This window comes from Paenibacillus sabuli, from assembly GCF_014705605.1.
Taxonomy (GTDB): Bacteria; Bacillota; Bacilli; order Paenibacillales; family Paenibacillaceae; genus Paenibacillus_D; species Paenibacillus_D sabuli.
The window spans coordinates 171,984-221,458 of sequence record NZ_JACXIZ010000014.1 but is presented as its reverse complement, the minus strand read 5'-3'; the positions used below and the strand labels follow the sequence as shown (position 1 = coordinate 221,458).

The window sequence follows — 49,475 nt, the reverse complement described above, 5'->3', positions numbered from 1 at the left end:
CAAGGGCCGGCTCAGCCGCCTGGCGGCGGCACAGCAGCCGCCAGCAGCCCGTCTCTGGCGCCGCGCGGAGCAGCGGCCGCGGCAGCGTCTCCAGGCGGCGCGGGCACGCCGGCGCAATCGCCGCCCACTATCGGCGCTGCACAGCAGTCGGCGCCGCAGCAGACGCCGGCGCCTGGGGCACCGGGGACGACCATAGGCGCTGCGGCGCCCGCTCCTGTGGGCTCGCCGCCGGCGCCTGCCGGCACTGGCAGCTCGCCTGCCCAGGACGGCGCAGCGGGCGGAGCGCGAAGCGGAGCCGCGGCCGCCCAGATCCACTCCGGCGCGACGTCGTCTGGCGGCGCAGCCCCGCCCGCCGAGGGGTGGACGCAGACGATTCTCAAGTGGCTCGGCGTCGACCACGAGCATCGGCTCGCCCGCTCCGCAGCCCCGCCGCCGCCCGGCGTCTCATCCGAGGAGCGTCCGGCGGCGGGCGCGTCTGCTGCTTCGCGGGCGACTGCGGAGACCGCGCGGTCCGCCAGCCGGGAGCAGCCGGAAGCGTCGGCTCCCCGGACGGCCCCTCACGCGGCACAGCCCGCGGAGCACGGGACGGCGGCCCCCGGGAGCGAGCGCGTGTCAGCGGCCTTGCGCCCGCACTCGGGGGCGGAGCCGCTCGAGCCCCATGCTCTGCAGCAGCAGACCAGAGGCGGCGGGGCCCACGAGACCCTCAAGAGCGTGCTGCTGGCGCTGGGCGGAGCGGAAGACGCGCCTCCCGCGCTTCGCGAGGCGGCGCAGCAGGCGGCGCAGCATACGACGGGCCAGCAGCTCCTGCTGACGCCGGAGCGCAGCGGGGTGCTGCTCTCGCACGTCACGATGTTCATCCCCTTCCAGGGAGGCGGCGGCGCGCAGACGGCGTCCGTCCACGTCCAGGCCAGACGCGACGGCAAGGGAAGCCTTGATCCTTCCAATTGCCGTCTGTTGTTCGATCTGCAGATGAAGCGGCTCGGCGATACGGTCGTCGATGTCCAGGTCACCAATCGCATCGTCGGCATTCATATCTGGAACGGGCAGGGCTATATCGGCGAACTGATCGAGTCGTCGCGCCCAGACATTGCCGAAGCGCTCGAGCGGGCCGGCTACCAGCTGCTGTCCTTGCGCGCCTCACGGCCGGCCGACAGATCGGAGGCGCCGAGCGTCGACGACAAGCTGCCCGGACGCGCAGACCAGCCGCCCGATCTGTCCGCCTACCATGCCAGGCTGCACAAAGGAGTGGATATCCGCATATGAACAAGCAGCAGCGGCCGAGCAAGGCCGTCGCGGTGCGCTACGACCCCGAGCAGGGCGGCGCGCCGGTCGTCGCGGCCAAGGGGAGGGGCTCGCTGGCGGAAGCAATCCTGGACAAGGCTGCGGAACACGGCATTCCGGTCCAGGAGGATCCCTCGCTGGTCGAGGTGCTCTCCAAGCTGGACATCGATCAGGAGATTCCGCCGGAGCTCTATACCTTGGTGGCGGAAATTCTAAGTTATGTGTATCGCGCCGATCAGTTGGCGGAGGAGTGGCAGGATGTCGATTAGCCGGGCGGAGGTCGGACGGCGCGGAGAGGCGGAGGCCGCCGCCTATCTGATTGCGCAGGGCTGGACGGTGCACGTCCGCAACTGGCGCTGCCCTGCCGGCGAGATCGACCTGATCGGCAGTCCGGCTCGCTCCGGTCTGCTCGTATTTGTAGAGGTCCGTTCCCGCCGAGCGGGCGGACGCTTCGGTACGGCGGCCGAATCGATCGACGGGCGCAAGCAGCAGCGCGTGCGCACGGCTGCGCAGTGGTACCTGAAGCGTCATGGCGGCGGCGAGGCCGGCGTGCGCTGCGATGTCATTACCGTTGCATTTGATCGGCAGCTGCGCGTGGCCGGGGTGTCGCATCTGGAGGGCGCATTCTAGCGGGCGCGGTCCGGTCCGGCGGCCGATGCGGCTGCGGTTGACAGCTTGCCGAGCATGCGTTAGGATAAAAAAAGCTTTGGAACCGTGAGGAAGCACCTTCGGCCAGTTCTGGTTGGAGGTGCTTATTTTTATGTATACAAGGTGGAGCAGCGCAAGCGTGGAAGGGGTGGACGGCCGCTTGATCGAGGTCGAGGTCGATATCGCTAGCGGTCTGCCGCAAGTCAGCATCGTCGGATTGCCGGATCCCGCCGTGCGGGAATCGGTCGATCGCGTGCGCGCGGCCATCCGCAATTGCGGCATGCAATTTCCGCTTGAGCGGATTACGGTGAATCTTGCGCCTGCGGATCTGCGCAAGCAAGGCACCGCCTTTGACTTGGCGATCGCGGCAGGCGTGCTGGGGGCGAGCGGGCAGCTCGGAGCGGCACTCCCGGAGAGGACGATGCTGATCGGGGAGCTGGCGCTCGACGGCAGCGTGCGGGCCGTCCCCGGCGTGCTGGCGATGGCGGAGCAGGCTCGCGATTGCGGCATGACGAATGTGGCGCTGCCTGCGGACAATCTGTCGGAGGCGTCCTTGATCGGCGGTCTGCGCCTGCTGGGCATCGGCCATCTGCGGCAGCTCATTGAAGCGGCCGCCGCCGCATGCAGCGAGCAGGCGGAGCGGCTATGGGTGTCGGCGGAGCAGGTGCAGCGGTCGGCAGGCGGCCCTGGCATGGCGGCGACCGGCCCAGAGGCGTATGATTACGGCGAGGTGCTTGGCCAGCACCATGCCAAGCGCGCGCTGCTGACCGCCGCCGCCGGCAGGCACAACATTGTGCTGAGCGGGCCGCCCGGTACCGGCAAGACGATGCTGATCCGCAGGCTGCCGGGCATCATGCCGCTGCTTGACGATGCGGAAGCGCTGGAGGTCACCAAAATCCACAGCATCGCCGGTAAGCTGGGCGCAGGGCCGGCCGCGCTGATTCGGAGCCGGCCCTTCCGCGACCCGCATCACACGATTTCTGCCGGCGGGCTGATCGGGGGCGGCACGCATCCGCGCCCGGGCGAAGCGACGCTTGCGCACCGCGGTATTTTGTTTTTGGACGAGCTGCCAGAGTTTTCGCGCGCGGCGCTGGAGGCGCTGCGTCAGCCGCTGGAGGATCGCAGCGTGACGATCGCGCGCACGCGGGCCGTACACCGTTTCCCCGCCCATTTCATGCTGGCGGCGACGATGAATCCTTGTCCATGCGGCTACTACGGCGATGAGAGCGGCGAGTGGGAAGCGCCGCGATGCAGCTGCAGCGCGCGCAAAATCGAAGCCTATCGCATGAAGATATCCGGTCCGCTGCTGGACCGCATCGATCTGCAGGTCGAGGTGCCGCGGCCGCCGTCCTTCGGCGAGGCCGCTGCCGGGATGGACACCGCATCGATGCTGGAGCGGGTAGCGCTCGCGCGCGAGCGCCAGACGGCCAGGAGCGAGCAGGCGGGCACGAGCTGGAACAGCGAGCTGAGCGGCCGCGCGCTGCGTGAGCACGCGCGGCTGAGCGGCGAAGCGCAGCTGCTCCTCCAGGAGGCCTATCGCTCGCTCGGTCTGAGCCTGCGCGCGCACGACCGGATTCTGAAGCTCGCCCGCACGGTAGCGGACCTGGACGATCGCGCCGAGATCGGGGCCGCGCACGTCGCCGAAGCGATTCAGTACCGCGCGTTCGACCGCGCGCCCGTGCAAGGATAAGCGCGCTGCGGGAAAGCGCGCGGGTCGAACGGCGAGTCGGGAACGTTCGCATTTTGAGATGAAAACGATAAACAAAAAATATAAATAATATCTTTCGCAAAAAGAGGAAACATTCAAGAAAAAGTGGTACAATAAATAAGGTTTGTGTACATATTGAGGATCCGACGCGGATAGGAGGCTTTCGTGAATGAATATTCATGAGTATCAAGGCAAGGAAGTCCTGAAGCAATACGGCGTTGTCGTACCGGAAGGGAAGGTGGCGTTTACGGTTGACGAAGCGGTCGAGGCCGCCGAGTCGCTCGGCACGCCGGTCGTCGTCGTCAAGGCCCAGATTCATGCAGGCGGCCGCGGCAAAGCAGGCGGCGTAAAAGTCGCCAAAGGTCTGGACGAAGTACGGACCTATGCAAGCGAAATTCTCGGCAAGGTGCTCGTCACCCACCAGACCGGTCCCGAAGGCAAGGAAGTCAAGCGTCTGCTTATCGAGCAGGGCTGCGATATCCAGAAGGAATATTATGTCGGCGTTGTGGTCGACCGCGGCACGGGCCGCGTCGTCATGATGGCGTCCGAGGAAGGCGGCACGGAGATCGAGGAGGTCGCCGAGCATTCGCCTGAGAAGATCTTCAAGGAGGCGATCGATCCGGCGGTCGGCCTGCAGCCGTTCCAGGCGCGCAAGCTGGCGTACGCGATTAACATTCCGGGCAAATTGGTGAACAAGGCCGTCAAGTTCATGATTGCTCTTTACACCGCATTTGTGGACAAGGACTGCTCGATTGCCGAGATCAATCCGCTCGTCGTAACCGGCGACGGCAACGTGATGGCGCTCGACGCCAAGCTGAACTTCGATTCGAACGCGTTGTACCGGCACAAGGACATCCTTGAGCTGCGCGACCTCGAAGAAGAGGATGCCAAGGAGATTGAAGCTTCCAAATTCGACCTGAGCTACATCGCGCTTGACGGGAACATCGGCTGCATGGTCAATGGAGCCGGACTGGCGATGGCGACGATGGATATTATCAAATACTACGGCGGCGACCCGGCCAACTTCCTTGACGTAGGGGGCGGTGCGACGACCGAAAAGGTAACCGAAGCGTTCAAGATCATCCTCTCCGATCCGAAGGTGAAGGGCATTTTCGTCAACATTTTCGGCGGCATTATGAAATGCGACGTCATCGCCAACGGCGTCGTGGAAGCGGCCAAGCAGGTCGGTCTCGACCGTCCGCTCGTCGTGCGTCTCGAAGGGACCAACGTCGAGCTGGGCAAAACGATTTTGAACGAGTCGGGCCTGAACATCGTGGCGGCCGATTCGATGGCGGACGGCGCCCAAAAAATCGTGGCGCTCGTGAAGTAAACCCACCTTTAAATTAACGAATTCATATAGAGGATGTGAGCCTTCGATGAGCATTTTGGTAGGAAAAGATACGAAAGTCATTACGCAAGGCATTACAGGGGCGACCGGCCTGTTCCACGCCAAGGGCGCGCTTGAATACGGCACGCAAATGGTAGGCGGCGTCACGCCGGGCAAGGGCGGAACCAACGTCGACATTACGCTGGACAGCGGAAAAGTCGTCTCCTTGCCGGTATTCAACACCGTGCTGGAAGCCAAGGAAGCGACGGGAGCTACAGCTACGGTCATCTACGTGCCGCCGGCATTTGCAGCCGATGCGATCATGGAAGCGGTCGACGCCGAATTCGAGCTCGCGATCTGCATTACCGAAGGCATCCCGGTCTTGGATATGGTCAAGGTCAAGCGCTATATGGAAGGCAGCAGCACGGTCCTGATCGGGCCGAACTGTCCCGGCGTTATTACGCCTGAGGCGTGCAAGATCGGCATCATGCCGGGCTATATTCACAAAAAAGGGCATGTCGGCGTCGTTTCGCGCAGCGGCACGCTCACCTACGAGGCCGTGCATCAGCTCTCCACGCGCGGCATCGGCCAATCGTCCGCAGTCGGCATCGGCGGCGACCCGGTCAAGGGCTCGGAGTTCATCGATATCCTGAATCTGTTCAATGAAGATCCGGATACGTATGCGGTCATCATGATCGGCGAGATCGGCGGCACGGCGGAGGAAGAAGCGGCCGAATGGATCAAGGCGAACATGAAGAAGCCGGTCGTCGGGTTCATCGGCGGCGCCACCGCCCCTCCCGGCAAACGGATGGGACATGCCGGCGCCATCATTTCCGGCGGAAAAGGCACCGCGGCGGAAAAAATCTCGACCCTGGAATCGTGCGGCATCAAAGTAGCCCCTACGCCTTCCGAAATGGGCTCCACGCTTGTCAGCGTGCTGGAAGAACAGGGTTTGCTCGAAAAGTGCATGACCAACTAAATCGCAAGTCGGCCGAGGGCCGCTAGAAGACAGGCAGTCTTCCTACTCCACGAGGAGAGGAAGACTGCCTTTTTTGGTACAGACGCCGAAAAAATGACCTGAATATTCATATAAATAATCACGGTCGCTTGCAATCTTCGTTCACCTCAAGCAAAATAGGGGAAGAATGCGTGCGGCCCGAAAGGGCGGATAAGGAATGAAGGAGCCGGTTGAATGGAGCGAGCGTCTTGTGCTGTTGGCGCTACACGAGGCGAAGGGGATCGGCTGGCGCAGCATTCGTAAAGCGCTGGCAAGCGGCAGCTTGGTGCAGTGCGTGCATTATGCCGAGGCGCAGTGGCGAGAGCTCGGACTCAGCGGGGCGCAGGCTGCGTCCGCCCGATCGGTGCTCATGCATGCCGAAGCCGCGGCGGCGTCGCTGGAACGGTATGCCCGCATGGGCGTGCGCGTCATTACCATGCTTGACGACGACTACCCGGAGCTGCTGCGCGAAACGCATGAGCCGCCCTGGGTGCTGTATGCCAAAGGACGAGTCGAGCTGCTGAAGACGCCGGCGCTCGCGCTGGTCGGCACCCGCACGCCCAGCGCTTACGGCAGGCAAGCGACGATTCGACTCGCCCGGGAGCTGGCCGCGCGCGGTCTGACGATTGTCAGCGGTCTCGCGAAGGGCATCGACCGCTGCGCTCATGAGGGGGCTCTGACCAACGGCGGCGCGACGATTGCCGTGCTGGGAACACCGATTGACATCGTCTATCCCGCAGAGCACCGCGCCTTGTTCGCATGCATTGCGCAGCAGGGGTTACTTGTGTCGGAGTATCCGATCGGCACGCGCTGTCACGCGGGGCTGTTTCCGCAGCGCAACCGCATCATTGCAGGCTTGTCCGTCGGGACTGCGGTCGTCGAGGCCGCCCAGCGCAGCGGCTCGCTCATTACCGTCGATCATGCGATTACGATGAATCGGGAGGTTTTTGCAGTGCCGGGCCCCGTCCAGTCGCGCTATAGCGAGGGAACGCACCAGCTGCTCAAAAACGGCGCCAAGCTATTGGCAGAGGCGGAGGATGTCATGGAGGAGTTCATTCATCGTCCGGACATCCTGGGCAGGCTGCAGCCGTCTAAGTCGGCGCCGCCCCCTCCCGAGACGAAGTTGACAGGCGATGAGGTGCGCTTGCTTCGGCTAGTGCGCGAAAAACCGGGCACGGCCGACGAATTGCATGAGCGTTCGGGCATGCCGTTTGGACTTTTACACGCAGTTCTGATAAATTTAACTATAAAACGCAGGATCGAACAACATCCGGGTTTTATATACAGGGCCTTCTGACAGGCAACTGAACGTGAGAGGAGGACGCGAAGTGGCAGATTCACTCGTAATTGTGGAATCACCGGCAAAAGCCAAGACGATTGGAAAATATTTGGGCAGCAAATATATCGTTAAAGCCTCTATGGGCCATATCCGCGACTTGCCAAAAAGCCAGATCGGCGTCGAGGTAGAGAACGGCTTTCATCCCAAATACATTACGATTCGCGGCAAGGGGAGTGTATTAAAGGAACTGAAGGACGCACGCAAAAAGGTGAAGCGCGTCTATCTGGCGGCTGACCCCGATCGCGAGGGCGAAGCGATCGCTTGGCATCTGGCGCATTACTTGGAGCTGGACGAGACGGAGGACTGTCGCGTCGTCTTTAACGAAATTACGAAGCAAGCGGTCAAGGACGCCTTCAAAACGCCGCGCAAGATCAACCAGGACCTGGTCAACGCCCAGCAGGCGAGGCGCATCCTGGATCGGCTGGTCGGTTACAAGATCAGTCCACTGCTATGGAAGAAAGTCAAAAAGGGGCTTTCGGCCGGACGCGTGCAGTCGGTGGCGGTGAAGCTGATCATTGACCGCGAAAACGAAATTGATGCGTTCGAGCCGGTGGAATACTGGTCCATTACCGTGCAATTGACGCACGGCAAGGCGGCCTTCGAGGCGAAATTTCATTCGATCCACGGTGAAAAAAAGGAGCTGGGCAGCGAGCAGGAGGTCAATGAAGTGCTCGCCGCGATCGGGGACGCCGAATTCAAGGTGTCGGACGTGCGGGAAAAGGAGCGCCAGCGTCATCCGGCGCCGCCGTTCATCACCAGCTCGTTGCAGCAGGAGGCGGCCCGCAAGCTCGGCTTCCGGGCTTCGAAGACGATGTCCGTCGCGCAGCAGCTGTATGAAGGCGTCGAGTTGGGCAAGGAGGGGACCGTCGGCCTCATCACCTACATGCGTACGGATTCGACCCGGGTATCGCCCGTTGCGCAGGAGGAAGCCAAAGCCTTTATCGTGGAGCAGTACGGGCCGGAGTACGCGCCGGAGCAGCCGCGCGTCTACACCAAAAAAAACGCCGGGGCTCAGGACGCGCACGAAGCGATTCGTCCCACCTCCTCGCTTCGTACGCCCGAAGAGATGAAGCCGTATGTGACGCGCGATCAGCTGCGCCTCTACAAGCTGGTGTGGGAACGGTTTATCGCCAGTCAGATGACCTCGGCCGTGTTGGATACGATGACGGTCGATTTGGCCGCCGGCGAGACAAAGTTTCGGGCTAACGGCTCGAAGCTGAAGTTTCCGGGCTTCATGAAGGTGTACGTCGAGGGCAATGACGACGGCACGACCGAAGAGGATAAGTTTTTGCCTCCGCTGACGGCCGGCGACGTCGCCAAACGTGGCGAGATTGAGCCCAAGCAGCATTTCACGCAGCCGCCGCCCCGTTATTCGGAGGCGAGGCTGGTGCGTACGCTGGAGGAGCTGGGGATCGGCCGTCCGAGCACGTACGCGCCTACCCTGGAAACGATTCAAAAGCGCGGGTATGTCGCGATTGAGGAAAAGAAATTTATGCCGACCGAGCTGGGCGAGCTGGTCATCGAATTAATGGAGGAGTTTTTCCCCGAAATTCTCGATGCCGAATTCACCGCCCACATGGAGGGAGATCTCGACCATGTGGAGGACGGTTCGGAGGACTGGGTCAAGGTGCTCTCCTCGTTCTATTCTTCCTTCGAAAAGCGGCTGGAGGTCGCAGAGGAGGAAATGAAGGAGGTCGAAATTCAAGACGAGGTCTCCGACGAGGTCTGCGAGAAATGCGGACGTCATCTCGTCTACAAAATGGGACGCTACGGCAAATTTCTCGCTTGCTCCGGTTTTCCCGAGTGCCGCAACACGAAGCCGATCGTCAAGGACGTCGGCGTCAAGTGCCCGACATGCAAGGAGGGCAACATTATCGAACGGCGCAGCAAAAAGGGACGAATCTTCTACGGCTGCGATCGCTATCCGGCTTGCGAATATGTGTCTTGGGATAAACCGGTGGCCCGTCCGTGTCCGTCCTGCGGTTCGGTCATGGTAGAAAAGCGCAAGCGCAGCGGCGGCAAAATTCAATGCACAAGCTGCGATCATAGCGAGGAGCTGCCCGAAGAACAGGAAGCGTAGGCGTGCCGGCCACCAGCGCGAGGCTGGAGGGCGCAAATGCGCTGGCGCTATAGAAAGGCGGAATTCATGTCGTGACGAAAAAAAACGTAATCGTCATCGGAGCGGGTCTGGCAGGCAGCGAGGCGGCCTGGCAGATCGCATCGCGTGGCGTTGGGGTGACGCTTTATGAGATGCGCCCGGCGACGCGGACGCCTGCCCACCATACGGACAAATTCGCCGAGCTGGTGTGCAGCAACAGTCTGCGGGCCAACGGGTTGACCAACGCCGTCGGCGTATTAAAGGAAGAGATGAGACAATTGGACTCCTTGATTATGACCAGCGCAGATCGTCACGCCGTCCCGGCGGGCGGCGCGCTCGCGGTCGATCGCGACGGATTCTCGGGGGCGGTTACCTCTGCGCTCCACGAGCACCCGCTGGTCGAAGTACGCACCGAGGAGATGCGCGAAATTCCGAACGACGCAATTGTCGTCATTGCTACCGGGCCGCTCACCTCTCCACAGCTCTCCGAGCAAATCAAAGCGCTGCTGGGCGAATCGTATTTTTACTTTTACGACGCGGCGGCTCCGATTGTCGAAAAGGAATCGATTGATATGGAGCGGGTGTTCCTGGCTTCCCGCTACGACAAAGGCGAAGCGGCGTATCTCAACTGTCCGATGGAGGTGGATGAGTTCGAAGCGTTCTACAATGCTTTGATCGAGGCCGAGGCAGCCGAGCTCAAAACGTTTGAAAAAGAGATTTACTTTGAGGGCTGCATGCCGATCGAGGTGATCGCTAAGCGCGGTCCGAAAACGTTGCTTTTCGGACCGATGAAGCCGGTCGGACTCGTCAACCCCCGCACCGGCAAGCTGCCGCATGCGGTCGTTCAGCTGCGGCAGGACAATGCGGCGGGCACGCTGTTCAACCTGGTTGGCTTTCAGACGCATCTGAAATGGGGCGAGCAACGGCGTGTGTTCTCGCTCATTCCGGGGCTGGAGCAGGCGGAATTTGTCCGCTACGGCGTCATGCACCGAAATACCTTCATCAATTCGCCGAAGCTGCTGCGTCCGACCTACCAGTTCAAGGGGCGCGATCATTTGCTGTTTGCCGGTCAGATGACCGGCGTCGAAGGCTACGTGGAATCCGCCGCCTCCGGACTGATTGCCGGCATCAACGCCGCGCGTCTGGCGCGTGAACAGGAGCCGCTGGTGCTGCCGCCGGAGACGACGCTTGGCAGCATGGCGGAGTATATCACGACGGCCGACTTCAAGCATTTTCAGCCGATGAACGCCAATTTCGGACTGTTCCCGCCGTTGGAGACGCGTATACGCAGCAAAAAAGATAAAAATGAAGCCATTGCCAAGCGGGCGCTGCAACAGCTGGACGCGTTCAAACGCGAGCACCTCGCGCACCTGCATGCATCGGGCTAACGCCAAGCGGAAGGGGCTTAACGATGGAAATGCAATTCCACGCAACGACGATCTGCGCCGTCCGTCACCAGGGAAAAGGGGCAATTGCCGGCGACGGTCAGGTGACTTTCGGCAATAGCATGGTCATGAAGCACCAGGCCAAAAAAGTGCGCCGCCTCTATCGCGGCCAAGTGGTGGCCGGCTTCGCAGGATCGGTCGCAGACGCGATCACCTTGTTCGAGAAGTTCGAGGGCAAGCTGGAGGAGCACCATGGCAATCTGCAGCGCGCGGCCGTGGAAATGGCCAAGGAGTGGCGCTCCGACCGTGTGTTGCGGAGATTGGAAGCGATGATGATCGTCATGGACGAGAGCGGGCTGCTGCTCATTTCCGGCAATGGGGAAATTATCGAGCCGGACGACGGCATATTGGCGATCGGCTCGGGCGGCAGCTTCGCCATGGCCGCCGCCCGCGCGCTCAAGCAGCACGCGCCCAACATGGAGGCGAAGGACATGGCTCGCGCTGCGCTGGAGATCGCCGCCGATATCTGCGTCTATACCAATCACAAAATTATCGTCGAAGAGCTGTAAGGCAAATTAGGCGCCGCCAGCGCCGTATTCGAAACGGAGGGAAGCCGGGTGGATCACAATGCGTTGACACCGCGTCAAATCGTCGCAGAATTGGACAAATACATTGTCGGACAAAAGCTGGCCAAACGCTCGGTCGCGATCGCGCTGCGCAACCGCTACCGCCGCAATCGCCTGGACGAGACGATTCGCGATGAGATCGTGCCGAAAAACATTCTGATGATCGGGCCGACCGGGGTGGGTAAAACCGAGATTGCACGCCGTCTGGCGAAGCTGGTAAGCGCGCCGTTCGTCAAGGTCGAGGCCACCAAATTCACCGAGGTCGGCTATGTCGGCCGCGATGTCGAATCGATGGTCCGCGATCTGGTCGAAACCGCGATCCGCATGGTAAAGGCCGAGAAAACGGAGGCCGTCAAGGACCGGGCGGAAAAGCTCGCCAACGATCGTCTGGTTGCGCTGCTCGCACCTTCCGCAAAGCGCTCTCGCCCGCAGCGCAATCCGCTTGAGATGATTTTTGGCAATCAGAATGCCGAGACGGAAGAGCAGCCGGAGACACCCGACCAATCCTTGACCGAGCGCAGGCGCACCATTCGACAGCAACTCGATGAGGGCAAGCTGGAGAACGAACAGGTCGAGGTCGAGGTTGAGGACAATGCCCCCAATATGCTGGATATGCTGGCCGGGCAGGGCGGAGAGGGCATGGGAATGAACATGCAGGAAATGTTCGGTCAGCTCATGCCCAAACGCTTTAAGAAACGCCGTCTGCCCGTGCGCGAGGCGCGCAAGGTGCTTACCCAGCAGGAAGCCAACAAGCTGATCGATATGGACGAGGTGATTCAGGAGTCCATCACCCGCGCCGAACAGTCGGGCATGATTTTCATAGACGAGATTGACAAAATCGCCAGCCCGTCGCGCGGCTCGGGTCCGGATGTGTCTCGGGAAGGGGTCCAACGCGACATTTTGCCGATCGTCGAGGGTTCGACGGTCATGACCAAATACGGACCGGTTAAAACGGATTACGTGCTGTTTTTGGCAGCCGGCGCATTTCATATTGCCAAGCCGGCCGATCTGATTCCCGAGCTCCAGGGACGTTTTCCGATTCGAGTAGAATTGACGAATTTAAATTTAGAAGATTTTGTGAATATTTTGACCGAGCCGAAAAATGCGCTTACGAAACAATATACAGCGTTGCTGCAAACCGAGGGAATCGCGATCTCGTTTTCGGACGAGGCGATTCGTGAAATTGCCTCCATTGCAGCGGATGTCAACCGCAACACGGAAAATATCGGCGCGCGACGCCTGCACACCATATTGGAAAAGCTGCTGGAGGACCTTTCCTTCGAGGCACCCGACCTTTCCTTGGAAGAGATGGTGATCACGCCCGAATACGTTCGGGACAAAGTTGGAGACATAGCGAAAAACCGCGATCTGAGTCAATACATTTTGTAGTTCGGCGGTCAAGCGTTTGGGAGGCTTTAGGCATGACGTTATTGGCAAAAACCAGAACGCTCAATCGCCTGCTGCAGCGTGCGGCAGGCAAGGCGTTGAATTTCAGGGAAATGGCCGAGGTGCTGTGCACGACGATTCAGGCCGATGTGTTTGTGGTAAGCCGCAGAGGCAAGATTTTGGGGTGCGCGGCCGTTAATGTATGGGAGCATGAACGCATGCGCGCGTCTTCAGGCAGCGAATTGCGTTTTTCGCCCGAGACGAACGCGCGCTTCTTGCAAATGCAGGAGAGCGTGACGAATGCGCCGCCCGATCCCGGTATTGCGGAGACGTTTGCGGATTTGGCTGGGCATGAGATTATGAGCCTCGTTCCCATTCAGGGCGGCGGCGACCGACTGGGAACCCTCGTCCTGACTCGCAGCAACGGTGCCTTCGACGATGACGATCTGATTTTGGCCGAATACGGCTCGACGATTGTCGGAATGGAAATTTTGCGCGAGCGGGCAGAGGAAATCGAAGTGGAGGCGCGCAGCCGCGCAGTAGTCTCGGTGGCGGTTAATTCGCTTTCCTTCAGCGAGCTTGAAGCGGTCGACCACATGTTCGAAGAGCTGGGCGGCAAGGAAGGGCTGCTTGTCGCTTCCAAGGTCGCGGATCGGGTCGGCATCACGCGGTCGGTCATCGTCAATGCATTGCGCAAATTGGAAAGCGCGGGCGTGATCGAAACGCGTTCGCTTGGCATGAAGGGGACCTATATAAAAGTGCTCAATGCGCAACTCATTCATGAATTAGCAAAAATAAAAATTTAAAAACAGGCCTCTAATCCCTTGAACGCCCTATCTTGGAGAAAAGATAGGGCTTTTTGCTTATTGTGGTGGAATTGAAAATTATGGAACATTAAGGTATCGGCACGGATCGACACAACTCCCTCATTTTTTTAATAATCTTTTGTCGAATGAAGCAGGAAAGAAGGGGGAGACGTTGAATTAGTAAAAAAGACCATTCTGTTGAGCCTCCTCGCTCTGACAGCATTTCTTACGAACGAAATGGGAAGGTCGACGTGCAGGATCAAGAAGGGTACAATCAGCTGAGCATTTTTTAATTTTTGCCCAAAGGAGGGATAGACTTGGAGATGTTGAGCGGGGCTTCGTTCGGCAGACTGGAACAAGCGATGAAGGCTGCAGAACTAAGACAACAGGTCATTGCGAACAATGTAGCTAACGCGGATACCCCGTATTTCAAGCGCTCAGACGTCGTTTTTGAGGATTTGCTCGAGGGGGTCATCGGAAGCAGTACAAGGACAAACCTCCCATTGAAAAAAACGAATCCCAGGCACATGGACATTCATGGCGAGCTTGCTGCTTTGGGCGCCGGACCGTCACCGCGAATCGTAACCGACGAGCATTCGGTCATGAACAATAACGTGAACAACGTGGATATCGATCGGGAAATGGCCCTGCTTGCGAAAAACCAGCTGCGCTACAACGTGATGGTGCAACAGGTCAATCACGACGTTAAAATGATGCGTACCGCCATTGACGGGAGAGGATAACGATGAAGCTAAGCAGCGGGTTTGACGCCAGCGCTTCGGCGCTTACAGCTCAAAGGATGCGGATGGATCTCATCTCATCAAATATTGCAAATGCGGAAACGACGAGGGGGAAATTAGTTAACGGTCAGTATGAGCCTTATACGCGCAAGTTGGCGGTGTTGGAGCCGCTTCAACCGAAATTTTCGGATATGCTCGAGCAGCAAATGTCCGGCTCGGGCAAGTCGCAAGCCGGCGGCGTGAAGGTCGGTCAGATTATGGAGGATCGGACTCCGCCAAAACTGGTTTACAACCCGACTCATCCCGATGCGGATGCAGAAGGCTACGTAAAAATGCCTAACGTCGATATTTTGAAGGAAATGGTCGATATGGTCGCAGCGACCCGTTCGTACGAGGCCAACGTCACGGCGTTGAATGCGACAAAATCCATGTTTGCCAAAGCGCTAGAGATCGGAAGGTAGTTTTTCATAGCTCGAAAGGAGTGAGAATATGGTAACTGGTGCAATTGGAGCGCCGCAACAAGTGCGCATGCAACCGGGGACTGCGGAAGTCAAGCAGACTCCGTCCGAGCTTACCGGGCAATTCGGCCAATATTTAAAGCAGGCGATCGACGGCGTACATAACCAGGAACAAGCGGTACATGAGGTCAACGACCGGTTTTTAATCGGACAAGCGGACGTTTCCGAAGTAATGATCACAGCCAATCAGGCGCACTTGACGCTGCAACTGGCCACCCAGGTCCGCAACAAAGTGATCGAATCCTACCAGGAAATCATGCGGATGCAGCTATAAAAGCAAGTTGGTCAAGCATAGCAATTGGGTGAGGTGACAGTGTGAAAGAGAAATTCGCCCAATATCGTGAGCGAGGGGCACAATATTGGAATCAGTTCGGAAAGACCCAGAAAATCGTTTTTATCGCAACCATCGGCATTTTGCTGTTGACTGCGATTTTACTGATTATGATCTTTTCCAGAACCGAGTACGAGCTTGCTTTTCAGGACTTGAATTCGGCAGATGCCTCCGCAATTATCGAACATTTGGAAGCCAGCGGCATCCCCTATAAGCTGGGGGGAGCGGGGACGACCATCTCCGTGCCGGCTGCAGACGCATCCCGCGTCAAGGTGGACGTCGGATCGCAAGGCTTGGTGCAGAATGGATCGATCGGGTTCGATGCATTCGGAGACAGTTCTTCAATGTTCGGCCGCACGGATAATGAATTCGATGTGATGTATCGGAATGCGCTAAACGGCGAAATTCAGGGCTTGCTTAACAGCATGCAAGGCGTGCAGCGATCCAATGTGATTGTCAACCTTCCCAAGGAGAGCGTATTTGTCAATATCAGCGAGGCCGAACGGGCATCCGCTTCGGTTGTCATTACGTTCAAGCCGGGCTTTCGCCCGACGCAAAGCGAAATCGACGGTTATTTCAACCTCGTCAAGACGTCCGTTCCGAATCTGGGCGTCGAAGACATTACCATGACCAGTCAGGAAGGCGATTTGTTCGCTTCTTCCGAAATTACGGGCAACAGTTCCGGCACGTCGCAAGGCGTCGAAGCGCAGTTCCAAATTCAACGCAAATACGAAAGCGAGATTCGTCGTAACATCCAGCAGTTTTTAGGCAGCTTTTACGGCTCGGAAAATGTGGTCATCAGCGTGGCAAGCAGTTTGAATTTTGACCAGAAAAGCACACAGGAAATGCTGGTGCAGCCACTGGCCGACAACAACAATAACGGCATCATCATCAGCGAATCCGAGACAAGCAGCATCAGCTCCGGCTCGCAAGGGCAGGTCGGAGGCGTCGCGGGCACAGGCGAAACGGACGTGCCGGGCTATCAGGCAACGGACGGCGCAACCTCGAGCAGCTCGGAGGAAACGTCGCGTACCCGAAATTACGAAGTGAGTCGAATCACAAACGAAATTGTTTCCGGACCTTTTGTCGTCAAAGATTTGTCGATCAGTGTCGGAATTCCGCTAACCGCGTCTGCGGCGGATGTCGGAACCGGGACCGAAGGGGGTTCCGGAAGCACAGAAGACCAGTTGACGGCTTGGCTGACCTCGCTCGTGCGCTCACAATTGGCGGATTCGGGACAGAATGTCAATGATGCGGAGCTCATGAAGCAAAAGGTGACGGTCATCGCCCAGCCGAGCGTTACTTCGCAGCCGAGCGTGTCGGTTGCAGGATTGTCGTGGCCGTGGGCAATCGGAATCGGCTTAGGCATATTGGCCCTGGGCGGGGGCGCGGCTTATGTCGTGATGCGCCGCCGCAAGCAAGCCAGACTCGAAGAAGAGACCGAGTTGCTGGAGACGCAAGCCAAGGTGGAGTACCCGACAATCGATCTGGACAATATGTCCAACGAGAACCAAGCACGCAAGCAATTGGAGCAGCTTGCCAAGAAAAAGCCCGAGGAATTTGTCAATTTGCTCCGGACTTGGCTAGTGGACGAATAGAGGTGGGTGTAGATGGCGAACACGATGCAAGGACTTTCAGGACGTCAAAAAGCGGCCATTTTGCTCATCACGCTGGGCCCGGAAGTGTCTGCGCAAATTTTCAAGCATTTGCGCGACGACGAAATCGAGCAGTTGACGCTTGAGATTGCAAATGTGCGCAAGGTCGAGAGTTCCGACAAGGAAACGATCTTAGGTGAATTTCATCAGATTTGCATGGCGCAGGAATACATCTCGCAAGGCGGCATTGTGTACGCCAAAACGATCCTGGAGAAGGCGCTGGGCGAACAGCGCGCCTTGAGTGTGATCAATCGCCTGACCGCTACTTTGCAGGTCAGACCGTTTGACTTCGCGCGCAAGGCCGATCCGAGCCAAATCTTGAATTTTATCCAAAACGAAAATTCACAAACGATCGCACTCGTGCTTTCTTACTTGCAATCCGAACAATCCGCAGCTATATTGTCGTCGCTGCCGCAGGACAAGCAGGCGGATGTGGCGCGGCGCATTGCCATTATGGACAGTACTTCGCCGGAGGTCATCTCACAGGTGGAGCGCATACTCGAGCAGAAGCTGTCTTCGACCGTTACACAAGATTACACCATCGCGGGCGGTATTGAATCAATCGTCCAAATTTTGAATGGTGTCGATCGCGGCACGGAGCGCACCATCCTCGATTCGCTGGAGATCCAGGACCCTGAACTGGCGGAAGAAATCAAAAAACGCATGTTCGTGTTCGAGGATATCGTCAATATCGACAATCGTTCGATTCAACGCATCATTCGCGATATCGACAACGCCGATCTGCAGCTGGCACTGAAGGTGGCAAGCGAAGAGGTGCGCGATGCCATCTTCCGGAACATGTCCAAACGGATGTCGGAGACGTTCAAGGAAGAGATGGAATACATGGGGCCGGTGCGGCTGCGTGATGTAGAAGAGGCACAGACGCGGATCGTCGCGACGATCCGCAGGCTGGAAGAGTCCGGCGAAGTAATCATCGCCCGCGGCGGAGGAGATGATATCATTGTCTAATCTGTTCAAGGCTACGCGCGTCATCTCCATGGAGGAGCTCAAAAAGCTGCAGTGGGATAATCGATACGCGGCATCCGCTGCAGAGACGGACGATGAGCCTGCCGAGGCGCAAGGGCCGGACGCCGAAACGCTCTCGATGCGCGATCGGATTCTCGGTGATGCCGAGTCCGTGGCGACCGAGCGGATCGAGCAGGCCGGCCGTCAGGCGGAGCAGCAGCTGGCCGAGGCGCGGGAACAGATCGAGCAATGGTGGGCCGACAAGCGAGCCCAAGACGAGGATATGGAAGCCACTGCCAAACACGAGGGCTATGAGCAAGGACGCGAGGAAGGAATTGCACAGGGAGAGGCCGAAAATGCAGCGAGCTGGGAAGCCTCCCTCACGGAATCGAGACAACTCCTGGAGCAAGCCCGCCGAACGCGCGAGCAGATCATTCAAGAGGCCGAGCCTTTTTTGCTCGAGCTGAGCTGCGCAATCGCCGCAAAAATCATCGGCCGCGAACTGGAGCAGGATACGTCCCTCGCTCTGGAGCTGATTCGAAAGTCGCTCGCGCGCAGACATGAGCAAGGCCTCATTACGGTGTGCGTCGCCCCTTCGCAGCTGGCGTTCGTACAAGCCGCGCGCGACGAATTGGCGGCCGTGGTCGATTCGCAGGCGCAGCTGCAGATCCTGCCCGACGCTGCTATTCAGGATCAGGGCTGTGTCATTCGGTCTGCATATGGCAGCATTGACGCGCGCATCGACACCCAGCTGGAAGAAATCAAGCGCGAGCTGATGCAGCTGGCGCTGCAGCAAGCGGAAGGAGGCGAGCCGGATGAGCCTACCACCGCTTGATATTCGCCGCTATACGGAGCACTTGCGCACGCTCGATCCGATCCGTGTCAACGGTAAGGTGACGCAGGTGATCGGCCTCACGGTGGAGTCGGAAGGACCGGATGCAAGTGTAGGCGATGTATGCGACATCTACCCGGCCAAATCGGCGAAGCCGCTCAAAGCGGAGGTAGTCGGATTCCGGGACAACAAAGTCATCCTGATGCCGCTTGGCAATCTGCAATCCATCGGACCGGGTTGCGACGTCGTCAGCACAGGCAAGCCGCTGACTGTGCAGGTGGGCTCGGAGCTGCTCGGCAAGGTATTGGACGGACTGGGTCAGCCGCTGGACGGCACCAGGCTGCCGGTGCGCATGCCGCATTATTCGACCACCAGCGCGCCCTCCAATCCGCTGCTGCGCCCGCGTGTCAAGTCGCCGCTGAGCATCGGCGTGCGGGCAATCGACGGCTTGCTCACGGTGGGACAAGGTCAGCGGGTCGGCATCTTCGCCGGCTCCGGCGTCGGCAAGAGCACGCTGCTCGGCATGATTGCGCGCAATACGTCGGCGGATGTCAATGTCATCGCATTAATCGGCGAACGCGGACGCGAAGTGCTGGAATTCATTGAAAAAGATCTCGGACCCGAAGGTCTGGCACGCTCGGTGGTAGTCGTGGCGACCTCCGATCAGCCGGCGCTGATTCGGATGAAGGGTGCGTTAATCGCTACTACGATCGCCGAATTTTTTCGTGATCGCGGGCTCAACGTCATGCTGATGATGGATTCGGTCACGCGCTATGCCACGGCGCTCCGCGAGGTCGGCCTGGCCATCGGCGAGCCGCCGGCGACACGGGGCTACACGCCGTCGGTGTTCGCCGAGCTCCCCAAGCTGCTTGAGCGCGCAGGGACGGGCCCCAGCGGGTCGATCACGGCCTTTTACACGGTGCTGGTCGACGGCGACGATATGAACGAGCCGATCGCCGACGCCGTAAGGGGCATCCTGGACGGACATATTGTACTCAGCCGGGGGCTTGCGTACAAGGGGCATTTTCCGGCCATCGACGTGCTCGCCTCGGTCAGCCGGGTCATGAAGGATATTGTGCCGGGCGACCAGCAAAAAGCGGCGGAAGAGCTGAAGCGACTGTTGGCGACTTATCGCGAATCCGAAGATCTCATCAATATCGGCGCCTATCAGAGCGGCTCCAACGTCGAGATCGACCAGGCCATCGCCGCTTACGGTTCGATTCGCGCCTATATGATGCAGCGCACGGACGAGAAGGTGAGTTACAGCGAAGCCAAGCAACGGCTGCTGATTGACTTTTATAGGAGTTGATGCAGAATATGGCGGCTTACCGGTACCCGTATCAAAAAATCGTCGATCTTAAAAAAAACGAAAAGACGCAGGCTGAATGGGGGCTGGCGGAAGCTAACGCACAGTTGAGCGAGGTCGACGGCGCGCTGCAGCAGCTGCGGCAGGAGCGGCTTCGCTGGTACGATACGCTCTCCCAAGCTGCGGGGCGCTCGGTGTCGCTCTCGGAGCTGCGGACTTATCAGCAGTACTTGGAGCATCTCGATCAATGCATCGCCCGCAAGCTGGAGGCCGTGCGCGAAGCGCAGGCGGCCGTGGCCAAGCGGCAAGATGCGCTTGCTCTGAAAGCGAAGGATGAGAAAGTATGGCAGAAGGCGCGCGAGCAATCGCTGCTGAAATTTACGCAATTTCGTCTGACACAAGAGCAAAACGAGCTCGATGAATTGGCCAGCGTGCGGCATGCGCGCTGAGTCCGGAGCGATAAGAATGACCCGCGCATGGAGGGGATACGCTTGAGCGAGTTGGAAGGAGAAAGAAGCTACAGCGGTCTGGAGCGCACGATGTTTTTCATCACGCCGATTTTGTTCACGCTGGTGCTGCTGGGCGCCCTGCTCCTGATCTTCAATACCGGCCTGAGAGAAAAGGTGCTCGATATCGGGAGCGGGATTCCTGTGATCGGCGGGCTGTTCCCCGCTCCGCCGGCGGAGGAGAACGAGGTCGACGACAATGCGCTGCGCTCGACCAATCTGACTGCAAAGATTGAAGAGCTGGAAGCCGCGCTTGCCGGCAAGGAATCGGAGCTCTCCGCCTTGCAGTCGACCGGACAAGAGCAGGAGCAGACCATTGCGGAGCTGCAGAGCGAGCTGGAGCAGCTCACCCTGACCTCGGAGGAGGCGCAATTGAGCGAGGACGAATACGAGGCGCATATCAAGAGCCTGGCCTCGATGTATACCCAGATTACGCCTAGCCGCGCGGCGCCGATCCTGGAGAGCATGGAGCTCGAGGAGATTGCTTTGCTATTCGGCGCGATGCGGCCGGAGGATCGCGTGCGAATCATGGAGCGCATGAATCCTGAAACGGCTGCCGCGGTCACGCTGAAAATGAAAGACATGACCCCGGTAGCCAATCAGCAGTTGGCCGCGCTTCAGGCGCGCATCGACAAATTGGAGGCCTCTCCCGCGCCTTCCTCGAGCGCGATGGACGAAACCGAGCTGAGTGCGACGTTCTCGAGCATGAATCCCGAGAGCGCCGGCAAGCTCCTGCTGGAGATGGCCAAGTTAAGTCAGGCCAAGGTGTTGCGTATTTTGAACGCCGTCAACAGCGGCGCGCGCTCGCAAATTTTGGCGGCGATGAGCGAGGCGGACGAAGCTTTGACGGCTCAGTTGGCATCGAAGTTGACGCCGGGCGCTTGATTGGCCGGCATGCGAAAGGAGGTGAAATGATGCAAATGAATCAGTTGATGAGCCTGATTTCGGGCAATACTTCTTCGACGCCGGTGCATGCAATGACGAGCGGCGGATCGGAATCCGGTCAAGCCTTTGCGCAAGTGCTGCAGCAGCTCGGCAAGCTGTCGTCCGGGGAGGCGCGGCCGCTATCCGAGCTGGCGCTCGCGGCGTCAGCTCGTCCGGGCATCCCTAGCGCGCTGCTGCAGGCGTTGGCCGGACACTCAGGCGCCGAACAATGGATGGAGCAGCTCGACAAATTGGAAGCTCTGCTGCAAAGCGAGGATGCAGGCGGCCCGGATCTCGCACCGCTCGATGAAGCCGAGCAGCAGGAGCTGCTGGTGATGGTGGATGAGATGATCCGCATGCTCGTACAGACGCAGACGCAAGCATCCGCGTCCTCGATGATGGAGGCAGACGGCACACCGGAGCTGGAACAGACGCTATCCAAGCTGGCCACGCTTCTGACCGAAGCCGCGCTGGCTGGAGCTGGATCGCCCGGCTTGCATGATCGGTCGGTCGCTGTCGGCGAGGATAGCATGACTTCGGCGGCTGCCGAGCCGCGTCAAGGGGCTACGCTCAAGCAAGAGCTGCTCCAGGCGGTCCAACAGCTGCGTGCCGAGCTGGTCCAAGGCCTGGAACCTGCGGCGGAGCAAAAATACGGACCGCTCCTAGAACGGCAGCTCGCAGCGTTGACGGCGCTCGTAAGCGGAAAGCGGGCCGATAGCGCCTTGCCGACCGGTCTTGCGGTCGACATGGAGTCGGAGCTGGATCTGAAGGGCGGGACGCTCCAAGTCGTGACGCGCTCTGCAAGCGGGGCGCAGGACCACCTGCTGAAGCTGAGCCATTCGTTGTTGTTCCGGCCAGAATGGACGGTGCAAGCCGTCGGAGAGCGAAAGACGCAGACCGGTGGCGAGGCACTGCCAGAGGACTCGGCTTTCCCGGCGCCTGCGGCAGCCGCCGCTGTGCTGCCGGATACCGGCAATAAGGCGCCGCAGACGTCTCGACTGGTCTTCAGTCAGCCGGTGCCTATCCAGCAGTTCGCCGAGACGATGACGGGAATGCTGATCAAGCAGTTTCGCACTTCCGGCGGTCAAGGCACGACGGAGGCGCGATTGACGCTTCACCCGGAGCAACTGGGCGAGGTGAACATCCGGATCACGCTCCACCACGGCCAATTGACCGCACAAATTATGGCGGACAACAGTATGGCCAAAGACATGCTGGAGAGCCAACTGTCCCAGTTGCGCTCAGCGTTGCAGCAGCAAGGATTGCAGGTCGATCGCCTGGAGGTGTCGCAGCCGCAGGCGCACGCGCAGAGCGAGCTTGGCGGCCGTCAGCCCGGGTCTCAGCGCGAGCAGCAGTCCGAGCACCGGCACAATGAATCCGCCTCGGGCGGCGAGAGCCGATTCGACAGCGAGCTGAATGAGATCAGCGAGCAGCTCGGCCTGGATGGCCTGGGCTACGGCCGGACTGTCAATGTGACGGCTTAGGCCGCTACCAACAAAACAGGACGGAGGTGATGCGGAAGTGGCAAGCACATCGATAGGCACAAACGCCGTATGGCCGAACTATCATTCGTCGAACGTCCTTAAAACGGCCGAGAAAACGAATAGCGATACGCTCGGCAAGGATGATTTTTTGAAAATTCTGGTTACACAGCTTCGTTATCAGGACCCGATGCAGCCGCTGCAGGACCGGGAGTTCATCGCTCAGATGGCCCAGTTCACGTCGGTGGAGCAGCTTATGAATATGGCCAGTGAAATGACGCTAATGCGCCAAAATCTCGGCACTGCCTCCAGCATGATCGGCAAAACGATTCAATGGATGGAGCTCAACGAGAGCACCGGGCAAACGGTGATGAAGAGCGGAGTCGTCGATTCGATTGTTGTCAGCGAAGGCGTGCAGTACGCCACAGTGGGCGAGACGGCCATCCCCGTAGAAGATATCATTTCCATTGCGGAAGCGGCTCCTGAAGGAGACGGCGACGAAGAAACGTCGCCGGTCGAAGAGCCTTCCGAAGATGACGGTGTGGACGACGGCGGTGCCGAGGATGACGACGGGGCGGTAGAAAATGGCTGATGCTATGCAGATCGGGCGATTGTATCACGGACCTTCGACGCCGATCGGTGCGCGCAAATCATCCGATTCGACACGGCAGGAGACGTCTTTTCGGGAGATGCTCAACGATCGTGTGCTTAAGTTTAGCCACCATGCCGAGGTGCGGATGCGGCAGCGCGGCATCGAATTACAGCCGGAGCAGCTAACGCGCATTGCCAGCGCAATTGACGAGGCGGAGGCCAAGGGCGCGAAGGATTCGCTCGTCATGTTCAGGGACGTGGCGATGATCGTCAATGTGCCGAGTCGTACCGTGGTTACTGCGCTGGAAGGCAAAGCCGCTCAGGGCAACGTGTTCACCCAGATTGACAGTGCAGTTATCGTAACCTGAACATACTGGCCGGACCGAACAGGAGGCTGGGACTGCGGACCGACTGAAGCAGTCCGACTATACCAACCAAAAGAAGGGTGAGGCGATCCATGATTAGATCCATGTACTCCGGTGTGTCCGGAATGAAAGGGTTTCAGACCAAACTCGACGTCATCGGAAATAACATTGCCAATGTGAACACCGTCGGCTTCAAGGCCGGGCGTGTCATGTTCAGCGACATCTTGAGCCAGACGGTCACAGGCGTCACGGCATCGGTCGACGGCGAGAGCGGCGGCATCAATGCCAAGCAGATCGGACTTGGCGTATCGGTGTCGGCGATCGATACGATTCATACGCCAGGCAGTGCAATGACGACGAATGTACCGACCGATATGCGGATCGACGGAGACGGCTTTTTTGCCGTAGCGCCGGGAGGAGACGTGGAGAATGTCTATTTGACGCGTGCCGGCAATTTCACGATGGACGGCAATCGTCAGCTGGTGACGGCGGAGGGATACTTCGTCCTTGATTCCGGCGGTGGAGTCATTCAGCTTGACGACACGGTGACGGCGTTCACGATTGCCAAAGACGGCACAATTATTGCGGTCAATGAGGACGGCACAAGCGAGGCGACCGATTTTCAGATCGGCGTAGTCAAAGTGACGAACCCTAGCGGCCTGGAGAAAATAGGCGGCAATATGTATCGCGTGACGCCGAATGCTCTTCCGGAAGGCGAGGAAATCGAATTTTTGGCGGCCAATGATCCGGAGCTGGGCACGGGCGCCATCATTTCCGGCCAGCTCGAAATGTCCAATGTCGACCTGACTTCCGAATTTACCGAAATGATCGTCGCGCAGCGCGGCTTCCAGGCCAATTCGCGCATCATCACGACATCCGACGAGGTGCTCCAGGAAGTTGTTAATTTGAAACGATAGAGCGACCGCAGGGGGCTGCTAGCCCCCTGACCGGCGGACTGGAGGAAGCCAAATGATTACGGTGACGCGTTTGAACGGAACGAAGGTGATGCTGAATGCCCTTTTGGTGGAGACCGTTGAAGAGGTTCCCGACACGCTGATCACGCTGACGACCGGGAAAAAATATTTGGCGTTGGAAAGCTCGGCCGAAATCGCCGAGCGCATCCAGTCGTATTTACGGACCATCGGCATTGTTTCGGCGGCGACGAGAACAGAGCAAACGGAGGGAACTTGATATGAAAAAAATGCTGCCGTGGATGATCACCATCTTGCTGGCTATTACGCTGATTGCGGTGGCGGCGGTCTATTTGTTTAACCAATTTTTTAATCCATCGCCCGGCAGCCAGACCGCAAGCACGGACAGCAGCATGGCGGCGAAGCCGCTGAGCGCCGACAAGCGCGTCGAGCTAACGGCCGAGCTCGCCGATATTCAAACGAACCTCGCGGATCCGAATACAATCATTGTGCTCGGGGTGGCGTTCCAAATGAATACGGCAAAGGCAAAGGAAGAATTCGACAAAATCAAAGAAATTCAAATTCGTCCAATCATCGTACGCACGCTCTCTGACCTGACGGAGGAGGAGCTGAAGGGCTCGGCCGGCAAGGACGCGTTGGCCGCGCAATTGATTAATTTGATCAACCCGGTCCTGCCGGAGGGCGGAAAAGTGACGAATGTTGCTTTTACGAATTATATCGTGACGCCGCTCTAGCCGGCAGCCGCGCATTTTCGGGGAACGAGAGGGGGGAGAAGGTTTGGTTGATGTATTGTCGCAAAACGAAATAGACGCGCTGCTCGCAGCGCTCTCCTCGGGCGAGATGGACGCGGAGGAGCTGAAAAAGGAAGAAACGCAGAAAAAAATCCGGGCATACGACTTTAAGCGCGCCGTCCGATTTTCCAAGGATCATATTCGCAGCTTAACGCGAATTCATGAAAATTTTGCGCGTTTCTTGACCACGTATTTTTCAGCCCAACTGCGTACCTTCGTGCAGATCAATGTCGTGCAGGTGGAGCAGCTTCCGTATGACGAGTTTATTCGGTCGATCCCCAAAATGACGATTTTAAATATTTTTGAGGCGGAGCCGCTGGAAGGGCGGATGGTGCTCGAGGTGCATCCGAACGTCGCGTACGCGATGCTTGATCGCATGCTGGGCGGTCAAGGCAACGCGCCGTCCAAAATCAATGCCCTGACGGAAATTGAAACGACGGTGATGGAGCGCATTTTTAGCCGGGCCTTCGATAGCCTGCAGGAAGCCTGGAAAACGGTGATTGACATCTCCCCGCGACTGGAAGGGATGGAAACGAACCCGCAATTTATGCAAATTGTGTCGCCGAATGAAACGATTGCGCTGATTTCGCTCAGCACTAAAATTGGCGAGACGACCGGTATGATTAACCTTTGCATCCCGCATGTTGTCATTGAACCGATCATGTCTCGCTTGTCGGTGCATCATTGGTTTGTTTCACAGAAAAAAACGCGCGCTCCGGAAGAAATTGAAATTTTGGAAAACCGGGTCAGCAAGGCGAAGCTGCCTTTGGTGGCGGAGCTCGGGACCTCCTCGCTCACCATACGGGAATTCCTCGGTCTGAACATAGGGGACGTCATCAGTCTGAACAAGCAGGTCGATCATGGGCTGAAGATTCGCGTCGGAGACCGGCTCAAGTTCATCGGAAGCCCTGGCTCTGTCAAGGACAGAATGGCCGTGCAAATCGACGAAATTGTCAGTGAAGGAGCGGAAGAAGATTATGACGAGTAAAGACTACCTGTCTCAGGAAGAGATTGACGCGTTGCTGCGCCAATCCGCAGGCGAGTCCGAAACGGCGCAGAATGGCGGCGGCAATAGCGGCGATTTCTCGCCCGAGGACTACGTGGACACCATGGAGAAAGACGCGCTTGGCGAAATCGGCAATATTACCTTTGGAAGCGCGGCTACGGCATTGTCGACCCTGCTCGGAAAAAAAGTAGATATAACGACTCCCGAAGTATCGGTCATCCACCGCGAAGAGCTCGAGCGCGAGTTTCCGAAGCCGCATGTTGCCGTTCATGTCAGCTACGTAGACGGCTTCCAGGGCATCAATTCGCTTGTCATTCGTACCCGGGATGCCCAGGTAATCGCCGATTTGATGCTAGGCGGGGAAGGGATGGTCGACGAAAATCAAGAGCTTAATGAGATTCATGTGAGCGCCGTTCAAGAAGCGATGAACCAGATGATGGGTTCTTCCGCCACCTCCATGTCTACAATTTTCAATCGGCTGGTCAACATCTCGCCCCCCGCCATCAATATTTTGGATGTGCATAACGGCGAGGGCGTCAATAGCTTGCCCCCGGTGGATGTATTCATCAAAATCGCGTTCAATTTAAAAATTGGCGATTTGATCGATTCCACAATTATGCAGCTGCTCCCGGTTTCCTTTGCCAAGGATATGGTCGCAACGTTGATGGGCGGCGTTGCCGAAGAGCCGCCGGCTCAAAGCGCCGCGCCTCCGGTGTCCGAAGCGCCTGCCGCCGCGGCTCCGCCAGCAGCGCCGCCAGCGCCGGAACCGGCCGCCGCGGCCTCGATGGGGCAGACGCCGATGGCCGAAGCGCGACCCGTCCAGGATGGTGAGGCGCAAGGGCCGAATACATACGGAGGAACACCTGGTCGCAACATTAACGTGCAACCCGTCCAATTCGCCAATTTTCAGGGCGCGCCTTACGTGCAAGCGGATGATACGAACTTGAATTTATTACTCGACATTCCGCTTAGAGTCACTGTAGAATTAGGGAGGACTCAGAAGCAGATCAAGGAAATACTTGAACTCTCCCAAGGCTCGATCATTGAACTCGACAAGCTGGCTGGCGAACCTGTTGACATTCTGGTCAACAATAAGCTGATTGCCAAGGGCGAGGTCGTCGTCATCGACGAGAACTTCGGTGTTCGCGTGACGGATATCGTCAGCCAATGGGATCGAATCCAAAAACTACAATAACATCCTGGGAGGAAAGAGAAAGATGGCAAACCGCATTCTGATTGTAGACGACGCAGCATTCATGAGGATGATGATTCGTGACATCCTAACAAAAAATGGGTACGAAGTCGTAGGTGAGGCGCAGGATGGCGCGCAGGCGGTAGAAAAATACAAGGATTTGAAACCCGATTTGATCACGATGGATATTACAATGCCTGAAATGGATGGCATCACGGCTCTGAAGGAAATCAAAAAAATGGACGGCAACGCCAAAGTCATCATGTGCTCCGCAATGGGACAACAGGCGATGGTCATCGACGCTATCCAAGCCGGCGCCAAAGATTTTATCGTTAAACCTTTTCAGGCCGACCGTGTTATTGAAGCGATCAAGAAAACACTTGGCTAAAGCCGCGTTGCGGAGCAGTTGTGCGGCAGGAGCCTTGCTCTTATCCGGCCTGGCGCTAGCCGGAGTCGCGCGTGCGAGCACGGGAGACGAGAGCGGCCTGGCCGGCAACTCCCAGACCCCTGCCGAGCTTATTCCGGATGATAATTTTATCGGCAGCGTCGTGTGGGTCATCGTGGCGCTGGCGATCGTCATCGTCCTGATCATCGCACTGATCAAATTTTTGGCCCAGCGCAGCCGTATGTTCGGGCTGAACCGATCGATACGCACACTCGGCGGTGTCGGCGTGGGGCCGAACAAATCGCTGCAAGCGGTCGAGATGGGAGGACGCATCTATATCGTCGGTGTCGGCGAAAATGTGACGCTCATTGATCAGATCCGCGACGAGCAAGAGGTGCAGGCGATGATTGCTGCCCTGGAGATCCAATCCGGGCGAAGCGGACCAGGTCTATTGGACAGGTTCAAAAGGCGCAAGACGGAAGACCCGGGAACCGAGCCGTGGCAGTCGTCCTCGACCTCGTTTGAATCGCTTCTTCAGGACAAGTTGGACCGGCAGGCGCGCAGCAAGCGCGAGATCGAAGCCGCGCTGCGAGAGTCAAAACAAACGGATGTGGACGAATGAACAAGAAATTTGCCTGGATGCTGATGCTGCTGGTCATGGCGCTGGGCATGCTCGCGCCGGAGATTACATACGCCGAACCGCTGCCGAACATCAACATTGAGATCGGCAACGGCGACGAGCAGGCCGGCAGTTCGGCGCTATCCTTGTTGCTGCTCATCACCGTGCTGAGCATCGCCCCGGCGATCCTGGTGCTGATGACCAGCTTTACGCGGATCGTCGTGGTGCTCGGCTTCGTACGCACGTCGCTGGGAACCAATCAGATGCCGCCTACGCAGGTGTTGGTCGGTCTGGCGCTGTTTTTATCGTTGTTCATCATGGCGCCTACGCTGTCCGCAGTCAACGATGCCGCGCTGCAGCCGTATCTTGACGGCGAATTGACGCAGACCGAGGCATTCGCCGAAGCCGCCGTGCCGATGAAGGAATTCATGATCGTGCATACGCGCGAAAAAGATTTGATGCTGTTCATGGAATATACCGGCGCCGAGCGACCGGAGAGTGTGCAGGATGTGCCGATCACGGTGCTGATCCCGGCCTACGTCATCAGCGAGCTAAAAACTGCGTTTCAGATGGGCTTTATGATTTTCATCCCGTTTTTGATCATTGACATGGTCGTGGCAAGCGTACTGATGGCGATGGGGATGATGATGCTGCCTCCGATCATGATTTCGCTGCCGTTCAAGGTGCTGCTGTTCGTGCTCGTAGACGGCTGGTATCTGGTCGTGAGATCGCTGCTGCTGAGCTTCAACCCTTAGCGATACGAAATTGGGAGGAGGACGGCGATGAGCTCGGATTTTATTATCGGACTTGCCGGACAAGCGGTGCTGACCACCCTCAAGGCGAGCGCGCCGATGCTGATCCTCGGTTTGCTTGTCGGTCTGATTGTAAGTATTTTGCAAGCGACCACCCAAATTCAAGAACAGACGCTGGCTTTTATACCAAAAATCGTCGCAGTTATGCTGGCTGTGCTCTTATTTGGGCCCTGGGTGCTCAATACGCTGGTCGATTTTACGTTCAATCTGCTCAACAACTTACATAATTACATCGGATAGGCTGTGAATCGATGGAATTATTTTTGCAAGCCGTTCCTATTTTTTTGCTGATATTTTGTCGAATTACATCCTTTTTCGTCGTAGCGCCGGTGTTTTCCACGCGCGGCGTGCCGACGATGTTCAAGATCGGGCTCGGTTTTTTTGTATCCTTGCTCGTCTACCTGGTATACGGCATTCATGAGACTGTCGTGCCGGACGTGCAGTATCCGCTTTTCATTATTCGCGAAATATTGGCCGGCCTGCTGCTCGGTTTCGTAGCCTACATGTTTTTCACCGTCGTGCAAACGGCGGGGTCATTCATCGATATGCAGATGGGCTTCGGCCTGGCCAACGTCATCGATCCGATGACCGGAACCACCTCGCCGCTGCTCGGTAATTTCAAGTTCATTATCGTCGTCCTGCTTTTTTTGACGATGAACGGCCATCACTTGCTGCTGCTTGGTATCATGCGCAGCTACGACTGGCTGCCACTGTCGAATACGTTGTTCGGCCGCATTTACGAAGGCAGCGTTACGGAATTTTTGGCGGTGACCTTCGGATATACCTTTATGCTGGCGCTTCAACTGGCCGCTCCGCTCGTGGTGGCGATGTTTTTGACGGATGTGGGACTCGGCTTTTTGGCCCGGGTAGCGCCCCAATACAATGTATTCGTCATTGGGATTCCGCTCAAAATTCTGGTTGGCTTCCTGCTGCTGATGCTGCTGATGCCGGGGTTCGCCGTGTTGATCGGCGAGTTGTTCGAGCGTATGTTCGGCGCCATGGACGATGTGCTGCGCTTGATGGCCCAGCCGTCCGCAGAGATGGGGGGAACGCCGTGAACAAGCATCGTTATTCGGTTGATCTGCAGATGTTCGCGCAGGAAAAAACCGAGAAAGCAACGCCCAAAAAGAAGCAGGAGTCGCGCAAAAAGGGCGAGGTTGCGAAAAGCATGGATGTGCCTGCGGCGGCCATATTGTTTTTTACGTTTTTGAGCTTTTTGCTGTTGGGCGGTTTTTACAAGACGCATTTGCTGAGCCTGTTCGGCAACGCTTTGGAGGACATGCTGACGATGCAGCTCAGCGCCGGCAATGTGCACCGCTTGTTCAGCGACATCGTTCTCCAGTGGTTATTGCTGATCGCGCCGTTTTTTCTGATTACCATTATTATCGGCATCGTCGGCAATTATGTGCAGATCGGCATGCTGTTTACCGGCGAGCCGCTCAAGATGAAGCTATCCAAACTGGACCCGATCAAGGGCGCCAAAAATATTTTTTCGACGCGGGCGCTGGTCGAATTCGCCAAAAGCATTCTGAAGCTGATCGTTGTCGGTCTCATTGTCGCATGGACGCTGTGGAACGAGCATGAACGCATTTTGGCGCTCTCCTCGCTCTCCATCGAGCAGATATTCAGCTTTGCCGCCTCGTTGACCTTGCGGCTCGGCCTGTTGATCGGCGGCTTGCTGATTGTGCTGTCGGTGCTGGATTATATCTATCAGAAGTACGAGTATGAAAAAAAGCTGCGCATGTCCAAGCAGGACATCAAGGATGAATTCAAAAAAACCGAGGGCAACCCGCTCATCAAGAGCCGCATTCGCGAGCGTCAGCGCAAAATGGCGCTGCAGCGGATGATGCAGGAGGTGCCCAAAGCGGATGTCATCATTACGAACCCGACTCACTTCGCCGTCGCGCTGCAGTATGACGGCACCAAAATGGAGGCTCCGGTCGTCCTGGCAAAGGGGATGGATTATATCGCGCTTCGCATCAAGGAGATTGCCAAGGAGCATGACATCGTGACGATGGAAAATAAGCCGCTGGCACGGGCGCTGTACGAACGCGCCGAAATCGGGGACGCGGTGCCGACCGATCTGTTCCAGGCCGTGGCCGAGGTGCTGGCGTACGTCTATAAATTAAAACGGCGTGTCAAATAAATTGGGACGAGGGGGGGAGAGCGCATGAAAATCAAGGATTTGGCGATATTGATCGGAATTATCGGCATCGTGCTCATGATGGTCATTCCGGTGCCGATTCCGCTGCTCGACGTGCTGTTGATCATCAACATATCCGCGGCCGTCATGATTTTGCTGATTGGGATGAACACGCAAAATGCGCTCGACTTCTCGATCTTTCCCGCCGTGCTGCTCATTACGACGCTCTTCCGATTGGCGCTTAACGTCTCCTCGACGCGCAATATTCTGTCCGAGGCCAGGGCAGGGCGGGTCATCGAGACCTTCGGACAATTTGTAGCCGGCGGGGAGATCGCAATCGGCTTTATCGTATTTTTGATCCTCGTTGTGGTGCAGTTCATCGTCATCACGAAGGGCTCCGAGCGGGTCGCCGAAGTAGCGGCGCGCTTTACACTCGATGCGATGCCGGGCAAGCAGATGAGCATCGACGCCGATCTCAACGCCGGACTGATCAATGAGCAGCAGGCCCGGGAGCGGCGGCAGACGATCGAACGCGAGGCCGATTTTTACGGCGCGATGGACGGCGCCAGCAAGTTCGTCAAAGGCGACGCAATCGCTTCGATCATCATCTTGTTCATCAACTTGATCGGCGGCTTCATCGTCGGGATGGCCGTGCATGGGATGCCGTTCAGCGATGCGCTAGGCACGTATTCGATCCTGACGATCGGCGATGGCCTCGTGAGCCAGATTCCGGCGTTGCTGATCTCCACGGCAGCCGGACTGATCGTAACCCGCGCCGCCTCCGAGGGCAACCTCGCGCATGATCTGAGCGGACAGGTGCTGCGCTACCCGAAGCTGTTGTATATCGTGGCCGGTACGGTGGCCATGCTCGGGCTTTTCACGCCGATCGGCCCGATGGCGACGTTGCCGATTGCGGCCATTCTGGCTTTCGCCGGATGGCGGCTGTCTGGGACGCAGGCACGGCTCATGCAGCAGGAAGAGCTGCTCGAGGAGGAGCAGCAGATCGAGGAGGTACGCAGCCCGGAGAGCGTGATCAGCCTGCTGCAGGTCGATCCGATCGAATTCGAATTCGGCTACGGGCTGATCCCGCTCGCAGATACGCAGCAGGGGGGGGATTTGCTGGATCGGGTCATCATGATCCGCAGACAATGCGCGCTAGAGCTCGGACTCGTCGTGCCGGTCATCCGGATTCGCGACAACATCCAGCTCAAGCCCAACGAGTACGTCATCAAAATCAAGGGCAACACTGTCGCCAGCGGCGATCTGCTGCTCAATCATTACCTGGCGATGAGCCCGGGCTTCGAGGACGATTCGATCGTCGGCATCGAGACGCAGGAGCCGGCCTTCGGCTTGCCCGCGCTCTGGATCGACGAGTCGATGAAGGAGAAGGCCGAGCTGTCCGGCTATACGGTGGTCGATCCGCCTTCGGTCGTCGCGACGCATCTGACCGAGGTCGTCAAAAAGCATGCCCACGAGCTGCTCGGCCGCCAGGAAACGAAGGCGCTCGTGGACAATCTCAAGGAAAGCTACCCGGCGCTCGTGGACGAACTGATCCCGTCTGTGCTCAGCATCGGCGACGTGCAAAAGGTGCTTGTCAAGCTGCTGAAGGAGAAAATCTCCATCCGCGATATGGTGACAATATTCGAAACCATGGCGGATCAAGGGCCTTATACCAAGGACCCGGACATCTTGACCGAATATGTGCGACAAGGCTTGTCCCGTCAAATTACGCATCAGTTCTCCGGGGGGAGCGAGCCGCTGCGGGTCATCACGGTGGGGCCTTCCATCGAGAAAAAAATTGCCGACGCGGTCCAGCAGTCCGATCAGGGCAGCTACCTGGCGCTCGACCCGGTTGCGACGCAGCAGATCTATCAGAAGCTGACCGAGCAAATTACGCGGCAGGTGCAATCCGGCCAACAGCCAATCGTGCTGGCATCGCCGACGATCCGCATGTACTTGCGCCAACTGGTCGAACGCACGATGCAGGATATCCCGGTACTCTCGTACAGCGAGCTGGAGCCTAGCGTGGAAGTGCAGAGCGTAGGAGTGGTGAATCTATGAAGGTCAAGCGTTATGTTGTCCAGGCAGTCCCGGATGCGCTCCCGCTCATTCGCAATGAGCTGGGTAAAAATGCGGTCATTCTGACTACAAAGGAGATCAGAGTCGGCGGCTTCCTCGGCATGTTCCGCAAGCGCAGGATGGAGGTGCTGGCCGCTTCGGAGGAAGAGGAGAGGCCGGTCAAGCCGAGGCCGCAGACGCTGAGCGTGGGCCGAGAGGCGGCTAAGCCAGCGGCACAGGAGCTGCTTCTCGCCCTGCAGGCCGATGCCGAGACCGGGCAGGCGCTGCCTCCGGTTGCCGCAGCCAAGGCGCAGCCTGCAGCGGGAACTCATCCCACTGCGCCGGATTCCGGCGCAGGTCAGCAAAAGCAGCTCATGGATGAAATACGCCAAATGAAACAAATGGTCGAAAAGCTCTCGCGCTTCCACAGCGAAGAATACGACGGCGCGGCGCTGCTGCTGCGCGAGCGTCTGGCGGCTCAGGAGCTCGAAGAGGAGTGGATCGTCAAGCTGCTGGAGGCCGTGACGCAAGACGAACGCTACGCTGCTGGCGGTAATGCGGCCGAGCTATGGGCGCTCGCAGCGAATCACTTGAGGGGGTGGTTGGCGCCATTATGCGGTGAGCCTAGCGCGCCGTCGGCTCGGGTCGTATATTTCGTCGGCCCGACCGGCGTCGGCAAGACGACAACCGTGGCCAAGCTGGCCGCAGAGCAGAAGCTGAAGCACCGTCGTAACGTCGGATTCATCACCTCCGACACGTATCGCATTGCTGCAGTCGATCAGTTGCGCACGTATGCGACGATCCTGGACGTCCCGCTGGAGGTGGTCTTCTCGCCGGCCGAGCTGTCCCGAGCGTTCAAGCAGCTTGAATCGTGCGAGATGATATTTATGGATACGGCCGGCCGCAATTTCCGCAACGAGCTTTACGTTTCCGAGGTGAACGCCCTGCTGCAAGCGAACGACGACAGCGAAACGTTTCTGGTGCTCAGCCTGACCGGAAGAACGCGGGACATGTCGGTCGTTGCGGATCACTTTGCCAAGTACGGCGTCGGCAAGGTCATCTTTACCAAGCGCGACGAGACCGATGCGGTCGGTGCGATCGCCAATATTATGCTGCGTCATCCGTATCAGACGGCGTACATCGGCTTTGGGCAAAATGTGCCGGACGACATCGAGGCGTTTGATCTCGAGCGCTACCTGAAGACGCTGCTGGGAGATCCGAGCGATGCTTGATCAAGCGCAGACGCTGCGCAAGCTGGTGGAACAAGAGCACGACGACACGCGACAGACGCGAATCGTCACGGTGACGAGCGGAAAGGGCGGGGTCGGGAAATCGAATTTCACCTTGAACTTCGCGCTTGCCCTGCGCCGCAACGGCCTGAAGACGCTCATCTTCGATGCGGATATCGGCATGGCCAACATTGATGTGCTGATGGGACGCTCGGCGGCCTACAGCGTCTATCATTTACTGAAGCGCGAAAAAACGGTCTGGGAAATCATTTCGGAGGGCCCGGAGGATGTTCACTTTATTGCAGGCGGCTCGGGTTTTCGCGATCTGCTCGATCTGCCCCAGACGGAGCTTGACTATTTCGAAGCCCAGATCGTCAAGCTGCAGGGGCACTACGATATCATCCTGTTCGATACGGGGGCCGGACTGTCGCGAGAAACTGTCAGCTTCATTGCGGCGGCCCAGGAGACGATTGTCGTCACGACGCCTGAGCCGACCTCCATTACCGATGCTTATGCTCTGATTAAAATGGTTGGCTCGATGCAGCAAGACGCTGCCTTCAAGCTGGTCGTCAACCGCACCACGGACGAGCGCGAGGGCAGACAGACTGCGGACCGCATTTCCTTGGTGGCCAGACAATTCCTGGAACTGGATATTCCGCTGCTCGGCACGATCCCCGACGATGCCAATGTAATGCGGGCGGTTAAGAAGCAATCGCCCTTTTCCATTGCCTTCCCGGCAAGCGGCGCTTCAAAGGCCGTGGCGGAGATCGCGCGAGGTTTTTTGAACAACGGTACAGCAAACGCACCGAACACCGGCGGTATTCGAGGGTTCATCCAGCGGATGCTCAAGCGGCGAGGCTAGCACGAGGCAGTAGAGGAGGAATATATCGTGGCACCTTATCGCGTCCTCGTGGTGGACGATTCCGCCTTTATGCGGAAAATTATTACGGATCTGATCGTTCGCAGCCCGAAGTTCAGCGTCGTCGCAACTGCCTCCACCGGAGCGGAGGCCATAGAGGCGCTGCTCAAATGGCGGCCGGATGTTATCACGATGGATCTGGAAATGCCCGAGCTCAACGGCCTGGAGGCGCTGAAGCGCATCATGCGCGTGAAACCGACACCGGTCATCATGCTGGCGGGAATCAGTGAAGACGGCACGAAGGAGACCATCAAAGCGCTTCAGCTTGGCGCATTTGATTTTATTCGCAAGCCGACCAGCGCAACGCATGTCGAAAAGCTCGGCCGGCTGCTGCACGAAAAGCTGCTGATCGCGGTCCAGACCAGTCATCGCCATCAAGCTTGGCGTATGGTGGACCCTACCATCTACCGGAGGCCGCTGCCGCTGCCCGAGCGCAAGCCGCTGCCGCCGCCAAAGGAAGCGCAGAAACCGCCTGCACCGCTGCCAGTAAAAAAAGAGCGGCAGCCTGCGAAGCCCCAGGCGGGCGCAGTGCCGCCGCGCAAGGAGAAGGCGCATACGGCAGCAGCGGAGGCGGGCCTGTCCGGCATATTCGAGGATATCGTAGCGGTGGGCACGTCCACCGGAGGTCCGCGGGCCCTGCATCAGCTTATCGCCTCGCTGCCGGCGCATTTTCCCGCACCGGTGCTGGTCGTTCAGCACATGCCCCCGAAATTCACGCGCTCGCTTGCGCAGCGCCTGGACAGCTTCAGCAAGCTGCGTGTGGTGGAAGCCTCGCAGGGTGAGCCGGTCTTGGCCGGCACGGTATACATCGCGCCGGGCGGCTACCATATGGCACTCGCGCAGGAGAGCAAGGGCTTTGCGATTCGTCTGACGGAGGATGCTCCGCGCGGGGGCCACCGGCCATCGGTGGATGTGCTCTTCGAATCACTGCTCCCGCATACGAGGCTCCGGCAGCATGCGGTCGTCATGACCGGGATGGGAAGCGACGGCTCGGCCGGGCTGCACGCGCTCACCAGGCGCGGGATCGCAACGGCGATCGCCGAAGCCGAACAGAGCTGCGTCGTCTACGGCATGCCGCGCGCGGCCGTCGAACGCGGCGGCGCGACCACGGTGCTGCCAGTGCATGAAATCGCCGCATATCTGGTGCGTGCGGTCCAGACCGGAAGAGAAGGTTGACAGGCGTCTATTTGACATAGGAGGTGTACGAGCATGGATATGAACGCGTATTTGTCAATGTTTATTGACGAATCCAACGACCATCTGCAAGCCCTCAACGAAAACCTGCTGAAGCTGGAGGGCAGTCCGAGTGATCTGGATATCGTACAGGTCATCTTCCGTTCGGCCCATACGCTGAAGGGAATGTCCGCGTCCATGGGCTTCGAGGATCTGGCTTCGCTCACGCACGAAATGGAGAATGTGCTCGATCTGGTCCGCAACGGCAAGCTTGCAATGGACAGCTTCATCTTCGACACCCTGTTCAAGGGACTCGATGCGCTCGAGACGATGGTGCAGGACGTGACGGCAGGCGGCAGCGGACAAGCGGACGTGTCCGCGATCGTGGCCGCTCTGAAGTCGATCGTAGCCGGCGAATACATAACGGAGGCCCCCGCCGCGGGGGCTTCGCAACAGCAAGCAGAAGGCGAAGCCGGCCTCAAGCTCGACGAATTCCAGACCTCGGTACTCAAGCAATCGATCAGCAGCGGTCATCATGTTTTTCATATTCAGGTCACCTTGCGCGAGGACTGCGTACTGAAGGCCGCCCGTGCCTATATGGTTTTCGATATATTGGAGCGAAACGGCGAGGTGGTCAAGTCGGACCCATCCGTTCAAGATCTCGAGCAGGCGGAATTCGACCAGAAATTCACGGTGTTCTATATCTCGCAGCTCGAGGCCGAGACGCTCAAAACCCATATCGAAGAGGTGTCGGAAATCGAGGGCGCGCAGGTCACGCTGCTGGACGAAGAATCGCTGGCCATGCTGTCGCGTCCCACTACCGTCGAGGCGGCCTCAGAGCCGAAAGCGGCGCAAGCGCAGCAAGCCGCCGCCGTGGAGGCGCCCGAGCGTCCGAGCGCGCCGGTCACAGCAGGAGGCGCCGCTGGCAATGTGACGCGGACGATCCGGGTCGATATCGAACGGCTCGACATGCTGATGAATCTGTTCAGCGAGATGCTGATCGACCGCGTGCGGCTCGAGCAGCTCGCCAGCGAGATCAAGCGCAACGATCTCACCGAGACGGTCGAGCATATGGCCAGAGTCAGCGCGGACCTGCAAAGCATCGTGCTCAAGCTGCGCATGGTGCCGGTGGAATCGGTATTCAATCGCTTCCCGAGAATGGTTCGCGACGTTGCCAAATCGCTCAATAAAAAAATCGATTTGATCATCAGCGGAGCCGACACCGAGCTGGACCGCACCGTCATCGATGAGATCGGCGATCCGCTCGTGCACCTGCTGCGCAACTCGGTCGACCACGGCATCGAATCGCTGGAGGGCAGGGCGGAGGCCGGCAAGCCGGAAACCGGAACGGTGCGTTTGCAAGCCTTCCACAGCGGCAATCACGTGTTCATCGAGATCGAGGACGACGGGCGCGGCATCGATCGCGACAAGGTGCTGGGCATCGCCATCCGCAACGGCGTCGTCGAGCAAAGCAAGGCGCAAACGCTGAGCGACGAAGAAGTCTATATGCTGCTCTTCGAGCCGGGTTTCAGCACTGCGGACAAGATTTCGGACATTTCCGGGCGCGGCGTCGGTCTGGACGTCGTCCGTTCCAAGATCATGTCGCTGGGCGGTCATGTCAGCGTTACCTCCGAGCTTGGGCGCGGCACCAAATTTTCAATTCAGCTGCCGCTCACACTTTCCATCATTTGGGCCATGCTGATCAAGCTCGGTTCGGAGAAGTATGCCATTCCGTTGACCTCCATCGTGGAGACGGCGATCGTCAAGCGCGAGCAGGTCAGGCATATTCACGGCAATCGCATGATTGAATTCCGCAACGCCATTATTCCGATCTTGTCGCTCAGCCGGATTCTCGAATCCCCGGATTTTGACGAGGAGAAGGAAGATGAGACCGAAATTGTCGTCATTCGCAAAGGCGACAAATGGGCGGCGATCATGGTGGACGAGTTTATCGGGCAGAGCGAGATCGTCCTGAAGCCGCTGGGTGATTATCTGAGCGGCACTCCGGCCATTTCCGGCGCCACGATACTGGGAGACGGCCAAGTAGCACTGATTATCGATCCGAACGCACTGATCAAATAAGGAGGGTTCAACGTGGGAGAAGAATTAAAGGTCATCGTTTTTGGGTTAGCCGATGAGGAATACGGCATTGAAGTCGACAAGGTCCAGACGATCGAGCGCATGATGCCGATTACGCGGGTCCCCAAAACGCCTTCTTTTATCAAAGGCGTCGTCAACCTGCGGGGCGTGGTCGTGCCGGTGCTCGATTTGCGCGGCCGTTTTAATTTGGAGTCCACCGAGACGACGGAAAATTCGCGGATCATCATCGTCGCCGTCAACGAGCTGGAGGTCGGCTTCATCGTCGACGCGGCCAACGATGTCATCGACATCGACACCGATTCGATTGACGCCCCGCCTGAAGTGGTCGGCGGCATCAAGGCCAAGTACCTGCGCGGCGTGGCCAAGCTTGGCAATAACCGGCTGCTCATTATGCTGAACCTGGCCGAGGTGCTGAACAAGGATGAAATCATCCAGCTCGAGCAGCTCGAGGCCTGACGGAAGATGCTGTTCAAGCGATCAGCCGCATTCAAGATGGATGTCCTCAAGGAAGTCGGCAATATCGGCGCGGGGAATGCGGCGACCGCGCTTGCCAAGCTGATTGACAAGCCGGTGGACATGCCGGTGCCGCAAGCGAGCCTGGTCGGCTTCGACGATATCGCCGATCGCGTAGGCGGGTCGGAGCAGGTCGTCGTGGCTGTGTTTTTGCGGGTAGAGGGCGATGTGCCGGGCAATTTATTCATCATTATCGACACCGATTCGGCCAACAAGCTGCTGCATCACTTGCTTGGCATTCGTGTCGTGCAAATCGGATTTTTTTCGGAGCTGGAGAGTTCCGCGCTAAGTGAGATCGGCAACATTTTGGCGGGCTCGTATCTGAGCTCGCTGGCCGACTTTACCAAGCTGTCGATGATGCCGACGGTTCCTTCGATGACGATCGACATGGCCGGCGCCGTGCTGACGAGCGGCTTGCTGCAGTTCGGGCAGATGGGCGACGACGCGCTGCTGATTGAGACGACCTTCCAGGAGAATGGCGAATCCATGTGCGGTCACTTTTTCTTCATTCCGGACCCGGAATCGCTTGAGCCGCTGTTTCGCGCGTTGGGAGTGCCGTTCGAATGACGGGGCAGACGGTGACCAAGGTCGCAATGGCGGATCTGAACGTGGCGGAAGGCGGCGCGCTATTAAAAACAACCGGACTCGGCTCGTGCGTCGGCGTAACCTTGTACGACCGCAAGACGAAGCTGGCGGGAATGGCGCATGTGATGCTGCCCGACTCTTCAATTGCCAGAGATGCGAACTTTAATATTGCCAAATACGCCGACACGGCGGTGCCGGAGCTGATTCACAGGCTGGTGGCTGCGGGAGCGACCAAGTTTCGGCTTGAGGCCAAGCTGGCCGGAGGCGCTCAGATGTTTGCCTTCTCCAGCCAGTCTGACGCGATGCGCATCGGACCGCGTAACGTAGAATCCTGCAAGCGGATTTTGCAGCTTCACACTATTGCGATCGCCGGCGAGGATACCGGCGGCAGTCACGGCCGCACGATCGAATTGGACAGCGGCACAGGCAAGCTGCTGATTCGAAGTGTGCAGTTCGGCATAAAGGAGTTGTAACACATGGTCGGTTCAATCCGTTGGAACCTGCTGCTTGGCTTGGCTGGCTTCGTCCTGATTCTGCTGTCTTCGATCGATTCCAACGGCTGGTCGCTGGCGCTGCTGCGCAGCGGCTACGGCTTTGCCGCCTTTTTTATCCTCGCTTTTGCGCTGCGGGTCGCGTTGTATATGCTCGTCGGCCCGCGCTCGGCGCCAGCTGTGGAACATGAGCCGCAAGCGCCGTCTGGCGAGGAGGATGAGGAAGACGGCAAGGGCCATCATTTCGACCACGTGACGCCGGATGACGAGCAAGATCTGATCGCGCTCGCACAGGAGCCCCAAAAGGGGGAAGCGCAGCGGCCAGCAGCCCAAACCGAGGATTTCCGCAAGCTGTCCCCGCCGAAGCTGGTCTCCACGCAGGACAAATCGCCGGAGGAGCTGGCGGAAGCGCTGCGGCATCTGGCTGCGCAAAACGATAGAAAGTAGCGGCGAGTGCCTAAGCGTGGTGAAAAAGTGCCAGAGTAGCCGAAATTGCGTTGGAGAGAAGCTAATGCTTGCGCCCTGCGCGAGCCGCTGACAGGGACGTGCTTCGATTCGAAAGTCCAGGAGGGTGAGACGAGATGATTGAACCGAAAACACCGCGTTTATCTCATTTGGAGCTGTGGGAAAAATGGAAGTCCGACGGGGACAGGGATGCCAAAAAACAATTGATTTCGGAATATCTGCCGCTCGTCGATTATGTCACGAATCGGATGGCAATCGGACTGCCTCGCAATGTATCGCGGGACGATCTTGCGAGCAACGGCGTGATGGGTCTCATCGACGCGATTGATAAATTCGACTACCGCCGGGGCTTGCAGTTCGAAACCTATGCCTCCTGGCGAATCCGCGGCGCGATGATCGACGGCTTGCGTCAAGGCGACTGGGTGCCGCGCTCGGTCCGGGAAAAGGCGAAACGGATCGAGGAGGCGTATCAGGTATTAGAGCAGCAGTACCTGCGCAATGTAAGCGATGCGGAGATGAGCGCATATCTGGAGGTTAGCGAGACTGAATTTCGTCAAATGCTGCAGGATATTGCAGTGACGACCGTATGTTCCTTGGAAGATCCGATCCGTGAGGAAGAGTCGGAAACCCGCAAGGCATTGCTTATTGACGAAAGAGCCAAAAACCCGGATCATAAGGTACAAGAGTTCTATATTAAGGAATCTTTGGTAAAGGGAATCGAACGGCTGACGGAAAAGGAGCGCATCGTCGTCTCGTTGTTCTACTACGAGGAGTTGTCCCTAAGCGAGATCGCGGAGGTCATGTCCCTGTCGCCGTCACGCATATCGCAGCTCCATTCCAAGGCCATCTTGCGGCTGCGGGGCGTACTGGAGCATGAGCGCAGTCAGCTGATGCAACAGTAGTATAAGGGGGGGGGAGCATGACGGTGCTGACATTAAGCGAGGTGCTCGCGCTTGAGCTGTCTCAGGACAAGCTGTCTGCGACGTTGTATTTTCAGCAATTCGACGATTCGATCGTCTTCACGCGAGCGGACCTGGAAGGATGGCTGAAAAACCAAGGCGTGGTATACGGGCTGGACGGGGAAGTGCTGGATTGCATTGCGCGCGATCCAGCGGCGCAATCGCGCAAATCGCATATCGTCGCCACCGGGGATCAGTGCCTGCATGGCGCCGACGGCTCGATCCGGTGTCTGTACGATATGGACGAGCAGCATTTGCGGCCAGCAAAGCTGGAGGACGGCAAGGTCGATTATAAAGAAGTGGTCAAGCTGCGAAACGTACGGCGGGGCCAGCTCATTGCCGAGAAATTGCCGGCCTCCGCCGGTCGTCCCGGCAAAGCCGTTACCGGCGAGGTGCTGCCCGGCAACGACGGCAAAGAGGCGCGCTTCAAGCTCGGGAAAAATGTCGTCGTAGGTCCGGATCAAAACACGTTGTACGCCGCAATTGACGGCATGGTGTCGATGACGAACCGCGATAAAATCAACGTGTTCCCCGTCTACGAGGTGAACGGCGACGTTGATTATCACATCGGTAATATCGATTTTGTCGGCAATGTGGTCATTCGCGGCAATGTGCTCAATGGCTTCCGGGTGAAGGCGGTCGGCGATATTCGCATCATCGGGGGCGTCGAAGGCGCGGAACTGCTTACCGACGGCTCGATCGAAATTACAGGCGGCATCCTGGCCGGCGGCAAAGGGCAAATTCAGGCGGGGAAAAATGTAAAAAGCTCCTTCATTCAGGAAGGCAACGTGCTGGCCGGTGAGGATGTCATCGTATCGCAGAGCATTATGCATTCGAATGTCAGAGCGGGCGGGAGCGTGCTCTGCTCCGGCGCCAAAGGCTTGCTGGTCGGCGGGTTAACTCAGGCGGGCGAAAAGGTCGTGGCGCGCACAATCGGCAACTCCATGTCGACGGCGACGACCATCGAGGTCGGCGTCAAGCCCGAGTTGCGCACCGAGTTGACGCGGTTGCGGCAGGAGCTCAGGCAGTTGGGCGACAATCTCGATAAGACTGACAAAGCTCTGTCGATGCTGAACCAGCTCGCTTCGACCGGGCAATTGACGCCGGAAAAGCTGGCCATGCGCATTAAGCTGACCGCTACCAAGCGTCAAGCGACCGAGGAACAAGGAGAGTTGAAGGAGCGCGTGCTGGAGATCGAGCGGACGTTGGAGGAGACGAGCAGAGCGTCAATCGAGGCAATGAATACGATTTATGGCGGCACCAAGCTTGTCATTGGACGCTATACCCGATTTGTCAAAGAAGGCCTGAAACGCGTCAAATTCAGCTATGCCGACGGCGATATCGTCATGAGCTCTTACTAAAAAAGGCGTCAAGCATCGACTCGGCTGGCCAGTGAGGTGAGAAGGGGATGACATTTCGTTCAATCGATCTTCAAATGTCGGTGCCGCGCGCTCCGGATTCGGCTGCCCTGCAAAACCAAATGATGCAAAAGCCGGTTGCCGATCAGGCGCAATTGAACCAGGAAACGGCGAAAAAGGCGGAGCTGGAACGGCAAAGAAGCGTCAATGTCGGGGAAGTTTCGGACTTGCATGTACAGGACGAGGAGTCCGGCGGGAAGCAGAGCGGGGACCAGCATCGCCGAAGCTCGCCGCGGGTGCAGGAAACCGAAGAGCAAAAGACGCCCAGCGAGCATCCGTTCAAGGGCAGGCATATCGACATCTCGCTATAGCGCGACAACCTTTTGAAAATTGCAGGTGATGGATAGGATGGACGAACCTTGGATATACATCGTGCTGCTGGGCGCATTCGCCATCGTATGCGCGCTGCTGCTGCCGCGTCGCAAGCCGGCCGAGGCAGCGAGCGCCGGTCTGAGCGAGATGGAAATGGCGCTGGAGCATTTCATGGAGACGATGGAATCGGATAATCGCAAGCTGGTCGACAACGTAACGCACGCCCAGCAAAAATGGCGGGACGATCTGGAGGCGAAGGAGCGTCAGGTCGAGCGGCTCTCCGCGCGCTGCGACGCCTTGGAAGAGGGCGTAGCTCGGCTGCAGGAGCAGCTGGCCGAGCGCAGCCGGGCCGCCTCCGACCGGGCGCGCGGCTCCGGCGGTCTTTCGACGGCGGAAGCGTCAGGCGCGCGGGCAGGCAGCCGGAGTGAAGAAGAGCATAATTCGGGAGCCGGCGTACCGTCCGGATCCGAAGCCGTGAGCGCAGAGGCCGGCGATTCGTCCATATCAGCGCGCTACAGTGAACTACTGAGCTGGCATGCCGAGGGCAAATCGATCGAATACATCGCCAAAAAAAGCGGCATGCACAAGGGCGAGGTCATGTTGATCCTCCAGCTGTCGAAGCAGGAGGAGCGGCATCGTGCCTAAGCGGCGGCTATTTTTGGCGGGCCTGGGCGCAGGCTTGATCGTCGGGGCGCTGCTGCTGCAGCTGATGTGGGCCGGTCAGGCGCAGCAGGCACAGATGAGCAGGCTGGACGAGCTTTCAGAAGAGCGGCGTTATTCCCAGGAAGAGCTTGATCAGATCCTTGAGCGCGAGGAGGCGCGTCTTCGAGCCGAACTGAGTTCCGACTCGGGTGTCGACCCGGCTGCGGGGCGTGATCAAGCAGCCGGCGGGGCGGCTGCCGATACCGATCCGCACGACGAGACGCCGCCCTTGGTCCGGATCGTAACGATTCGCAGCGGCATGACGCTGGAGGAGGTTGCGGTCATGCTGGAGGATTACGGGCTGATCGAGGATCGCTATAGCTTCGTCTCGGCCATGAAGGCGCGCAGCAACCAGATTCGCAGCGGCAAGTTTTATTTTGAAGGGCGTCCGGATGCGGCGGATATCGAACAGACGATCACGAGCGATCCCGTGCTTTCTTTTCCGGTTGAATAACGGTGCCGATACGGCCTGGCAAACAGGGATTGCCGCGCTTGCGCAGGTGTAGCGGTTATGGTATAGTAATTGACGGTGTTAAAAACACACGTCCCTCAATTTCGTCAAGGGTGCTTCGGCCCGGCCGCAAGTCTTGACGAAAAGCGCGAGCGGCGGAGGAACATCCAAAACCAATTTAGGAGGTGTTGTGGGTATGGCGGTAATTTCCATGAAGCAACTGCTGGAAGCCGGTGTGCATTTTGGTCATCAGACGCGTCGCTGGAATCCGAAAATGGATCGTTATATCTTCACCGAACGGAACGGCATTTACATCATCGACCTGCAAAAAACGGTCAAGAAAGTAGAAGAAGCGTACAATTTTGTGCGTTCGCTCGCCGAAGAAGGCGGATCGATTCTCTTCGTCGGCACGAAAAAGCAAGCCCAGGACTCGGTGCGCGAAGAGGCCGAGCGCTGCGGCAATTTCTACATCAATCAGCGCTGGCTGGGCGGTACGCTGACCAACTTCCAAACGATCCAAAAACGGATCGACCGCTTGAGACAGCTTGAGAAATGGGAAGAGGACGGCACCTTCGAGGTATTGCCGAAGAAGGAAGTTATCATCCTGCGCAAGGAAAAGGATCGGCTCGAGAAATTCCTTGGCGGCATCAAAGGCATGCGCCGTCTGCCGAGCGCGCTGTTCATCATCGACCCGCGCAAAGAACGGATCGCGGTCGCCGAAGCGCGCAAGCTGGGCATTCCGATTGTCGGCATTGTCGATACGAACTGCGACCCGGACGAAATCGATTACGTCATTCCGGGCAACGACGATGCGATTCGCGCAGTGAAGCTGCTGACCTCCAAGATGGCGGATGCCATCGTGGAAGCGAATCAAGGCGAGCAAACGACGGCTTAATCAACGGCAGCGATAAGGGTGGTCGGAAGGTTGTTAACCTCTCACCGCCCTTTTTTTAAAACCTTTGGCTGCGTGTTGCGTCAGCCCGAACAACCGAATCCAAGGACGGCCGGTCGAGAGACTGCGTCGCTCTACATAAAAACACTGCATTTTGGAGGGGTATGAATATGGCAGTATCAGCAAGTGCCGTAAAAGAATTGCGCGAAAAAACGGGAGCCGGCATGCTCGATTGCAAAAAAGCATTGGAGCAGTCCGACGGCGATATTCAAAAAGCGATTGAATATTTGCGTGAAAAAGGACTGTCGGCTGCAGCAAGCAAAGCCGGCCGCGCCGCGACGGAAGGCGTTGTCGAGTCCTACATTCATGCCGGCGGTCGAATCGGCGTGCTTGTCGAAATCAACTGCGAAACGGATTTTGTCGGCAAAACCGACCAATTCCGCGAATTCACGAAAGACATTGCGATGCAAATCGCCGCAGCCAATCCGAAGTTTGTACGCCGCGAGGAAGTGCCGGCCGACGAGTTGGAGAAGGAACGCGAAATTTTGAAGGCACAAGCGCTCAACGAAGGCAAGCCGGCGCATATCGTCGACAAAATGGTCGACGGGCGCATCAGCAAATATTATGAAGAGCATTGCTTGATGGAGCAAAGCTTCATTAAAGATCCGGACAAGACTGTGGCGGCGCTGCTGAATGAAAAAATCAGCAAAATCGGCGAAAACATCACGATTCGCCGTTTCGTTCGTTACGAGCTTGGCGAAGGCTTGGAGAAAAAGCAGGACAACTTCGTCGAAGAAGTCATGTCCCAAGTGCAAAAATAAAAAGATGTGTTTGGTAGGCGATGGCGGGGCGGCGGTTTTCGCCCCGCCATCGTTGTATACAAAGAAGCCGGTCGCACCATCCGGCAACGATTAACCTCGCTATGGGGCAAGATGGAGGGTACCGACATTGGAGCAACCGGTTTACAAACGCATCGTATTAAAGGTAAGCGGCGAGTCGCTGTCCGGCTCGAACGGATACGGCATCGACGCAGAGATGATTTCATCGATTGCCGAGCAGGTCAAGGAAGTCATCGAATTGAATGTTGAGGTCGCTATCGTCGTAGGCGGCGGCAACATCTGGCGCGGCATCGCCGGCACAGCGAAGGGCATTGACCGGGCTACCGCCGATTATATGGGGATGCTGGCTACCGTCATGAATTCGCTCGCCCTGCAGGATGCGCTGGAGCAGATCGACGTGCCGACGCGGGTCCAGACCTCAATCGCGATGCAGCAGATTGCGGAGCCTTACATTCGGCGCCGGGCTATCCGGCACTTGGAAAAAGGACGAGTCGTCATTTTTGCGTCGGGGACCGGCAATCCGTTTTTCTCCACCGACACGACAGCTGCGCTGCGCGCTGCGGAGATCGAAGCGGAGGTCATCCTGATGGCCAAAAACAAAGTAGACGGCGTCTATTCGGCCGACCCCTTCAAGGACGCGAGTGCGGAGAAGTTCGAGCAGCTTACGTACTTGGACGTGTTAAACCGGAATCTGGGCGTGATGGATTCCACGGCGTCTTCGCTTTGTATGGACAACAATATTCCGCTTGTCGTCTTTTCGATTACCGAGAGCGGGAACATCAAGCGCGTCGTACTCGGAGAAAAAATCGGAACTATCGTAAAAGGGAGTGTCAGCTAATGCCTCAGTCGATCAAAAAAAATACGCAGGAACGCATGGAAAAAGCCGTTGCCTCCTTGCAGCGCGATCTGCTCACCTTGCGCGCCGGGCGCGCTGCGCCGGCTCTGCTCGATCGCGTGCAGGTCGAATACTACGGGGCGATGACGCCGGTCAACCAGCTTGCGAATATTACGACCCCGGATACCCGCACGCTGATCATTCAGCCATGGGACAAAACCTCGCTTGGCGCAATCGAAAAAGCCATTCAAAAATCGGATCTTGGGCTGACGCCTTCCAATGACGGAAGCATTATTCGGCTCTCCATCCCGGCGCTCACCGAAGAACGGCGTACGGAGCTGGTCAAAACGACCAAAAAATTCGGCGAGGAAGCCAAGGTTGCGATTCGTAACATCCGGCGCGATGCCAACGACGAAATCAAAAAACTTGAAAAAACCGAGCTGTCCGAGGATGAGTCGCGCAGGCATCAGGACGATATTCAAAAGACGACGGATCGCTTTATCGCAGAAGTGGATAAGGTGCTGGCCAATAAAGAAAAAGAGATCATGGACGTATAACGGATTGCCAACCCCTCCAAAGCGGTGGGGTTTATTGTATCCTGGAGAAGGCTCGGGGCTGGCTGCTTCACGTTATGCAGCCTTCAAGCGTGGAGAAGGTCCCGAGTGGGAGGAAAGCGAATGATCGAACGGTTGAAGAAGTGGGTTCTCGCTAAGCCGCAGAGGGGAAATCTGTCGCTGCAGCCGGACGCCATGCCACGGCATGTGGCGATCATTATGGACGGCAACGGCCGTTGGGCCAAAAGCCGCGGCCTCCCTCGCATCGCCGGGCACCACTCCGGAATGAAAGCCGTAAAACGCATTACGATGGCGGCGGATCGACTGGGCATTAAGTATTTAACGCTCTATGCGTTCTCTACGGAAAATTGGAAACGGCCGAAAGAGGAAGTTGACTTTCTCATGCGGCTGCCGCAGGAGTTTTTGGCGATCGAGCTTGAAGATTTGATTCGCAACAATGTTCAGGTTCGCATGATGGGGGACCGGGAAGAGCTTCCCGATTTTACACTGGACGCGGTGGAAGAGGCAATTGTACGCACGTCGAGCAATACTGGACTTGTTCTTAATTTTGCCTTGAATTACGGGGGCCGCAAGGAGCTAATGGACGCGGTCCGCAAGCTGGGTACGGATATACAAGCGGGACGAATCGATGCGGACGGCATCGAGGAGCGGCATTTGGAGCGGTATCTGCTCACCGGAGGCATGCCGGATCCCGATCTGCTGATTCGGACGAGCGGGGAGCTGCGCATCAGCAATTTTATGCTCTGGCAGCTGGCGTACAGCGAGCTGTGGTTCACCGACGTATACTGGCCCGAATTTCAGGATGAGCATTTTTGCGAGGCGATTCGTGAATATCAGCGCCGTGCCCGGCGCTATGGCGGGCTCTAGGGAGATGGGAGTGAACGAACAAGGTGAGACAACGAATAGCTACGGGGGTAGTGGCCGGGGCGGTGTTCGCCGCTCTCGTGTTCGCGGGAGGCGCAGCTTATACCGCCATGCTTGTCTTGCTGGCGATAATCGGATACGGCGAATATATTCGCATGCATCAGCTGTCCTGGCGGCAACCGGCAGCGATGGCGGGCGCTGCGGGGATGCTGGTGCTCGTACTGCCGTGGACAGCGATCGGGCTCTCCGCTCCGTCGACGGAGTTGGTGATGTGGCTCACAATGTTCCTGCTGCTCGGCGTAACGGTCATAACGAGCAATCGCACGACGATTAACGAAGCGGCTGTGCTGCTGCTTGGAGCGGTCTATCTCGGCTTTGGTTTTTCGGCCATGCTCGAGG

The 49,475-nt window shown here is 58.1% G+C and carries 54 protein-coding genes and 1 pseudogene (1 of these 55 only partly in view); all 55 read left to right on the top strand.

All coding sequences use genetic code 11. From position 1 onward, the window contains the following. A pseudogene (locus tag IDH44_RS08890) lies at nucleotides 1-1,263 on the top strand (hypothetical protein); the annotation flags it as partial. Next, a complete protein-coding gene (locus IDH44_RS08885; RefSeq protein ID WP_190916769.1) occupies nucleotides 1,260-1,550 on the top strand; it encodes an EscU/YscU/HrcU family type III secretion system export apparatus switch protein in 291 nt (96 codons plus the stop codon). The pseudogene IDH44_RS08890 and the gene IDH44_RS08885, both read left to right, overlap by 4 nt. Continuing rightward, entirely contained in the window at nucleotides 1,540-1,911 is a 372-nt protein-coding gene (locus IDH44_RS08880) for a YraN family protein (protein WP_190916767.1), read from the top strand. The genes IDH44_RS08885 and IDH44_RS08880 overlap by 11 nt, the downstream gene beginning before the upstream one ends. 130 nt (nucleotides 1,912-2,041) lie before the next feature. After that, complete coding sequence (locus tag IDH44_RS08875) at nucleotides 2,042-3,619, top strand: YifB family Mg chelatase-like AAA ATPase (protein ID WP_190916764.1); 1,578 nt, start codon at nucleotides 2,042-2,044, stop codon at nucleotides 3,617-3,619. Between the two features lie 187 nt (nucleotides 3,620-3,806). Next, nucleotides 3,807-4,967 carry an ADP-forming succinate--CoA ligase subunit beta gene (sucC, locus tag IDH44_RS08870; RefSeq protein WP_190916762.1) on the top strand — a complete coding sequence of 387 codons (1,161 nt, stop codon included), beginning with the start codon at nucleotides 3,807-3,809 and terminating at the stop codon, nucleotides 4,965-4,967. A gap of 46 nt (nucleotides 4,968-5,013) precedes the next feature. Continuing rightward, complete coding sequence (sucD, locus tag IDH44_RS08865) at nucleotides 5,014-5,943, top strand: succinate--CoA ligase subunit alpha (protein WP_190916760.1); 930 nt, start codon at nucleotides 5,014-5,016, stop codon at nucleotides 5,941-5,943. Between the two features lie 196 nt (nucleotides 5,944-6,139). After that, on the top strand, nucleotides 6,140-7,258 hold the full coding sequence (dprA, locus tag IDH44_RS08860) for a DNA-processing protein DprA (RefSeq protein WP_190916758.1): 1,119 nt from the start codon (nucleotides 6,140-6,142) through the stop codon (nucleotides 7,256-7,258). A 31-nt stretch (nucleotides 7,259-7,289) separates the two neighbouring features. Next, entirely contained in the window at nucleotides 7,290-9,380 is a 2,091-nt protein-coding gene (gene topA / locus IDH44_RS08855) for a type I DNA topoisomerase (RefSeq protein ID WP_190916756.1), read from the top strand. A gap of 62 nt (nucleotides 9,381-9,442) precedes the next feature. Beyond that, nucleotides 9,443-10,786, top strand: a complete 1,344-nt coding sequence (trmFO, locus tag IDH44_RS08850; RefSeq protein WP_317890138.1) for an FADH(2)-oxidizing methylenetetrahydrofolate--tRNA-(uracil(54)-C(5))-methyltransferase TrmFO — start codon at nucleotides 9,443-9,445, stop codon at nucleotides 10,784-10,786. Nucleotides 10,787-10,809: 23 nt separating this feature from the next. Beyond that, a complete protein-coding gene (hslV, locus tag IDH44_RS08845; RefSeq protein WP_190916752.1) occupies nucleotides 10,810-11,352 on the top strand; it encodes an ATP-dependent protease subunit HslV in 543 nt (180 codons plus the stop codon). Nucleotides 11,353-11,400: 48 nt separating this feature from the next. Continuing rightward, the gene (hslU, locus tag IDH44_RS08840; RefSeq protein ID WP_190916749.1) at nucleotides 11,401-12,798 is read left to right on the top strand and encodes an ATP-dependent protease ATPase subunit HslU; all 1,398 of its coding nucleotides are present in this window, start codon (nucleotides 11,401-11,403) and stop codon (nucleotides 12,796-12,798) included. Between the two features lie 32 nt (nucleotides 12,799-12,830). Then, nucleotides 12,831-13,601, top strand: a complete 771-nt coding sequence (gene codY / locus IDH44_RS08835) for a GTP-sensing pleiotropic transcriptional regulator CodY (protein WP_190916747.1) — start codon at nucleotides 12,831-12,833, stop codon at nucleotides 13,599-13,601. 323 nt (nucleotides 13,602-13,924) lie between these two features. Then, nucleotides 13,925-14,344 (top strand): flagellar basal body rod protein FlgB, encoded by a 420-nt coding sequence (gene flgB / locus IDH44_RS08830; RefSeq protein ID WP_397326755.1) that lies wholly within the window; start codon nucleotides 13,925-13,927, stop codon nucleotides 14,342-14,344. Between the two features lie 2 nt (nucleotides 14,345-14,346). Beyond that, nucleotides 14,347-14,802 carry a flagellar basal body rod protein FlgC gene (gene flgC / locus IDH44_RS08825; RefSeq protein ID WP_190916743.1) on the top strand — a complete coding sequence of 152 codons (456 nt, stop codon included), beginning with the start codon at nucleotides 14,347-14,349 and terminating at the stop codon, nucleotides 14,800-14,802. A gap of 67 nt (nucleotides 14,803-14,869) precedes the next feature. Next, on the top strand, nucleotides 14,870-15,133 hold the full coding sequence (gene fliE, locus IDH44_RS08820) for a flagellar hook-basal body complex protein FliE (protein WP_223869501.1): 264 nt from the start codon (nucleotides 14,870-14,872) through the stop codon (nucleotides 15,131-15,133). A gap of 41 nt (nucleotides 15,134-15,174) precedes the next feature. Continuing rightward, complete coding sequence (gene fliF / locus IDH44_RS08815) at nucleotides 15,175-16,788, top strand: flagellar basal-body MS-ring/collar protein FliF (RefSeq protein WP_190916739.1); 1,614 nt, start codon at nucleotides 15,175-15,177, stop codon at nucleotides 16,786-16,788. A 12-nt stretch (nucleotides 16,789-16,800) separates the two neighbouring features. Beyond that, entirely contained in the window at nucleotides 16,801-17,814 is a 1,014-nt protein-coding gene (gene fliG / locus IDH44_RS08810; RefSeq protein ID WP_190916737.1) for a flagellar motor switch protein FliG, read from the top strand. Then, a complete protein-coding gene (locus IDH44_RS08805; RefSeq protein ID WP_317890137.1) occupies nucleotides 17,798-18,646 on the top strand; it encodes a FliH/SctL family protein in 849 nt (282 codons plus the stop codon). Before fliG ends, IDH44_RS08805 begins: the two co-directional genes overlap by 17 nt. Then, on the top strand, nucleotides 18,627-19,952 hold the full coding sequence (gene fliI, locus IDH44_RS08800) for a flagellar protein export ATPase FliI (RefSeq protein WP_190916733.1): 1,326 nt from the start codon (nucleotides 18,627-18,629) through the stop codon (nucleotides 19,950-19,952). The genes IDH44_RS08805 and fliI overlap by 20 nt, the downstream gene beginning before the upstream one ends. 8 nt (nucleotides 19,953-19,960) lie before the next feature. Further along, nucleotides 19,961-20,398: a flagellar export protein FliJ gene (fliJ, locus tag IDH44_RS08795; protein ID WP_190916731.1), complete on the top strand. Its 438-nt coding sequence runs from the start codon at nucleotides 19,961-19,963 to the stop codon at nucleotides 20,396-20,398. Between the two features lie 42 nt (nucleotides 20,399-20,440). Beyond that, a complete protein-coding gene (locus tag IDH44_RS08790) occupies nucleotides 20,441-21,340 on the top strand; it encodes a MotE family protein (protein ID WP_190916729.1) in 900 nt (299 codons plus the stop codon). A 35-nt stretch (nucleotides 21,341-21,375) separates the two neighbouring features. Then, the gene (locus IDH44_RS08785; RefSeq protein ID WP_190916727.1) at nucleotides 21,376-22,863 is read left to right on the top strand and encodes a flagellar hook-length control protein FliK; all 1,488 of its coding nucleotides are present in this window, start codon (nucleotides 21,376-21,378) and stop codon (nucleotides 22,861-22,863) included. Nucleotides 22,864-22,900: 37 nt separating this feature from the next. After that, nucleotides 22,901-23,452: a flagellar hook capping FlgD N-terminal domain-containing protein gene (locus tag IDH44_RS08780; RefSeq protein ID WP_190916725.1), complete on the top strand. Its 552-nt coding sequence runs from the start codon at nucleotides 22,901-22,903 to the stop codon at nucleotides 23,450-23,452. Then, a complete protein-coding gene (locus tag IDH44_RS08775; protein WP_190916723.1) occupies nucleotides 23,445-23,819 on the top strand; it encodes a TIGR02530 family flagellar biosynthesis protein in 375 nt (124 codons plus the stop codon). The genes IDH44_RS08780 and IDH44_RS08775 overlap by 8 nt, the downstream gene beginning before the upstream one ends. Before the next feature lie 89 nt (nucleotides 23,820-23,908). Beyond that, nucleotides 23,909-24,733 carry a flagellar basal body rod protein FlgG gene (gene flgG, locus IDH44_RS08770; RefSeq protein ID WP_190916721.1) on the top strand — a complete coding sequence of 275 codons (825 nt, stop codon included), beginning with the start codon at nucleotides 23,909-23,911 and terminating at the stop codon, nucleotides 24,731-24,733. Nucleotides 24,734-24,785: 52 nt separating this feature from the next. Next, complete coding sequence (locus IDH44_RS08765; protein WP_190916719.1) at nucleotides 24,786-25,007, top strand: flagellar FlbD family protein; 222 nt, start codon at nucleotides 24,786-24,788, stop codon at nucleotides 25,005-25,007. A 1-nt stretch (nucleotide 25,008) separates the two neighbouring features. Continuing rightward, nucleotides 25,009-25,482 (top strand): flagellar basal body-associated FliL family protein, encoded by a 474-nt coding sequence (locus IDH44_RS08760; protein WP_190916717.1) that lies wholly within the window; start codon nucleotides 25,009-25,011, stop codon nucleotides 25,480-25,482. A 43-nt stretch (nucleotides 25,483-25,525) separates the two neighbouring features. Further along, complete coding sequence (fliM, locus tag IDH44_RS08755; protein ID WP_190916715.1) at nucleotides 25,526-26,527, top strand: flagellar motor switch protein FliM; 1,002 nt, start codon at nucleotides 25,526-25,528, stop codon at nucleotides 26,525-26,527. Then, a complete protein-coding gene (gene fliY / locus IDH44_RS08750; RefSeq protein WP_190916713.1) occupies nucleotides 26,517-27,740 on the top strand; it encodes a flagellar motor switch phosphatase FliY in 1,224 nt (407 codons plus the stop codon). The genes fliM and fliY overlap by 11 nt, the downstream gene beginning before the upstream one ends. 22 nt (nucleotides 27,741-27,762) lie before the next feature. Further along, complete coding sequence (locus IDH44_RS08745) at nucleotides 27,763-28,125, top strand: response regulator (protein WP_190916711.1); 363 nt, start codon at nucleotides 27,763-27,765, stop codon at nucleotides 28,123-28,125. A gap of 34 nt (nucleotides 28,126-28,159) precedes the next feature. Beyond that, a complete protein-coding gene (locus IDH44_RS08740; RefSeq protein WP_190916709.1) occupies nucleotides 28,160-28,744 on the top strand; it encodes a flagellar biosynthetic protein FliO in 585 nt (194 codons plus the stop codon). Beyond that, on the top strand, nucleotides 28,741-29,496 hold the full coding sequence (gene fliP / locus IDH44_RS08735) for a flagellar type III secretion system pore protein FliP (protein WP_190916707.1): 756 nt from the start codon (nucleotides 28,741-28,743) through the stop codon (nucleotides 29,494-29,496). The genes IDH44_RS08740 and fliP overlap by 4 nt, the downstream gene beginning before the upstream one ends. Before the next feature lie 27 nt (nucleotides 29,497-29,523). After that, nucleotides 29,524-29,793 (top strand): flagellar biosynthesis protein FliQ, encoded by a 270-nt coding sequence (fliQ, locus tag IDH44_RS08730; RefSeq protein ID WP_190916705.1) that lies wholly within the window; start codon nucleotides 29,524-29,526, stop codon nucleotides 29,791-29,793. An 11-nt stretch (nucleotides 29,794-29,804) separates the two neighbouring features. Further along, nucleotides 29,805-30,611, top strand: coding sequence for a flagellar biosynthetic protein FliR (fliR, locus tag IDH44_RS08725; RefSeq protein ID WP_190916703.1), 807 nt, complete (start codon nucleotides 29,805-29,807; stop codon nucleotides 30,609-30,611). Further along, entirely contained in the window at nucleotides 30,608-31,699 is a 1,092-nt protein-coding gene (gene flhB, locus IDH44_RS08720; RefSeq protein ID WP_397326754.1) for a flagellar biosynthesis protein FlhB, read from the top strand. Before fliR ends, flhB begins: the two co-directional genes overlap by 4 nt. Nucleotides 31,700-31,723: 24 nt before the next feature. Next, nucleotides 31,724-33,757, top strand: coding sequence for a flagellar biosynthesis protein FlhA (gene flhA, locus IDH44_RS08715; protein ID WP_190916701.1), 2,034 nt, complete (start codon nucleotides 31,724-31,726; stop codon nucleotides 33,755-33,757). Next, on the top strand, nucleotides 33,754-34,986 hold the full coding sequence (flhF, locus tag IDH44_RS08710) for a flagellar biosynthesis protein FlhF (protein ID WP_190916699.1): 1,233 nt from the start codon (nucleotides 33,754-33,756) through the stop codon (nucleotides 34,984-34,986). Before flhA ends, flhF begins: the two co-directional genes overlap by 4 nt. Next, a complete protein-coding gene (locus IDH44_RS08705) occupies nucleotides 34,979-35,845 on the top strand; it encodes a MinD/ParA family protein (RefSeq protein ID WP_190916697.1) in 867 nt (288 codons plus the stop codon). Before flhF ends, IDH44_RS08705 begins: the two co-directional genes overlap by 8 nt. Nucleotides 35,846-35,872: 27 nt before the next feature. Further along, entirely contained in the window at nucleotides 35,873-37,078 is a 1,206-nt protein-coding gene (locus IDH44_RS08700; RefSeq protein ID WP_190916695.1) for a protein-glutamate methylesterase/protein-glutamine glutaminase, read from the top strand. Between the two features lie 33 nt (nucleotides 37,079-37,111). Continuing rightward, entirely contained in the window at nucleotides 37,112-39,157 is a 2,046-nt protein-coding gene (locus tag IDH44_RS08695; RefSeq protein ID WP_190916692.1) for a chemotaxis protein CheA, read from the top strand. Between the two features lie 12 nt (nucleotides 39,158-39,169). Continuing rightward, nucleotides 39,170-39,631: a chemotaxis protein CheW gene (locus IDH44_RS08690; protein ID WP_190916690.1), complete on the top strand. Its 462-nt coding sequence runs from the start codon at nucleotides 39,170-39,172 to the stop codon at nucleotides 39,629-39,631. Nucleotides 39,632-39,637: 6 nt separating this feature from the next. Next, on the top strand, nucleotides 39,638-40,255 hold the full coding sequence (locus IDH44_RS08685; protein ID WP_190916688.1) for a chemotaxis protein CheC: 618 nt from the start codon (nucleotides 39,638-39,640) through the stop codon (nucleotides 40,253-40,255). After that, on the top strand, nucleotides 40,252-40,746 hold the full coding sequence (locus tag IDH44_RS08680) for a chemotaxis protein CheD (RefSeq protein ID WP_190916686.1): 495 nt from the start codon (nucleotides 40,252-40,254) through the stop codon (nucleotides 40,744-40,746). Before IDH44_RS08685 ends, IDH44_RS08680 begins: the two co-directional genes overlap by 4 nt. 3 nt (nucleotides 40,747-40,749) lie before the next feature. Next, nucleotides 40,750-41,211 (top strand): hypothetical protein, encoded by a 462-nt coding sequence (locus IDH44_RS08675; protein WP_190916684.1) that lies wholly within the window; start codon nucleotides 40,750-40,752, stop codon nucleotides 41,209-41,211. Nucleotides 41,212-41,345: 134 nt separating this feature from the next. Further along, nucleotides 41,346-42,131 carry a FliA/WhiG family RNA polymerase sigma factor gene (locus tag IDH44_RS08670; protein WP_190916682.1) on the top strand — a complete coding sequence of 262 codons (786 nt, stop codon included), beginning with the start codon at nucleotides 41,346-41,348 and terminating at the stop codon, nucleotides 42,129-42,131. A gap of 17 nt (nucleotides 42,132-42,148) precedes the next feature. Continuing rightward, nucleotides 42,149-43,549: a DUF342 domain-containing protein gene (locus IDH44_RS08665; RefSeq protein ID WP_190916680.1), complete on the top strand. Its 1,401-nt coding sequence runs from the start codon at nucleotides 42,149-42,151 to the stop codon at nucleotides 43,547-43,549. Between the two features lie 47 nt (nucleotides 43,550-43,596). After that, entirely contained in the window at nucleotides 43,597-43,917 is a 321-nt protein-coding gene (locus tag IDH44_RS08660; RefSeq protein ID WP_190916678.1) for a hypothetical protein, read from the top strand. 37 nt (nucleotides 43,918-43,954) lie between these two features. After that, on the top strand, nucleotides 43,955-44,563 hold the full coding sequence (locus IDH44_RS08655) for a hypothetical protein (protein WP_190916676.1): 609 nt from the start codon (nucleotides 43,955-43,957) through the stop codon (nucleotides 44,561-44,563). Further along, a complete protein-coding gene (locus IDH44_RS08650; RefSeq protein WP_190916674.1) occupies nucleotides 44,556-45,074 on the top strand; it encodes an MltG/YceG/YrrL family protein in 519 nt (172 codons plus the stop codon). Before IDH44_RS08655 ends, IDH44_RS08650 begins: the two co-directional genes overlap by 8 nt. Before the next feature lie 193 nt (nucleotides 45,075-45,267). Continuing rightward, complete coding sequence (rpsB, locus tag IDH44_RS08645) at nucleotides 45,268-45,966, top strand: 30S ribosomal protein S2 (RefSeq protein ID WP_190916672.1); 699 nt, start codon at nucleotides 45,268-45,270, stop codon at nucleotides 45,964-45,966. A gap of 167 nt (nucleotides 45,967-46,133) precedes the next feature. Further along, nucleotides 46,134-46,784: a translation elongation factor Ts gene (gene tsf, locus IDH44_RS08640; RefSeq protein WP_190916670.1), complete on the top strand. Its 651-nt coding sequence runs from the start codon at nucleotides 46,134-46,136 to the stop codon at nucleotides 46,782-46,784. A gap of 127 nt (nucleotides 46,785-46,911) precedes the next feature. Then, nucleotides 46,912-47,640 (top strand): UMP kinase, encoded by a 729-nt coding sequence (gene pyrH / locus IDH44_RS08635; RefSeq protein WP_190916668.1) that lies wholly within the window; start codon nucleotides 46,912-46,914, stop codon nucleotides 47,638-47,640. After that, the gene (gene frr / locus IDH44_RS08630) at nucleotides 47,640-48,194 is read left to right on the top strand and encodes a ribosome recycling factor (protein WP_190916666.1); all 555 of its coding nucleotides are present in this window, start codon (nucleotides 47,640-47,642) and stop codon (nucleotides 48,192-48,194) included. Before pyrH ends, frr begins: the two co-directional genes overlap by 1 nt. A gap of 120 nt (nucleotides 48,195-48,314) precedes the next feature. After that, complete coding sequence (locus IDH44_RS08625) at nucleotides 48,315-49,079, top strand: isoprenyl transferase (RefSeq protein ID WP_190916664.1); 765 nt, start codon at nucleotides 48,315-48,317, stop codon at nucleotides 49,077-49,079. Nucleotides 49,080-49,102: 23 nt separating this feature from the next. Next, a protein-coding gene (locus tag IDH44_RS08620) for a phosphatidate cytidylyltransferase (protein ID WP_190916662.1) crosses the window boundary here: on the top strand, nucleotides 49,103-49,475 show its 5' portion. The gene runs 428 nt beyond the window's last position; only the first 373 of its 801 coding nucleotides appear in the window; it begins with the start codon at nucleotides 49,103-49,105; its stop codon lies beyond the right edge, outside the window.

What these genes read in the sequence shown, in the direction of transcription:
- fliE (WP_223869501.1), top strand. Translation starts at nt 14,870, where the DNA reads ATGCAACCGGGGACTGCGGAAGTCAAGCAGACTCCGTCCGAGCTTACC.
- fliQ (WP_190916705.1), top strand. Translation starts at nt 29,524, where the DNA reads ATGAGCTCGGATTTTATTATCGGACTTGCCGGACAAGCGGTGCTGACC.
- IDH44_RS08760 (WP_190916717.1), top strand. Translation starts at nt 25,009, where the DNA reads ATGAAAAAAATGCTGCCGTGGATGATCACCATCTTGCTGGCTATTACG.
- IDH44_RS08775 (WP_190916723.1), top strand. Translation starts at nt 23,445, where the DNA reads ATGGCTGATGCTATGCAGATCGGGCGATTGTATCACGGACCTTCGACG.
- IDH44_RS08875 (WP_190916764.1), top strand. Translation starts at nt 2,042, where the DNA reads ATGTATACAAGGTGGAGCAGCGCAAGCGTGGAAGGGGTGGACGGCCGC.
- fliJ (WP_190916731.1), top strand. Translation starts at nt 19,961, where the DNA reads ATGGCGGCTTACCGGTACCCGTATCAAAAAATCGTCGATCTTAAAAAA.
- IDH44_RS08665 (WP_190916680.1), top strand. Translation starts at nt 42,149, where the DNA reads ATGACGGTGCTGACATTAAGCGAGGTGCTCGCGCTTGAGCTGTCTCAG.
- IDH44_RS08745 (WP_190916711.1), top strand. Translation starts at nt 27,763, where the DNA reads ATGGCAAACCGCATTCTGATTGTAGACGACGCAGCATTCATGAGGATG.
- frr (WP_190916666.1), top strand. Translation starts at nt 47,640, where the DNA reads ATGCCTCAGTCGATCAAAAAAAATACGCAGGAACGCATGGAAAAAGCC.
- IDH44_RS08765 (WP_190916719.1), top strand. Translation starts at nt 24,786, where the DNA reads ATGATTACGGTGACGCGTTTGAACGGAACGAAGGTGATGCTGAATGCC.
- IDH44_RS08885 (WP_190916769.1), top strand. Translation starts at nt 1,260, where the DNA reads ATGAACAAGCAGCAGCGGCCGAGCAAGGCCGTCGCGGTGCGCTACGAC.
- IDH44_RS08670 (WP_190916682.1), top strand. Translation starts at nt 41,346, where the DNA reads ATGATTGAACCGAAAACACCGCGTTTATCTCATTTGGAGCTGTGGGAA.
- IDH44_RS08785 (WP_190916727.1), top strand. Translation starts at nt 21,376, where the DNA reads ATGAATCAGTTGATGAGCCTGATTTCGGGCAATACTTCTTCGACGCCG.
- fliI (WP_190916733.1), top strand. Translation starts at nt 18,627, where the DNA reads ATGAGCCTACCACCGCTTGATATTCGCCGCTATACGGAGCACTTGCGC.
- dprA (WP_190916758.1), top strand. Translation starts at nt 6,140, where the DNA reads ATGAAGGAGCCGGTTGAATGGAGCGAGCGTCTTGTGCTGTTGGCGCTA.
- flhF (WP_190916699.1), top strand. Translation starts at nt 33,754, where the DNA reads ATGAAGGTCAAGCGTTATGTTGTCCAGGCAGTCCCGGATGCGCTCCCG.
- flgG (WP_190916721.1), top strand. Translation starts at nt 23,909, where the DNA reads ATGATTAGATCCATGTACTCCGGTGTGTCCGGAATGAAAGGGTTTCAG.
- fliP (WP_190916707.1), top strand. Translation starts at nt 28,741, where the DNA reads ATGAACAAGAAATTTGCCTGGATGCTGATGCTGCTGGTCATGGCGCTG.
- IDH44_RS08695 (WP_190916692.1), top strand. Translation starts at nt 37,112, where the DNA reads ATGGATATGAACGCGTATTTGTCAATGTTTATTGACGAATCCAACGAC.
- IDH44_RS08655 (WP_190916676.1), top strand. Translation starts at nt 43,955, where the DNA reads ATGGACGAACCTTGGATATACATCGTGCTGCTGGGCGCATTCGCCATC.
- IDH44_RS08685 (WP_190916688.1), top strand. Translation starts at nt 39,638, where the DNA reads ATGCTGTTCAAGCGATCAGCCGCATTCAAGATGGATGTCCTCAAGGAA.
- flgC (WP_190916743.1), top strand. Translation starts at nt 14,347, where the DNA reads ATGAAGCTAAGCAGCGGGTTTGACGCCAGCGCTTCGGCGCTTACAGCT.
- flgB (WP_397326755.1), top strand. Translation starts at nt 13,925, where the DNA reads ATGTTGAGCGGGGCTTCGTTCGGCAGACTGGAACAAGCGATGAAGGCT.
- IDH44_RS08660 (WP_190916678.1), top strand. Translation starts at nt 43,597, where the DNA reads ATGACATTTCGTTCAATCGATCTTCAAATGTCGGTGCCGCGCGCTCCG.
- flhA (WP_190916701.1), top strand. Translation starts at nt 31,724, where the DNA reads ATGAAAATCAAGGATTTGGCGATATTGATCGGAATTATCGGCATCGTG.
- fliR (WP_190916703.1), top strand. Translation starts at nt 29,805, where the DNA reads ATGGAATTATTTTTGCAAGCCGTTCCTATTTTTTTGCTGATATTTTGT.
- sucC (WP_190916762.1), top strand. Translation starts at nt 3,807, where the DNA reads ATGAATATTCATGAGTATCAAGGCAAGGAAGTCCTGAAGCAATACGGC.
- hslV (WP_190916752.1), top strand. Translation starts at nt 10,810, where the DNA reads ATGGAAATGCAATTCCACGCAACGACGATCTGCGCCGTCCGTCACCAG.
- fliY (WP_190916713.1), top strand. Translation starts at nt 26,517, where the DNA reads ATGACGAGTAAAGACTACCTGTCTCAGGAAGAGATTGACGCGTTGCTG.
- IDH44_RS08805 (WP_317890137.1), top strand. Translation starts at nt 17,798, where the DNA reads ATGATATCATTGTCTAATCTGTTCAAGGCTACGCGCGTCATCTCCATG.
- sucD (WP_190916760.1), top strand. Translation starts at nt 5,014, where the DNA reads ATGAGCATTTTGGTAGGAAAAGATACGAAAGTCATTACGCAAGGCATT.
- rpsB (WP_190916672.1), top strand. Translation starts at nt 45,268, where the DNA reads ATGGCGGTAATTTCCATGAAGCAACTGCTGGAAGCCGGTGTGCATTTT.
- IDH44_RS08880 (WP_190916767.1), top strand. Translation starts at nt 1,540, where the DNA reads ATGTCGATTAGCCGGGCGGAGGTCGGACGGCGCGGAGAGGCGGAGGCC.
- IDH44_RS08705 (WP_190916697.1), top strand. Translation starts at nt 34,979, where the DNA reads ATGCTTGATCAAGCGCAGACGCTGCGCAAGCTGGTGGAACAAGAGCAC.
- IDH44_RS08680 (WP_190916686.1), top strand. Translation starts at nt 40,252, where the DNA reads ATGACGGGGCAGACGGTGACCAAGGTCGCAATGGCGGATCTGAACGTG.
- IDH44_RS08675 (WP_190916684.1), top strand. Translation starts at nt 40,750, where the DNA reads ATGGTCGGTTCAATCCGTTGGAACCTGCTGCTTGGCTTGGCTGGCTTC.
- tsf (WP_190916670.1), top strand. Translation starts at nt 46,134, where the DNA reads ATGGCAGTATCAGCAAGTGCCGTAAAAGAATTGCGCGAAAAAACGGGA.
- codY (WP_190916747.1), top strand. Translation starts at nt 12,831, where the DNA reads ATGACGTTATTGGCAAAAACCAGAACGCTCAATCGCCTGCTGCAGCGT.
- fliG (WP_190916737.1), top strand. Translation starts at nt 16,801, where the DNA reads ATGGCGAACACGATGCAAGGACTTTCAGGACGTCAAAAAGCGGCCATT.
- IDH44_RS08625 (WP_190916664.1), top strand. Translation starts at nt 48,315, where the DNA reads ATGATCGAACGGTTGAAGAAGTGGGTTCTCGCTAAGCCGCAGAGGGGA.